This is a genomic window from Brumicola blandensis (assembly GCF_031846165.1).
Taxonomy (GTDB): domain Bacteria; phylum Pseudomonadota; class Gammaproteobacteria; order Enterobacterales; family Alteromonadaceae; genus Glaciecola; species Glaciecola blandensis.
Map to the genome: position 1 here is coordinate 173014 of NZ_JAVRIE010000005.1, position 57671 is coordinate 230684.

The window sequence follows — 57671 nt, forward strand, 5'->3', positions numbered from 1 at the left end:
ACGACACGGGTGAAATTAGATTTAGCGTAAATAATTTACGCCAAGGTAAACTAAGTGCTTCGTTCTCGAAAGAAGAAGCATTAGGCAGTGACGGCAATGTGAAAGATGCTTACATTACCCTTTACGGTAGCTCGGGAAGCTCAAGTGAATCACTTATCGATTTGCGTATTCAAGGCACGCAAACTGACGGTGCAGGCAACGAGATAATGCCTCGCTTCTTTGTACGTAACACTGATAGTGACGCGTATCCTGGTGATATCATCACAGCGCCATTTGTTGAAAATCAATTCTACGATGTTGAAATCACTTGGGACTTAGACTCAACTGAACAGTTAACCGTATCGATTGACGGTGAAGTGATTGGTGGCGGTTCATTCTCAACTGCTGCGGTTGTTGACTCTGACTTCCAGAACTTAGACCAATGGTTTGAGGAAGGTATAAGAGCCATTCAATTTAGATTTGGTGATAACGATAGAACGATTCCTTTTGGTTCATTCTTTGTAGATAACATTGAAGTGTTCTCTGATACTGCTGGCACAGTGAGCGTATTTGAAGATGACTTTGAGAGCTACAGCGTGGGTGAAACCTTAGCTTCTGATGCTAGCCTTTACAGCTTATCTATTTATTCTGAAGTGGTCGTATTTGATGTAGGCGATGGCACATCTGAACCAACTCCGGCGGTATTCTTTGATCTCACTGGTACGTTACCAAGTGATCAAGTTGACCCTCTAACGGGTGTTGTCAGTGTGCTTGACCCGGACGAAGGTGAAGCATTTATCATTCCTTCTTCGGCAACGATGACTTATGGTTCATTCTCAATATTAGAAGATGGGTCATGGACTTATACCTTAGATACAAGTAACCCGATTATTGCTGCGCTGCTGGTTGGAGAGCGTGAGACAGATACCGTTACTATTGAATCTGTGGATGGCAGTACCGCCGAACTAGCGATTACCATTACAGGTACAATTGCGGTTGATACTGGAGCTAATAATGTTGCTGTCATTATCGATACTGACCCAGGTGATACTGGAGAGTTACGTTATGCTCTTGGAGATGGTGGTCCATTAGCTGCAGGTAGAGTGACCGCTAAAATTAAGCGCTTAGATGATGACTTGGGTAACGGCGATGCATTTATTACTCTGTTCAACTCTGCAACAAATAACGACGGTGCTATTTTAGACTTGCGTATTAGGGATGACAGCTTTGGTGTGCGCAGTCCTAGTGATACTGATACGAGTGCGGCAACTGTCTTGCTAGATCAGTTCATGGACGTAGTCATAACTTGGGAGTACCCGGGCGGCGACTTAACCGTTAATCCATTGGTAACAGTAGAAGTAGACGGTGTTCGCTTCACAGCCGACGGTTTTACACCAGATAACAACTCAATTGGTGGCGTGACTCACGTATCCTTCAGATTTGGTGACAATGGTGGTGTGAGAGAAGCAACAGGTAAATTCACTGTTGACGACTTGTTCATCTATTCTGATACAGCTGGCACAACGGAAGTTTTCTCGGACGACTTTGAATCTTACGTTGATGGCGATTCATTAGATACAGACAACCCTGTTTCTCCATATAACTCCAGTACTTCTGAAGCTACCGTTGAAACTATCGGTGAAGTAGGTGGCCCAGGTACCGAAGGCAACAAAATAGGTGAAATCCGCGATACAGACCCAGGTGACACAGGTGAGCTTCGCTATGCCTTAGGTGACAATGGTCCATTGGCCCAAGGGCGATTTGAAGTTGCGATTAAGCGTTTAGATGATGACCTTGGTAATGGTGATGCATTTATTACCCTATTCAATTCTGCTACTAATAATGACGGTGCTCTTTTAGACCTGCGTATTAGAGATAACTCATTTGGTGTTAGGAGTCCTAGTGACTTAGATACGTCGGCTGCCACTGTAGTGTTGGACCAGTATATGAATGTGGTGATTACTTGGGAATATCCTGGTGGAGACTTAACCGTTAACCCTCTGATTACTGTTGAAGTTGATGGTGTCAGATTGACGACTGACGGTTTTACCCCGGATAATAACTCGATTGGTGGTTTGACCCACGTTTCAGTGAGATTTGGTGATAATGGCGGCACAAGAGAAGCAACGGGTGTTGTATCAGTAGATAACTTTGCAGTTTACTCTGATACGGCGGGCACAACTTCCGTATTCTTTGATGATTTTGAGTCTTATATGGCAGGTGATTCCCTCGACACCGACAATGCAGTTTCGCCTTATAACTCATCGACATCTGAAGCTGTTGTTGCGGTTGAGTAAGTGTTCAAAACCTTTATAAAAAATCCCCGCTAGTGAGAACTAGCGGGGATTTCTTTTATCTTCTTATAGGTTTTTAATCTGCTCTTTTCCAGCAATTCTTGCCTTCTTTTTTCGCTTTGTACAAGGCATCATCGGCTCTTGCAAAGAGGTCACTGGCAGTATTCTTTTGGTTTGGAATCAGCGATGACACACCAATGCTGATAGAAAACTTACTCATTTTCAATAAATGATTGTGTGTCATATTTAACTTATTGAAGCGTTCGACCAAATCCCTCGCAATCTTGGATGCGCCATCATAGTTGCAGTCAGGGAGTAAAAAGATGAATTCATCGCCGCCGTAACGTGCTACCACATCTGAGCTTCGTTTATCCGCTTTATTGAGGGTTTCAGAAGCTAACAATATGAGTTCATCACCTTTAGCATGGCCAAATTTATCGTTAAACTCTTTAAAATTGTCAATGTCTACAATTAGCATGCTTATCGTCTTTTTCGCACGTTTGCAGCGAGCCCATTCATTAATTAAGGCATAGTTATAACCACGGCGATTGATCAAGCCAGAGAGGTCATCTTTAAAAGCCATTTCCATGACTTCTTGATGGTATAAGGCGCTTTGTACTTTCGATTGCACTCGAGCTACAAATTCCCTGGGGTCTATCGGTAATGAAATAAAGTCGTCACAACCCAGGGTAAAAGCTCTAATCTTATCGTCCGGGCATTGGTTGATGCAGTCGCAGAATAGTATTACCGGGATGGTTTTGCTTAATTCTGACTGCTTTAAACGTACCAATAAGCTATCAACATTCACCATTTTGCAGTGGCTATTTACCATAATAAGAGAAGGCAAACGAACATTGTAATTGAGATGATTTCCGAGTTTCGTATAGTCTATTAGATGTTCAATTTCGTAGGGCAGCGCTTGTAAAGACAAAACGATGTTGGAACTTTCTTCATCTATAAGCAGCACTTTGGGGGGCTCATCACTAGCATCATTTTGTAGATGAAATATCTCTGGTTGATCAGCTACTCGATTCATCTCTTCTTACTCACAAAGGCGGCTACTAAAAAGTATTACTCTCCACGACAAACAGTGTTTATCATCCTTGCTAGCGTAAATACAGCACTTTCAGACAACTGATGATAACGTTTTCGCATCCTACACTGTAAACTTAATCGTTTATATGTCGACTCATTATCAAACTAAAGTTTATAAAATGTTACAATTTTTGATCCACATCAATCATGCTTTTATGTAGATGGCTAAGCGAAAAGCGCGTAGGATCCATTGCACTCATTTGGGGCGTTGTGGTTTTTTAAGAGGCATATGTCCTCAAACTTCCTCGTCATAATATTAAAAATAACGCCATCACTGCTTGGGAAAACTTTTTGAAATCGTTCTATATCATTATTAGCCTACTTGCTTCGATGTTCTTTCTGAGTCCTTTCAATAAAGCGCAAGCTGAATTCCCAGAGAACAAAAAGAAACCCCACATAGTCAAACAAAAATTGGTCGTGCCATTCGTTGATGAAACCATTACTGTTGATGGTAACTTATCTGATAGCGCTTGGGCTCAAGCTCATACTGTGAAGCTAAATTTTGTCCATCGACCTTTCGACAATACTAAGCCGCCGGTTACTACTACAGCTTACTTTTATGAAGATGGAAGTACACTCTTTGTTGCGTTTCGCGCGCATGATAGCGACCCTGAGCAAATTCGCTCATTTTTGCGTGACCGTGATAGTACCTGGGGACAGGATATGGTGGGTGTCAAAATCGATACGTACAACGACGGGCGGCTAGCTTACCAGTTTTATGTTAACCCATTGGGTGTGCAAACCGACAGTATTGAAAATGAAATGACGGGTAATGAAAGTGCCAGCTGGAATGGCATATGGGAGTCACAAGGTCAGCTTACAGAAGATGGCTATCAAGTAGAAATGGCCATTCCATTACGCTTACTAAACTTCGAAGAAACCAAGGATATCAAAAAGTGGGGCATTGAGTTTGTCCGCTTTTATCCGCGTAGCGATGAGTACCGTATTTCTCATCTGCCTTTCAATCGCAACAACGCCTGTGTTTTATGTCAATTGGGCGATGCCAGTGGTTTTGAACAAGCCAAGCAGGGGAATAATTTGGCTATTGTACCCACTGCTGTGCTCGGTGCGACGCGAGAGCGTGATCCAACTGCCACTAATGAATGGGAATACGATAACGCGCAAGAAATTGGACTCGATGTCAATTGGGCGATAAGTCCCGAGATGAGCTTACAGGGCACACTCAATCCTGACTTCTCTCAAGTAGAAGCCGATTCAGCACAATTAAATATTAACAATACTTTTGCGCTGTTTTTTGACGAGCAGCGTCCGTTTTTCGTTGAAAATGCCGACTACTTCACTTCATTTCAAAATCTGATATATACCCGAAATGTGAATTCGCCCGATTACGGATTGAAGCTCACTGGGCGAAAAGACCAACACTCAGTAGGTGTTTTCGTTGCGAATGATGAACAAACCACCTTTTTAGTTCCTGGTAATTTGGGCTCTAGTGTCGCTAATTTCGATGCTAAATCAACTAACCTTGCTGCGCGATATCGTTTCGATTACTCAGATAAACTCGCCATTGGTGCCGTTGTCACGGCCAGAGATGCAGAGAATTATCATAATTATGTGACCTCTATCGATATTAAATATCGTTTGAGTGATCAAGATACCTTGCGGGCGCAAGTCATTCATACTGACACTTTGTATCCTGAAGGTTTGTTTGAAAATTTTTGTGATAATAATTGTTCGCGCGATGAAGACTTTAGTGAAGCTGCATTGCGCACGCAGAAAAACGAAAGTTTCACTGGGCGCTCTTATTATTTGGACTATCGACATGAAACGAGTGACTACGATTTTCGTGCAACACGTTTAGAAACTGACGAAAACTATCGGGCCGATTTAGGTTTTCAATCACGAGTCGATCGGAAGGTCACCATTATAGGTGGTGGTTATAATTGGTGGAATGAGGACTCATGGTGGAATAGGATCAGGCTCAGCGGTGATTGGGACCAAGCTCATAATATGAATGGAGAGCTTCTTGAGAGAGAAATTGAAGCCCAAATTAATATCCGCGGCGATTATCAGTCCTACGCACAATTTGGTGCATTAAAGCGAACTAGGGTGGGTTTGCGAGAGTTCAACAACAGACTCGATATCATTAATAACGCCACTTATTTTGAAGAGGAGTCGATGTCACTCTATTTGGAAACAAAACCTAATCAGTATTTCTTTATCGGAAACTTTATTCGTGTTGGCGACGCGATCGACTTCGCGAATAACCGATTAGGTGACCAAGTTTTTATCGAACCGACAATCGATCTGAATTTAGGTACTCACGCACGTCTTCGTATTCGTCATACATATAGCAAATTAGATTCAAATAATGACAAGCTATTTGTTGCAAACCTGACTGACTTCCGCCTGACCTACCAGTTTGATCAACGCCAATTTTTTAGAGTGACCTTGGCTTACTCCGATATCAGTAGGAACTTAGATAATTATATTGTAGCGCCAGGAGAAGATTTGGGTCTTGATGCTGATTCACAACAGCTGGGTGTGCAACTCCTCTATTCATATAAACTCAATCCGCTCACTAAATTCTTTATTGGTTACGCTGATAGTGCATTTGACAATGACGACTTAAATAAGCTGAAAACCAACGGCCAGTCAGTGTTTATGAAATTCAGTTATGCATGGTTACAGTAGCCTGGGGCCAGCCTATCTCTAATCATAACAAAGCCTAGTCTATCGGGACGCTGATTGATTCCCCTGGTACTGAAAAGTAAGGTTTACCTGTTTGGATGAGTTGCGCGGGGACTTTCAAAGGTACATGAACACCTACACTTCGTTTTGCATTGATTCTGTAGTCGAGAATATAATTCCCCTCGCTGGATAAAAAGAACCAGTAAGGTGGAAATGCAAGGTCAGTCTCTTGCTTTTGCCAATACGACAATAATGGACGAAAGTGAGTATCGTTTGGGTCTGCATCGCCCATGTGAATATAGGTAGTGGTGTGTTCTTTTGATGGTAAGGTGACTCTGAACACGATATTACTGACATCTGCTCGTCCCGGCCAGCCTGCATGGGGTATGCGCACTGCATCAATAATAATATCCTTCACTTTAAATGAAACTGGCTTGTCCTTGTATTCTAGTGCAATAGCTTCAATTCGCGTTTCTATCTCTTTGAACCCCTCCAATACCGCCAGTTTTTGTATTGCCTGAGAAGGCGCCACCAAATGAACGGTATTGTGTTCTTGAAGATATGCAAGCATGTCGTCTGCATTGAAGTGGTCACCATGAGCGTGGCTAACAAAAACAATGTCTATATCATTGTAGGGAGCTTCGTTAGCCATAATAGCAGCCAATATTTTTTCTGGGACAAGTTGATAGGTTCCATAATCATTATGGAAAAATGGATCGAACAGGACTTTGTACTCTCCTGCTTCAACCATGATCCCCTCATTAGCTAGATAGTGCGCTGTTCCATGTTTTCCCGTCGTTGTCTCGTGTGAGTAGGCGTGAAGACTTGTTACCAACATGGGAAAGATCAAGGCTAGTTGCATTATTCTTTGATATTTTTTCATGAGTGGCAGGTTTTTTGTCTTGTTATCACTCGATAGTAGCACATTTTACAAAATAATTTATTGTACCCCTTGACCCGTGGGTACAAGTGGTGTTTAATTGTACCATCTAACCAAGGGGTACAATTGTTAATGATTACTATCGATCTTGACTCACCAGAACCACTTTTTCATCAATTGGTTTTGCAGATAAAGCAGGCGATCGAGAATAAGCAACTTCAGGCTGGAGATGCTCTACCCTCGATAAGGCAGCTTGCGGCAGATTTAGATATTAATGCAAAAACCGTCGCGAAGGCTTACAGGTTGCTCGAACGTGACAGCGTGATTGAATCAAAAGGCTATCGCGGTTCTTTTGTGCACAGCGATGCCTTAGACAACTTACATATTGATATTAATGAATGGCTTGGCTCAACTATGTTAGTCGACATTGAAAAATATCGGAAAGCCGGCGCGACAGATTCAGAAATTAGAAATGCATTTACCCAAGCGATGTCTCGCTAGAGTAATGCACACTATTTACATATTGGAGAAAAATTATGTCTGATTGGTTACCTCAATCAAATTACTTGCTCATGCTAATGCAAGTAGGCTTCACGCTTATCCTGATACCAGTGCTGAGCTATTTTAAATTAACAAACATAGCCTTAAACTATGGCATTAATCGATACCCGCAATCAGAAGCTCATGTCAAAGAATGTCTGGCCAAAGCTACCAAGGTTTATTGGAGTTCAGTTGCATTTATCTTGATAGTCGTCGGTGCTATGGTACTTCACGCTATTTTCAATGGAACTGAGCTTCTCAATTGGGATGACCATATGGGCGTGATGATAATGTACTTATTGGCGATGATCCCTGTCGTTGTAATGGTATTCATGCATAAGCGTCTTTTTACTGTATTTAAGCAGTATGCGGGAAGCAAACGTAGCGCATCATTGCGTGTTAGAAGCTGGCAAGACTACATACCCATGTCTTTGCTAGTACTAATAGGCATAGCAAACCTCGTGTTTGTAGCCACCATATTATACTTTGTAAATCACCCTTTCGAAGGTTTTGCTGGCTATGCAAATTTACTCGGCTTATTGGTTATAAATGGTATCTTTTTTGCGATTGTTATCTACTTGTATAGAGGTGAGAACAGCCAGGGTTATTATCACCCAGAGCACCGTGATGCGATAAAAAAGAGAGCCATTCAGATCAATCTGCTTATTTTGGCTCTCGCTTTATTTCATATCTCTTTGAGTATTTGGGTACAAGGTTCTTATTTAGTTGAGTATAAATTAATAGTGCAATCCTTGTATTTACAGCTTATTCTGGCGCTATCTGCTTTTGCACTGACCTTGCCTAAGTCAGTTTTTGATGAGAGTAGTGATTCTGAGCGCATGAAATAAGTCACAAGGAATGTAATGTATATCCCGAAAAATTTAATGCTAACCGACCCATTGGCAATTGAAAATCTTATTTCAGAATATGGTTTCGGCTTGTTGATTTCCCAAGACCTTGAAACCACTCGTTTGCCTCTTTTATACAACGCTAAAGAGGGTGATAAAGGAACGGTGATCGGTCATATGGCGCGCGCCAACCCCCAATGGCGAAACTTGAGTGGACAGAGAGTGTCCGTGGTCTTTAGTGGTCCACACTCGTACATTTCACCTACTTGGTACGTATCAAGACCCGGTGTATCTACTTGGAATTATGCGTCAGTACAATGCTTTGGTACTTTTCAGGAATTAAACAAAGAAGATACCGTTAATGCGATTGATGCTCTAATACAAAAATACGAGCCTGAAATTGCCCACAATAAAACCTTAATGCCCACTGATTATATTGAAAAACTATTAAAAGCCGTGATTGGGTTTAAGGTGGTGGTCGACGAAATTCAGGCTAAAGAGAAATTAGGCCAACAGAAAAAAACAGAGGATCAATTAGGTGTATATGAGGCGCTGCGCCACAGCGTACATAGTGAATCCCGTCAGTTGGCAGAGTATATGAAAAAACGTGGCCTAGGTGATGGCAGCAAGTAAGTTGTAAAATCATGTACCTTGCTTAACTGCGTCTGTGTATTAAGCTAACAATAAATGCTCAAAAAGCCTTGTCTCAAGGGCTTTGCGTATGTATAATGCGCGCCCTTGAAGTCAACATCTCAGTTCCTTGTCTCCATATAGACGGCTTCACTATCCGAGACTATAACCGTAGGGAGCAATAATGCGTCATTACGAAATCGTATTCATGGTTCACCCAGATCAGAGTGAACAAGTACCAGGCATGATTGAAAAATACACTGGTATCCTCGAACAAGACGGCGGTAAAATCCACCGTTTAGAAGACTGGGGTCGCCGTCAATTGGCATACCCAATCGAAAAACTTCACAAAGCACACTATGTACTACTTAATGCAGAAGCAAATGCTGAAGCAGTAGAAGAGTTGGAAACGGCTTTCCGTTACAACGACATCGTGCTACGTAACATGGTAATGCGCACTAAAGCTGCTGTGACTGAACAGTCACCAATGGCTAAAGAAGAGCGTCGCGATGATCGTAGACCTCAGCGTGAAGAAAGATCTTACGATGCTCCAGCAGCAACGGAAGAAGCTAAAACAGAAGAAGGAGACGAATAATGGCTCGTTTTTTCAGACGTCGTAAATTCTGCCGTTTTTCAGCTGAAGGTGTAGCAGAGATTGATTATAAAGATATCTCTATGTTGAAAAACTACATCACTGAAAGTGGTAAAATCGTTCCTAGCCGTATTACTGGTACTAGCGCTAAATATCAGCGCCAGTTAGCAACTGCAATTAAGCGCGCGCGCTTCTTAGCATTGTTACCGTATACAGACTCACATAAATAAGATTGGCATAGAGGTAGCAAGATGGAAATCATACTACTAGACAAAGTCGCCAACTTAGGCGGTCTAGGTGACACAGTCACAGTAAAATCAGGTTACGCACGTAACTTTTTATTCCCACAGCAAAAAGCTGTTCCAGCAACTAAAGCTAACGTTGAGAAGTTTGAAGCTCGTCGCGCTGAGTTGGAAGCTAAAATTGCTGAGCAATTGGCCGCTGCGCAAGCACGTGCTGATAAGCTTTCTGCACTAGAAGCAGTCACTATCGCATCTCCAGCTGGTGATGAAGGTAAGTTGTTTGGTTCTGTTGGTACTCGTGATATCGCTGATGCAGTTACTGCAGCTGGCGTTGACGTTGCTAAGTCAGAAGTTAAATTGCCTACGGGTACATTGCGTGAAACAGGTGAGTTTGAAATTGATATTCAACTACACTCTGAAGTCATGACTTCAATCAAATTGGTTATTATCCAAGAAGCATAAGTCATTGGCCGTAAGGCGCATTATTAACACTTAGGTGTTGATGCAAAAATATCAAGGCTGAGTATTGTTACTCGGCCTTTTTTTTGCGTGATTAATACTTGTATGTACGATTACTTAAATCCAGCTTCGCTATCTTGCTGTCTAAGGAAACGCTGATAGCCACTTATTTTTTCGCAGAGCTCTGAATTTATCTGTTGCTTAATATCTCGACCTACTTCAAGTTCGCGGATAAGCGCAGGTGAAGCGGCATAGTTGCCACATTGTATATAGTGCAATTCGTGTGGGTTTAAGCCTTGCGGATTAAAGTAAACGGGAATGTTAGTTTGCTTAATATCATCTAATGCTTCAAATGACTTCATCATACTGAGCCAATACACAATACCATTTTCTAATTCATCCACACCTCCAAAGCCAATCCCTTCATTAATGAACCATGCCACAGCGCTTTTATTGCCAAAACGAACTGCATTTAACATATCTAGTTCGTCAAAAACTAAGCCCATATTACTGGATTTCATAAAAGCATTCGGATCCTTAGAGAAAATGACAACCATCATTTTTACCAAGCCCTTCTGCTCCTCAGTCAGTGCTTCTGAAAATAACTTTGAAATTGAATCACTATCCTCACCACCGAAGGCTTCGGCTGCCTTCATAAAAAACTCTTTATCTTTTTCTTCGCCAAACTCTTCATACTTTACTTTTAAGCGAGACGAGTAATAGAGTAAGTGAGCTCTTTGAACATAAAGCCTAGAGATTTTTACTAACTCCTCGTCAGCGGCCTTTAAATCATCCTTGCTTTCAATACGTTGCTCGTACCACCTTATCAACTCTTCGCCAGTCCAGTGGAATTCAGTTTCATTCTGGCAGCTTGAGTTCGGGTTTAAGCGTAAAATATAGTGGGGCCATTGAGTTTGTGCTTCTGATAGGCGTTTATCTATTTCTTCTTCACTGAAACCTGACAAGTTCTCGTTCACTGAACTCAGTAAGTATTCGTTAATATCAATGCCATATTGAATAAACATCTCTTTGGGATCTCTTTCCAGTACTTGGCTGATAGCAATTACGTCGTTAGCACTGGGTAAACCAACAATATCTGAAATCTGCCTGACTAATGCCCTGAACTCTTGTCTTCCTTCATCAGTGGGCTCTAATCTGAATGAAGTGCCGACCTTAAGTGCGTAATACAGAGATTGTGATTGCTTAGGAGTCACGCTTAAGCCAAGTGATAAGGCGTGTTGAAGGCTGTCGAAATTACCATTGAGTAATATTCTAAACAGTAAGTGAGTGCCGCTTTTGTCTGCAGATGCCGGCAAGGGGCTCTGCATATCGACTCTCTTCATGAATAAGTCGAGAAGCTCTGCTTGCGAATTGCGCAATTCATATAAGACATCGTAGGCAAAAGTGCGGTCAAAAGCAGGATGCCTGTCAAGTAGCGCTGAAAACTGAGCCTGACTCAAACCGTAGGGATTGAAGTGTAAACTAGTTAGCACCAAACTCAGGTCGTCTTTATACTGCTCGATAATGAGGTCAGCGTCTCTTTCACCTGTGCTAAACGCCATTGCAGGTTCACTGTTATATAGTAACTCCTGAACTTCCGAATTACCTTTCTCTTGAATGAAGCTAGTGCCATATTGACTCTTCATATTTTCGGCTTCATAGTGGCGATATTGTGGGTTGGTTACCAGATCTACTGTTGATAATGACCGCCAGTTTACACTTCTAGTCTTGATCGCAGCGGACATTTGGTCCCAGTCAAAGCCTACTACTTCAAGATCCGGAGCGGCACAATACGATAAGCTTGTGGTTTGCTCTGGTGCAATGGTTTTTTGAGTGATTTGTTTTTTAGTCGGCGCCTTTTCAAGGTCTTCTATCGCTTCAATTGCACTCGTTGGAGTAGTACTCATTTCTCGATTTTGCTGAACAGGTAAATCTTCATAAGGCGCGTATAGAGTATAAGTGACACCAGCAATGACAAGTAGTAGGGCAAGCAGAACCACTGTAAACAGAGTGATCCTACCGCTTTGTTTGCGACCTTGATATGAGTCCTGACGCTGAAAAAATTCGCCAGCTAGATTAAGGTTCTTTGGAATCAATATTATCCTCTTCGCTCTCTTTGTCAGCCTCTTTTTTGTCGCCCGACCACACTCGACTGAGCAGTTGCATTGCCGCCGCAACACGATTAATGGGGCGAATTAAGTCACCCGTATCAGACTGCTGCATATCTACTTTTATTGCTTCTAAAGCACCAGCCATTTGTGACAATTGCCGCACAGCCTGCAGTTGTGGATCGCCTTCAATATTCTGCGATTGCTTACTGTCAAACGCACTGCAAATATGCTCCCAACGTTGCCGCTGTTGTTCCGTCATCACGCCACGCAGCATGGCTAACTTTAACAAGTTCTCTTCCGCGCCAGAAGTCAACGTTTGGGCTTCACCAGTGTAGTGATCACCAATCAACTGCATGAGTTCCTGATGATTCATTACCGCTGAGACTTTCTCAGTCATCTTATTCATGTTGCGATAACTGCCTTGCAACTTAAATGGCGGCTCTTCGCGATAGTCTTCTGCCGTTGCTGCCGATTCAATATATTGTAGATTCACTTTTAGAATGACTTCTTGAATCGCTTGCAAGTGCTTTAATACCGATACGATTTCGTTGGTTTCGGCACCGCTATACTGATGACTAAATTCACTGCTAGCCACTTCTTCGCCATTTGCCATCGCCACAAATTGATAAACATCTTTCATATCTCTTAACGCAAGAGGCGCTAAAACAGGGTTAGATGTGAGCGCATTTTCTATGTAGCTGAGGGCGAACTGCTCTTCTTTACCACCAAGCACATCACCTAAGTTATAGATGTCGGCCCGGTTAGCTAGCATGTCTGGCACTTTAAAGACATCACCAGATTCAGTGTAAGGGTTACCGGCCATGACGACACAGAACTTCTTACCGCGCATATCATATGTTTTACTCTCGCCTTTCCAAACACCTTCAATACGACGAGTGCCATCACAAAGAGCGATAAATTTCTGCAGAAACTCAGGGTGCGTATGCTGGATATCGTCCAAATACAGCATAACGTTATTACCCATCTCTAAACCAAGATTGAGTTTTTCAAGTTCTTGCTTTGCAGTTGCGTTCGGCGCATTACCAGGATCAATTGAAGTAACATCATGGCCAAGAGACGGACAATTAATCTTCATGAAGACCAAACCGAGCCGGTCTGCAATGTATTCCATTAAGGTTGTTTTACCATAACCTGGCGGAGAGATTAGCAACAATAAGCCCATTAAATCGGTGCGCTTGTCATCACCAACGGTGCCCATTTGTTTCGCAAGGTTGTCGCCAATGATAGGCAGATAGACTTCATTGATAAGCCTATTCCTAACAAAAGAGCTTAAAGGCTTCGCGTTATAAGCTTCAAGTTGAAGCTCTTTGCGACTTTCCTTCATGAGACTATTTCTAAGCTGATGATAGCGCTCGAAGTTCAATACATGTGTTGTGTGATAATGACTTAGGCGTTGATTAAATTCATCAACGGACAGATGTAACTCACCATTTTTAATACGAGGATGGTCGCTTAATAAATCGGTGATCTTTGCGTTTAGTTTAATGGATGTCACGCGAACAGGTAAGTTTGTACCAGCAATAACCAAGGCCGCAGCCTCTTCAATATAATGCTTTTGTTGCACCAGTTCGAGGTCTGCGGTGGGTTCGCCATCAGCCTGTTGACCTAAAGTTGCCTCAATCCAAGCGCAAGCGAGTGTCCACTGTTCATGCAAGCCAGCGATTGTTGCTTGCGTTGATTTGCTTGAAAGCGCTTTGCGTCCGTCGGCTAAACGACGCTCGAACTGTTGCATTGCATCGCGGAAGTCTTTTTCGTGACCTAAGTTTTTAATTGCTTGCTCAAACAGTCGCTTGATATCAGTACCTGATTGACTGGTCACAAACTCGAGTTTATCTTGCGCCAATTCTAAACTCAGATAATCAACGGCTTGATCGATATTAGTATCGTCAAAGTGCAGTGTATAAGTGCAGACAAATGCTTTCATCGCCTGAACAAGTTGTGCTCTTAGTTGCTTAAATCCAGCCAAGGTAGAGAAAGACTTAGAAAGTATCAATGCACTTTGGGCATGACTGCACCATAGCGTACGCTGGTTGTCATCAGCTAAACTGTGTGTCCAAAACATTATCGCTAGTGCTCTAGCTTTCGGTGCGAAGCGCAACAAGTCAGCTTTTTGATGAATAGGCAATAAGGCTTGAAGTAAGCGCAAAGCATCAGCATCGTGTATGCCTTTTTCGTAGCCCTCTTGATAGCGCGCTGTCATATAATCTCGAATAATTTTCGACAATGCTGCGCTTTTATCTTTGTCTTTTGGATCGGATGCTAAGTCATATAGCTGCGTCAAACTGAGTTCATTTCGCTGGTTCTCGGCATCTTGAAGGATCACCGAGCACAAGTATTCTGCTCGACTAACCTCTGCGTTTTCTGACACTGAGTTTTGTTGCCAGTAAGGCTTTAAGGTGCTTAATTCTTCGTTTTCAACACGCTCATAATAGTCAGTACCGACTAAATGCCGGTATAAGCCATCGTCGCGTGGTAACAAAGTGAGATCTAAGTTCTGCGTATTCACACTAAACTTATGTTTACCTAACTTAATGACTGCGCCGCCGTCTTCGAAAATATCTTGTTTATCACGAAGAGAACGTATTCCTTGTTCCTTCACGGCTTTGAGTTGTGATTCTAAGTCGTCTGCTTTGATCTGATCATTCAATTCACGCAATTGCTGTGCAAGTTCAGCGATCTTTAAGATCATAGGATCGGAAGCGAAATAAGTGTTTAAATCGGTGGGGTCGTTGAAACCATTTGCTCGTCGACTGACACCCTTGAGAATGCGCTCCGCCGCACTAAAGATATTCTGGGCACGACGTTGCTGCTCTTCCATCAGGCTTTGTTTGCGACTTTCGAATGCACTGTGAAGCTCTTCTCGCTTCTCCATGATATCGCCGAGGAACTCATCGAACTCACTGAATTTAGATTCAAGTTCTTCTAACTGAATCAACAAGCGAGACAGTTGCTCTTCAGCTTTATCGGGTGTGTCGACCATTGCAAGGGCACTACTGATACTTTGTGAGAACAGTCTAAATTGTGCAGCGAATTCAGCGCTTGCTTCACTCGAACCTAGGTTCTTACGTCGATTACGTCCTTGAGCTTTAACCTTGTTGAGTTTGCTATAGATTTCGGAAATATCATCAAGGATTTTGGTGCGCTTTGTGGCATCGTCAATTTTTAAGCCATTGAGAACTTCGGTTAATAAATCTAAGCCGAGCGATAGCGATTCTAATTCTTCGTTAACCTCATTGATAACGACCACCAGTTCAGCCGTTTCGATGCGTTTCTCAAGTGTTGTCACGCTGTCTATATAAGGTTGAAGCGCACTGTCATCGGATAAAAAGGTTACTGTAGCATTACTGACTTCATCAAAGGCGGTTTGCACTGCATCATCGAGTTCGGTAATCCGTTCTTTGTCGATGTAACGCTGGTCTTTTAGGGTGACTAAAAAGCCGCGCTGCTTGCGCAAATTCATTAAGCAATCAACGAATTCTTGTGGTGTACTCCAAGAGGTAATGCGGATACTGCCAATCACCGCTTGTTGTTTTTCTTCTGCTTCGCTTAAAGCAAGTATCGCTTGATGGCGAATTTGCTCGACTTTTTCAAACTCATCTATCACTAGTTCGGCAGTACTGGTGATTTCTTTTATCACCTCACCTAGGCCATCTACCTCTGCATCGGCAATCCAATAGTATGTATCGAACATGGATTTCGCTGTTTTAATCAGGTCTTCATACGAAGCGCGGCTAGGGTTATTGCTGTTGATATTGCGATGTATCGAAACGATATCAGAGATACCGCGCACCAACTCTTTATTGCCAATGCGGCTATAGAAACTATCTTTATTGGGTTGCTTAGCTGCGAATTCATCACTGTAATAAGGTGTTTCCCATACCTGCATAGGGTGGACGCGAGTCGCTTCATCTTCCGAGCTGAAAATAACCATTTTGCCATTGTCGAAAATGCTAAACCCGTGGGCATAAATGGGGTTTTGTAACTCTTTGCGAATAAGGTTATACGAATACAGACCGGCTAAACCAGACTCTGGTTCGTAAAAAATAAACAGAACATCCTCACCATTAGGCGAGCGAATACTGCGTTTAAAAGTCAGGCCATCAATTTCGTCAGGAAACTTTTTAGTCTCACCGTTTTGTAAATAATAACCACCTGGGAAAATAATACCGTGGTCTTCAGGTAATGAAATACAGGCTAGACCAATTGCATCGATGCGATTGACCTTTTGAGTGCGCACATTGAAAACAAGATAACGATAGTTTTTTTCGCGGTAGGGCAATATTTTCAGAAGAATTAAGCTACCGACTTGAGCATATTGGACGGTGGCGTCTGCGAGGCTTTGGGTTTCGTCGTCTACCTCTTCATTATAAATACCTAGACCGTCTTCTGTGTTGTTTTCCACCTTGATCGTCAGTTGACCATTAATTGTTTCAACGAAAACCTGATCAAGCACGTTAATATGCGGGTGGCTGCCGGTTTCGTGATGTTCGCGTCCCGCAGTTTTCCATTCAAAATCGTGAGAGGGGGCCTTCTTAATTGCACGTTCGCCCCGATTATCTATGTAGTTGGCGCTACCGTCTTTCTCAATACGCCATTGGAATACTCTAATATCTTCAAGTTTGCGACCAATTTGGAATACCGCAAATAAGGTTTGATTTTGTACTTTTAGCTGAATTAAGCGAGCTTCTTTGTAGTATACGTAAAGCTCATTAAATTCTTTTACAAAGCTCGGGTCCGCTAGAAATGAACCGGCTAGGTCTTTTTGTTCAAGCTCATAAGTGCCGTCTTGTTCTACCAAATGATAGAGACTAAAAACATCAGCCACTTGTGTTTCTTTCTTCAAGCCGATAAAAACGTTGTAACCAAATAGGAGATCCTTTCCAACTGGAACAATATCGCGTGCCACACAGTTATTTTCTGTGCGGACTCTGACTCGCCCTGCAACCTCCAGTTTGGCCTGGCCAAATTCTTCAATACGGGCGTTATTTAGGTTATCGACTTTGGTTTTTAGGGTACTTGCTTGCGAGATGAGACGCGCACGAATGACTTCATACGCACCGCCATCGGCAACAGCTTGGTCGAGTTGCTCTTGATCACTGGCCATAAATCAGTACCTATTAACTAGACGTACTATCGCTACTAGGTTTACCTTTTTGACTCAAGGCATTCGTGACTAACTCCATCAATTGAGGATTATCACCATTGTCTTTCAAGAACTTGGCAATCATCGCTGTCACTGCCGCATCTTTTGCATTTCCACTGGCACTGCCGAAACCTGCGACCAGTTCTTTCGCGTCCTCAACAAAGCTAGCCTCACCATTAAAGTGATCTTCAAAGGCCGTACCTAAGGTTTCAGACTTGCCAATGGTGCCGTCAATTGCTTTACCTACAGACAATGACTTCACAAAGCTATCGAAATAAGCCGTGTCTCCACCAACAATATCAATGTTAGCTTGTTTCAATGCTTCACCCAAGACAAGTGCTTGATGACCAGCAATGTCGACATTGGTTTCGATAGACTTGATAATTTGCTCATGTTGTTTATCTAGGCGCATTCTAAATTCTTCGTGCGCTTTTTGCTCGTCAGACATGGTCGCCATTGCTGCGAATTTCTTGGTCATGCCCTCAGCTTCTGCCTCGGCTTTCTTCGCCATGACTTCCGCTTCTGCAACACCACTTTTCTCAATTGCATCAGCCATGGCTTCTTTCACGCGAACGTCAGCCATGCCTTCTTGTTCTTTTGCAACTGCTTGCGCTTCCATGACTTTCGCTTCTGCTAGGCCATCAGCAGCACTAAGGGCTTCTTGCCCTTCTGCTTGTTTACGTTCAGAAAGCGCGCGTTTTTCAGCAACTTCCAAGTCAGCCGCTGCCGTAATCGACTTCTCTTTGGCGTGATATTCGGCTGCTTTCTCAGCGGCTTCAGCGGCTTTGATGTCTTTCACTAAGGCTTCTTCAGCTTCTGCTTCAGCATGAATCACTTTGGCTTTCTTATTGCGGTCAGCTTCAGCAACCACACGAAGTTCATTGATTTCTTCTTCGCGCTCGGCCACGGTCTTATCGACTTCAACTCTTGTTCTTATTACTTCGGCAATTTCACGTTTTTCATGTTCTACGAGCTTTTCATTAGCAATACGTTGTAATGAGGCTTCTTTTTCACGATCAATTTGTTCTAGCTCACGCGCTCGGATAACGCGTTCTTCTTCAATCGCTACAGCACGTAAACGGTTATTTTCGGCCACTTCTACTTCGCGTTGTTTGTTCTGTTCTTGTACTTGAATTTCTTGCTCAGACTGCACTCGTGCTTGTTCAGCTTTCAGGTTTTCCTCATGCTGTACGCGCTCAGTTTCGGCTTTTTCACGCGACTTAACCGTTTCTACTTCACGTTGTTGCTTCGCAGTTGCATCGGCTTCTTGGCGCTCAAGCTCTAAAATAGCTTCACGTGTTTCAACATCTTTGCGTTTGATTTTCATTTCTTCATCACGCTGGAAGATATTGGTTTGAATATGCTGCTCGGCAGTGAGTTGCGTGATCTTGCGAATACCTTGCGAATCAAGAATATTATTGGGATCAAGCTTCTCGATAGGTGTTTGTTCGAGGTAATCAATGGCAACATCTTCAAGCACGTAGCCATTGAGGTCGGTGCCGATGTTGTCGATAATTAAGTCTCTGAAGTTATCTCGCTTAGCGTATAGGTCTTCAAACTCGAGTGATTTACCCACTGTTTTTAGGGCTTCTGAGAATTTTGCGCTGAATAAATCTTCTAGGGTGGCGATATTTGATGCACGTTCACAACCGATTGCTTGAGCCACTTTAAGTACATCATCACTGTTTTTGTTTACCTTGACGAAAAAGCCCACTTTGATATCTGCTCGAATATTGTCCTTACAGATCAAACCGTCAGAGCCGCTGCGGTCAACTTCAATCGTTTTGAGAGAGATATCCATGATTTCAAGTTTATGGAAGACCGGTATAACAATACCACCTGTAAAGGTTACTTTAGGTTCCGCACGCATGGTGTTGACGATCATTGCTCGGCCTTGCTCGACCTTTCGGTAAAGCTTACCCATAATCAAGACAACCAATAGGAAAAGAACAACAATGGCAATAGCCACTGAACCCCAAAATATAATGATATCGCTCATTCGTTTACTCCTTAAACTTCACGATACTTGACTGCCAAAATACAGACCAAGTGCGAGATAAAACTTAAATTAAATTAAATGTGTTGGGTTGATGACATGGCCATCAATTCTGCTTCGGTGACGACAGTAAAAGTGTCATTGTCTTTGTTGAAATCGATAAGTACAACACGAGAGCCACCAGCAATTTGATGGTCGGGTGCTGTTCTCACACTGTAAACCATGCCGTCTTCGGCTCTTGCTTGCCCGAAACTTTCGTTAACCGTTTGTGTGGTGACAATGCAATAGGTGCCAATTAAATCAGACTTTGTGACTGCTTCGTGGGTGATAAAAATTTTGCGAAAAGGCCGGCTTGTGTAGGCCGCAAACGGTAAGGCTATTACCAGGGCGAGTACAGCGACCACAAAACCAGCAGCGGTTGCCGTAAGCACGCCATCAAATAGAGGCATGATGAACTTTCTCGCCAGATAGGCGAAGGCAAAACCGTAGATTTCGACAATAGTAATAGCGACGGTAAGCGGCACGCCATCGAGACCAAGCGATTCAAGAAAGGAAGAACCCGTAGAGTCGGTGCTTTCGGCGTCTGCGTCACCAGTGAAATCAAGAATTTCTATATCGAGCATACCGATGAGTGCAAATACCCAAAACACTATCATGATCATTAACGGGATGGTGAATGCTACGATTGGCATACTGAAGATGTATTCGAGGAAGACTTCCATTTCTCGTCCTTGCCTTAAATGTCCATATAGAAGAACCATTGAAATTACCCTGTGCGGTGGAATCTGTCAATCGTTTGCGCCCCGTTTTACGCTTATTTCAAAGTAACTATAAGTCAACTAAATTTATTTTTATAAGAAAGCAAAATGCTCGATAGCTTGCTATCAGTTTGGTTTAGTTTCACTATCGCTTAACTAACTTGAGTGTACGTGGATAACATGCCCACTCAAATATCTTGCTAACTGAGGGTAAACAAATGAAAGAAGCTGTCATTGTATCAACTGCACGCACGCCAATTGGTCGCGCTTATCGCGGCGCATTTAATAACATAAAATCACCAACCTTAACTGCGCACGCTATTCAGCACGCGGTTGAAAGGGCTGGCGTAGAAGGTGCAGAAATTGATGATGTAATCATTGGTTCTGTACTCAACGCGGGTAGCGCAGGATCGAATGTTGCTCGACTTGCCGCGCTAGCTGCCGGTTTACCTTATTCAGCTTCCGGGCAAACGATTGATCGTCAATGTTCATCAGGTTTGATGGCGATAGCGACGGCGGCTAAACAAGTCATGGTTGACGGTATGGATGTTGTGGTAGCTGGTGGTCAAGAAAACATCTCAGAAATCCAAGCAAAGTATTTTGAATGGGTTAGCAAGAGCTTAGATAAAAATGTGACTGATAAAGCCCAGCACGCCTACATGCCAATGCTATATACCGCTGAGAATGTTGCTAAAAAGTACAACATTTCACGTGAAGCGCAGGACGAATATGCATTGATGTCGCAACAGCGCACAGCTGCGGCACAAGCTGCGGGCAAATTTGACGATGAAATTGTGCCAATGACGTCTACTATGGGCATCATGGATAAAGAAACCAAAGAAGTTTCTTTTAAAGAAGTGACCCTAGCAAAAGACGAGGGTAACCGCCCATCGACGACATTAGAAAGTTTGCAATCACTTAAACCAGTCATCGACGGTGGTTGTATTACTGCTGGAAACGCGAGTCAATTGTCAGATGGTGCCTCTGCCTGCGTAGTGATGGAATCTAAGTTAGCAGAACAACGTGGTTTGGCGCCTTTGGGTATCTATCGTGGCATGATGGTTGCGGGAAATGAGCCTGAAGAAATGGGTATAGGTCCAATCTACGCCATTCCTAAATTACTAAAAGCCAATGGTTTAACTATGAATGATATTGGCCTATGGGAGCTGAATGAAGCCTTTGCATGTCAAGCTTTATACTGTCGTGATAAATTGGGTATCGACCCTGAGATCTACAATGTTAACGGTGGTGCAATTTCAATCGGCCACCCATATGGAATGACAGGTGCGCGTGCAGTCGGTCATGCCTTGATTGAAGGTAAACGTCGTGGCGTAAAATATGTAGTTGTAACGATGTGTGTGGGCGGCGGAATGGGCGCTGCAGGTTTGTTTGAGATAGCGTAAACGACCTACAACATTACGTAGATTAGTTACTACGATAGACGACGACCAAACCTTCGGGCAGCGGCGTCGTCGATTTTATGTAGGTGATGGTACCCGCATTAGCTGTCACATATTCAAGTGCTTGCGCTTCATTTTCTGCAGTATCCGGTTGTTGCTTCCTACCTGAAAACCGCATTTGCGCCCAGTATGATCTTACTCTAGCGTCTGTAAGGCCTAGTACTCGTGCATGAAATAAGGTGCGTTCTTTATTCGCTGCGGTTAAGGTAATAGGCCTTAAGTCGTAGTCAATGACACCACCCATGAACAGGTTTTTTACCTCTTGCTTAGTGAGTGAAAGTTCAGAGTCAACATTGGCGACTATAAGTAATTTAGTTGATCGCAAGCTTTCCTCAGCGCAAACTCGCTTACTTATGCCACAGCAAGCAATAGAAAGAAGTGTCAATACAACAACCGAAAAGCGCATTAGAACACCCATTCCACGGCAACTTGGAAAAAGTTAGCTTTGTTGCCCGGGTTGCTCACGCTGTTTTCTGTAAATAGACCTCTCGCATTGTCATCACCATTAAGCTTAGCCAGCTCAGTCTTAAACGCGACATTATCACTATAATCGTATCTAAGCCCTAATGTGACGCTTTCTAAACCATCACTGTTAAGCTGCATCAGGATTTGATCAAAACCAAAAGAAAGTGCATCTAATTCCGAATTGATCCCCACTGGGATGAGATTATCGGGTCGGTCATATTCTTCGACGCTGTTTGCATATGTTAGGTGGAGTGAATAAGGGTAAAAATTATAACCTAGGGTAATGTAGCCGTTCTTAACATCGGGAAAGGCGAGGAAATCGGAGTCGTATCGGGTTAGTTCAGTTTTCATAAAATAGTCAAAACTGTCATAACTAAGACTAAGCTGGGAAAACTCGATGCTGCCCTCTACACCAATTGAGTCGGCTGCGTCATTTAGTTCTGCTGAGCGCAAAATATCGCGAAATTCGACGATTGGCTTAAGGCCTAAATCTACTTGAGTAATATGATGGGAAGCACGAAATGTAAAACTATCGTAGTTGAGCTTCAGAATTAAACCACGACTGTTATTCAGCTTAGTCTGACTGCTTGTTTCTGCTACTGTTAATTCGCCTTCAAATTCTCCAAAGTAGCTTTCAATTGCCCCTGAAACATCCTTGCCAGAAAATTCATAACTGGCCATGATTCCATCGATGTCGAAAAACAAAAAGTCTGTGTAGACTTGAATGGGTGGTGTTATCCAAGGGTAAGCGAATCCGACATCATTTGTCTCGCTAAAGTCGAAAAATGGCATTCGTTGTCTACCCAAGCGAACACTTAAAGAACGAGAGGCTTGATACTGTAGGTATAGCCATTGCACTTCGTTCTCTCGAATAGTCCCAGTATGCAAAATACCTTGGGTAACTAATTTGAGCTTATCGCTTAAGTGAGCATCAACACGCAGCGCCAATAAGCTTTGCTCAGTGAAACTTAAATTATTTTGATAATGTTGAAATGCTAAGTCTTTATCATCTAAGTAACCGCCCACTATTCTGCCAAAACCTGAAAACTCGATGGTTTCTTTTGTGTCGAATATATTCTCGCGTGCGGAAGCCGTTTGCATGCATTGGCAAAAAAGAAGAATAGCGACAAGAAAAGTACGTGATATAGACAAAATGAAAGCGCAGCTCTGTTTAAAGTGACTCTAAGAACTTATCGGGCGTAATCCCAGTTTGTTGAGATTAAATCTGGCGAGTGAACGAGATAATCGAGTTTTACTTATAGTTGGCAGTGACTTACGCACTAAAACTTCTTCAGCTTACTTACCCACTCTTTTGCTAAGGCTGGAATTTCAGCGGCTATTAGGCGTGCATGTAAGTCTTTGTCTTTATCTCTGACTAATCTAATGATGTCTTTCACCGACTTGGTGTTCTGTAGCCGATGCACTAATTTCATTTGGTCGCCGACTTTTATTGTCCCTGTTTCCAATACTCGGAAATACCAGCCAGTAATCCCTTTCTGAGCGACGAAGACATCAACGTTTTTGGTTTTATATCGTTGATTGATCTTAACGCAAGGGGCGCGAGGCGAGTTAACTTGTATTACCACATCACCAATTTCATAAGTATCGCCAATATAGACGTTTTCATCGTTCATATCGGGCGCAGAGATATTTTCGCCTATACTGCCTGGCGTGAGTTTATCTGCAATTTCTGGAAATCGTTTTTGTAAGACGGCGTAGCTTTCTAATGAATACTGATGAAGTGCCATTTCTGGACCTCCATGGAGCTTTTTATTGCCTTGCTCATCTTCAAGTGCACCATCCAACTCAATTGTAAGTTGATCATGGGGTGTTTTAATAATGCTACTGGGCTTTTGTCTAGGACCAAAGGCTTGCGGCTTTCCAGCATACAGTGCTTGAATAATCATATATTCTCAAATGGTTAAATGGATATAAAGCTGCTGGACTCTTATGCAGAGACAACACTCAACAGTGATACCGGTGGCATATATTTAGCCAGAGTTCAGCACAAGTAGTATAGTCCTAAAGTACGCTTTCTTATTGTCTCAAGTCAACTGACTCTGAGAGTTTTTAAATTATTTAAACCTTTTTGAGTAGCCTTGCGACTTACTCTTTGAAGCCGAAATATAAACCGAGAATGATACGCATATTATGCCAGCTGATTTAACACTGATAAAAAAACAAGTGTCACGATCTTCAGAACAACAAGTTGAAGAAACGCAGCTTATTGCAGCGGCTAAGCAGCAGGATGTGAAAGCATTTAAAGCACTTTATGATCAATACCTCAATATGGTTTATGGCTTATGTTTACGATTGTGCGCAGATAAATCCCTAGCAGAGGATGCGACGCAAGAGGTATTTATTCAGCTGTGGCGCAAAATAGATAATTTTGATGGAAACAGCCAGTTCAGCACTTGGCTGCATAGTGTGACCTCCAATGTCACTATTTCCTATATTAGAAAGCAGCGTGGCTGGTGGCAAAAAATGATCAATATTGAACAGTCTAGTGCGTTTGAGGAAGTCACCTATGGCTGCCTCGAAGATGTTCAATTGGAAAAGTACATATATAAATTACCAGAGCGAGCCAGATGGGTTTTTGTGCTGCATGCTCTTGAAGGTTATCGTCATGAAGAGATCGCAAAAACTTTAGGTATGGCAGTGGGGTCAAGCAAAGCCCAGTTTCATCGAGCAAAAAATTTACTACAAGGGTGGATAAGTGATGAGCAGTAATTCACAACAAAAACTGGATCAAATGGTAAAGAAAGGAACTTGTGAACTTGCGCCCGAGCGAGAGCTATGGACTGGTATTGAGCAGGCCATAAACCAAGCCAACAATCATGAAAACAGCGATACGGGAAACAATATCGAGAAAGTGGGGAAAGCAGCTTGGCGAGCACCTACTTTTGCCATTGCTGCAAGTGTTTTTGTGGCGATAACAGTCGGCTTATTTGCTTATGAAACAGGAAAGTCAGTGCAAGGTGATGCCTTAATTGCGGCGATTAGCGAGCAACACCAAAACCAAAAACAATCTTTACTTATTCGTTTTAAGGATAGGCCTGCAGCAACTAATAATTGGCAACAGCAGTTGGATGAATTAGATGAAGCAGCGGCCGCAATTAAGAAAGCGCTTGAAGAAGAGCCTAATAACCCCGCACTGTTAAAAATGTTAAAAAATGTATACGAACAACAAATGGCCATTATTGAACGCGTACATGCACCTACTTGGAATCAAGCGTAAACGTAGAATTTCAACATATTAATCTCTCTGAGTAAGAGTTAGGAGTCATACAAATGAACGTAAGAATACAAAGACTAGCACCGTACTTTTGTGCGTTAACGCTTCTCGTTTTAAGCAGTGTTTCGGCACAAGCAAAACAATCTGTAGATGAAAAAATGGCAGCTGACCCGAACGGTAGCGTCGAAATTGAGCATCAGAATGGAAGGGCGAAAGTCATTGGTTGGGATAAAAGTGAGGTCTCAGTTGTTGGTGAACTAGGTGACAATACCGAAGAGTTCCAGTTTGAAAGAAATGGCTCTTCTATTGTGATTCATGTGAAAACGAAAAAGAATAGAGGCTGGGGAAACTGGGGTAGCAACGATGGCGATAATGGAGACTATTTAACGATACATGTGCCTAAAAATAGTAAAGTGGAATATACCTCGGTGAATGCAGATGTGGATGCAAATAATATCCATGGTGGATTATCGGTAACCGTTGTCAATGGCAATATGGATATAGAAGACCTCAGTGGACGTATTCGTTTGCAGTCGGTCAATGGTGACATTGATGCCGATAAATTAAATGGTGACCTTGCTATTGAGACCGTTAATGGTGATATCGATGGTAAGCAAATGAACACCCAAGGCAGTGAGAGTGAACTGAAGGTAAGCACCGTTAATGGCGACATAGAGATGGAAAGTAACAGCACAGAAGTTGAAGCTGAAACCGTCAATGGCAGCATCGAACTTAACCTACAAGAAGTAGAAGAATTAGAGCTAAACACGGTGAATGGCTCTATTGATGTTCAAATGCATCTTCTAGCGGATGGGAGCGTTGACGCAAGTTCAGTAGGGGGCACTATTGAGTTGATATTTCAAAAAGGGGTTGGGGCTCGTTTCGACATAGAAGCGCACGCCGGTGGTTCGATTAAAAATAAGATTACAGATGATAAGCAAAAGCGCGCTGAACATGGGCCAAGACGTTGGTTAGAATTTAGTACCGCCAACCCAACAGCGTCAGTTGAAGTATCCACCGTACATGGCAACATTCGCCTTAACACGAAATAGCTATGGGGAACGGGATTCCTGCCTTCGCAGGAATGACGGTGGTTTATAGTCATCCCCGCGAATGCGGGGACTGGATTCCTGCCTTCGCAGGAATGACGGTGGTTTATAGTCATCCCCGCGAATGCGGGGACTGGATTCCTGCCCCTGCAGGAATGACGATGGTTTATAGTCATCCCCGCGAATGCGGGGACTGGATTCCTGCCCCTGCAGGAATGACGATGGTTTATGTGCTACTCTAGCGTTTCAAGTCACTTCTGTTGGTAAGCTTTTATATGTATAAACACTACTTTTTGGCCGCGTTGGCGCTCTCGTTACTCTCAAATACGGGTCATGCCACGGCAAAACAGTCCTCCGAAGTGGACTCGTTTTGTAAGTCAATTATAGATACTGAAATAAGGAGAGGAGCAAAAGCTTTCACGGAGAGTATGGTGCAGCGAATGACCAAGCGCGTGATGAAAAAGCATAAGGTGACAACAACTGAACAAGCCAAGCGCTGCATTATCATGCAGCTCATTGAACACAAAGTACCGTTTGAAGACTAGAGATTTTGCTGGTTGATTTGAAAAGTTAAGCGAAAGATTACGCCGCGGACATTCCTTTAGGCCAAAATGTCGTTATACTAAAACTACTTTTTCGATAGATCTTAAAACAAGCCCGACAGCCCATGACTGAAGAACTCGTCAAAGCCGAAATATCCAATATTATATACTTTGTTGGTGGTGGCGCAGATAAAACACGTGAACGATTTGGTGTTGTGCGCTGGGGTCCCACCAATTTGATGGGCTTTGCACAAGTTGCATTCAACATGAAAAAAGGTCCTTACTCGGAAACGGCCTATTTCGGTTATCTTGATAAAAAGAAAATCATCCAAGATATCGTAAAGCGTAAACTCGCTAACCCCAAAATTCGGATTAACCTGATTGGGCATAGTAGAGGCGGAGCTGTGGCCAAAGATATTGCGATGAAAGAACTCAGAAAGCTGAATATCAAAGCCAATATTGTTATTTCCCTCGATCCTGTGAAAGCAAAACGGCGACACCCATTTCGTGTACCTTCTAAGAAAGGGGTAAAAAACGTGAAAACATATGTTTGTATATTTGCGAATCCGAGCCGTCGCGACCCTACCGATTTTATTGCAAAAGTTGGCGGGCAATATGGTTTTCGTTTGCAAACACAAAGTCACTATTTTGTTGAGGCCGATCTAAATCACGGGCAGCCTATACCTATGATGCAGTTTCCTTTGAACGATAAAGGGAAAACTGTTTTCGATATTTTACTTAAAGAATCCAATAAAAAATGACCGGCTTAGTAAGATCACAGAAAGCTGATCTGCGAACCATATTCGTTTCTTTCCTAACTCTTGGCTGTGTTGCGTTTGGCGGGCCGGTGGCTCATCTAGCCTTCTTTCAACAAGAGTTTGTTGAAAAAAGAGCTTGGTTTAGCAAAGATGAATACGCTGAAATCGTTGCTTTATGCCAGTTCTTGCCCGGGCCGGCAAGCAGTCAAGTGGGTATATCAATTGGCCTGTTGAAAGGCGGATATTCTGGAGCCGTGCTTGCCTGGTTTGCTTTTACTTTGCCTTCAGCGCTTCTACTATTTGGTGTTGCAATGGCGCTAGTTTATGGGTCTGAACAAATACCTAAACTAGTACTATTGAGCTTAAAAGCCGTAACGGTCGCAGTTGTTGCAAATGCGGTGTGGGGAATGGCTAGCAGCATTTGTCATGACGCTGGGCGAAAAACCGTTGCGGTAATTGCTGCGTGTGCAGTGTTGTGGTTTGAATACACTGCAACGCCTATTATATTGATAGTCTTAAGTGGTGTGTTCGGCGCGATAGTTTACAAGAGGGAATGCGTGCCAAAGACCACGATGGTCCAGTTTGGCGCATCGAGAAAAACAGGTTTTATTTTCTTATTGACCTTCTTCTTACTTTTACTGCTTTTACCTACATTAGCGACTATGTTTTCCCATACAGAACTGACGCTATTTTCTTCCTTTTTTCAAGTGGGTAGTTTGGTGTTTGGCGGAGGGCATGTTGTTTTGCCTATGCTTGAGGCGGAGGTCCTTGATAAAGCTTGGATGAGTCGCGAAACTTTTCTCGTTGGTTATGGAGCAACACAAGCAGTTCCCGGACCATTGTTCACGTTTGCTACCTTTATCGGTGCAGTTTCACCGCTTGGTATTTCGGCCTTGACTGGTGCATTGATAGCAACGATTGGCATATTCCTGCCTTCTTTTTTGTTGGTATTTGGGGTGATGCCCCTATGGCAAAGCACGCGAACGAAATCAGTTTTTCGTGGCGCATTGGCCGCAATCAACGCCAGCGTAGTCGGTTTGTTGCTTGCGGCTTTATATCGGCCAGTATTTACTGCAGGTGTGCAAGATGCCGATAATCCGGTCCTGCAACTCATCATTGTTCTGGTTGCATGGCTAGCGCTAGCCGTTTGGAAGCTCCCACCTTGGCTAGTTGTTTTGTCAGCCGTAGGTTTTGCTTATGTCTTCAGCTTTATCTAAGTATGTGTCGTTATCGAAAAATAGAACGGTGATAAATTAGTTTCTTTTGGCGCAGACAATTCATATTTTTTCACGCATAATAGCAGGCCGAAATTTTTAAGCCATTGTGTAAAAGTAACCAGTTTGAAATTCCAAGAAGACAAAAAAAAGAGCGACGTCGAACAGCTGAAAATACCGCCTCATTCTATTGAAGCGGAACAATCAGTGCTGGGTAGTATGATGATTGCGCCTGATTCTTGGGATAAAGTTGCTGAAATAGTGGTTGAGGACGATTTTTACAATCGCTCACATCGTATTATCTTCAATGCGATCATTAAGCTACTGAATAACAACCAATCGGTAGATACCGTTACTGTGAAGGACACCTTGTCACAGAATGGTATGTTGGATGAAGCCGGTGGATTTGCTTATCTCATTGAACTCGCCAAAAACACGCCAAGTGCTGCAAACGTGAGTGCATATGCCAACGTGATAAGAGAGCGAGCTGTTGTTCGCGAGCTAATCGGGGTTGCACATGATATTGCAGACGTGGGATATAATCCTGAAGGTCGAGATAGCGCAGATATTCTAGATTTAGCCGAAACAAAAGTGTTTGAAATTGCTGAGAAACGCACTGGTGAAAACGAAGGTCCAAAAGATGTTACAGCGGTATTAACCAAAACGGTTAACCGTTTGGACGAGCTAGTGAAGCAAGGACAAGAGATAACCGGAGTTTCAACTGGCTATTCCGACCTAGATCAGAAAACCAGTGGTTTGCAACGTTCAGACCTCATTATAGTGGCTGCTCGACCTTCAATGGGTAAAACGACTTTTGCAATGAACCTATGTGAAAACGCAATGATGTTGCAAGATAAGCCTGTGTTGGTCTTCAGTTTGGAAATGCCTGCTGAACAAATCATGATGAGGATGCTGGCTTCACTTTCACGCGTGAACCAGACACATATTCGTACTGCTCAGTTAGATGACGAAGAGTGGGCTCGAATGTCCGGAACAATCAAAACGCTGAAAGAAAAAGATAACCTATATATCGATGATTCCTCTGGTCTGACACCAATGGAGTTGAGAACAAGAGCGAGAAAAATAGCCCGTGATAAAGGTGGGATTTCACTCATAATGGTGGATTATCTTCAGTTGATGCGTGTGCCTTCACTTAGCGATAACCGAACACTTGAGATTGCTGAAATATCACGCTCATTGAAAGCCCTTGCTAAAGAACTTGAGGTTCCAGTCGTTGCGCTATCGCAGCTTAACCGTGGTTTGGAGCAACGAGCTGACAAACGACCAATTAACTCGGATTTGCGTGAATCTGGTTCTATTGAGCAAGATGCCGATTTGATCATGTTTATTTATAGGGACGAAGTGTATAACGAAGCATCTGAATTAAAAGGTATCGCTGAAATCATCATCGGGAAACAGAGAAACGGTCCTATCGGTACCAGCCGGTTAACGTTCCAAGGTCAGTTTTCTCGTTTTGACAATTATGCTGGTCCAGCATTTGATGACGAATATTAGGATCAGAGTAGTCATAAGTCTGTTATTTGCTAACTACCTTGTCTTCGAAGTCCCATAAAACTCACTAATATTCAGTTAATCCTTCAACTTTTTGAATAAATCCACAAGATGTTTCTTGCAAAACGTAGAAAATGCATAATTCCGCCATTTATTAAGTGCTTTTTGCATATCTATTCACTTATTAAACTTTGCCAATAGTCAAATATATAGTGCATATTGAACTATTCTTATCACAAATCGTAATATATTCCCTAGATTTATGAATGCAGTTAATTTCAATAAAAACAGCATCTTGTATTATTTTTTGTTTGTTTTTATCCCAGATGGACTGGATTAACTCATAATGTTCAATAAGCCCTGAAAAGCACGCACTTCTATATGTAAATTATTTAAATCTAAAGTGATCGAAATATGGTGTTTTTTAACATACTAAACCCGAAATAGATTAAAAATTAAGCCAATATAGCTCATAAAACAACCAGTCAAAAAATAATCAATATTTTTTTAGGTATAATTTTTCATCATTAGGTATATTAATTTTAAAGGGCTGCAAGAGAGATCTCCTCATACCTGACCTTTGGGATTGGCTTTTTTCTATTTTTTTGTGTTTACACGCCAAAATTTTGACGCATACTAAATCTCGAGTCTGATAGTTTGATGATGCAGTGATTTGGTAGTTTGTATCATTTAAAGATTTATCCCGCTCACACATTCAATCTAGAATTAACATTGGAAGTAAGTAATGAGCAAATTATTAAAAAAATTCAAATTAAAGAACACCAAAAAAGCAACTAGTGCGGTTTTAGCAGCTGCACTTGCAGTCACTGCTTTCGTTTCAAACGCAGTCGATTTCTCAAACAGCGATAAATACATTTTGCAAGGCGCGAGCAACTCTGCCCTTATTTCAGCAATTCAAGCTGAGCAAGGTGAAGTAATTCATGAGTTCAAGTTAATCCAAGCTGTTTCAGCTCGTTTAACGCCAGAGCAAGTAGAGAGCATCTCTTCTAAAAATGGTATGATCCGCTTCGCCAATGAAGGCGAAACTGCAGGTATCATCTGGCGTCCAGCAGCAGAAGAGCAAACTGCAGGTATCATCTGGCGTCCAGCGGCAGAAGAGCAAACTGCAGGTATCATCTGGCGTCCAGCGGCAGAAGAGCAAACTGCAGGTATTATCTGGCGTCCAGCGGCAGAAGAGCAAACTGCAGGTATCATCTGGCGTCCAGCGGCAGAAGAGCAAACTGCAGGTATTATCTGGCGTCCAGCGGCAGAAGAGCAAACTGCAGGTATTATCTGGCGTCCAGCGGCAGAAGACATGACTGCGGGTATTATCTGGCGTCCAGCGGCAGAAGAGCAAACTGCAGGTATTATCTGGCGTCCAGCGGCAGAAGAGCAAACTGCGGGTATTATCTGGCGTCCAGCGGCAGAAGAGCAAACTGCAGGTATCATCTGGCGTCCAGCGGCAGAAGACATGACTGCGGGTATTATCTGGCGTCCGGTTACACAAGATCAAACTGCATAAGTCAGTTGGTGATTGATTTAGTGTTAAAAACGTTGAGTTTTTCACCATTGTTATACAAATGAATACTTAAGTAACAAAACAGAATAGTTTCATACTATCTGCTAGTTACCAAATAAAACATATAATAAACAAGTGTTTATACCATTAATAGGCCTCTGCTACTATGCAGGGGCTTTTTTGTTTAAGTATATCGAAAACATATCTTTGGTAAGGCTTGTATAAATGGATTAGACTCGATTTAACCTTTTTAGAGAGTAAAACTTAACACCATGTTTGTGAGTAAAATTAGTCGCTTAATGAAACGAACTCTCTTCGTTTCTTCAGTTTTCGCTTTAGTCGGTTTTCCCTCTATCGCGACTGCTGACGATCATTTTTACGACCGTTTGAATCATGACATGTCATTTACGACCTTAGACCAAAGACATGAGCTTTCTGGTCCGGTCATTAACGACATTGAACAGGACGATCAAGGCTTTATTTGGATAGCTACTCAAAAGGGACTGAACAGATATGACGGTAAAAAAGTCGTATCTTACCTTCCCGATAGAGATGATCCGAACTCTCTTCCGGACTTCTTTGTAGAAGATATTCTATCTGACAGCGAAGGCCGTTTATGGATTGTAAGTTTATCTGGCGTTAGCTTATATTTGCCAGAGGTTGATAGCTTCTACAACTTTGACTTACCAGAAAAGTATCAATTTAGTCAGCCACCAAAATTCAGAATAGCTGCACAGATCAATGATAACCAACTATGGTTTGGCACAGACAACGGCATTGCGGTTTTTGATATTAAGCAATCCCAATTTATCGATATGATTGACACAAGAGATGGATTGGGCGCTAAAGACATTTTGGATATCGTCGTCGATAAGTCTGACAACGTCTGGGTTGGCACAAATCAAGGTGGTTTGTCTTATTTGGCCAAGGGAGCCACTTCTTTCCAAACATTTAATCCAAGCACCCCAATCGCTTTGCAAACAGATCAAGTCACTGCAATTATGGTCGACACTCAATCTCGCACTTGGCTGGGCTCTGAGAATTCTGGCTTATTTATTTTTGATAGCGAAATTGGCGTTGTTCAACACTTTATTAGAAATGATCAAGATACTAACAGTTTGTGTTCTAACTCCGTAGCTGACATTTTCCAAGATGATCAGGGAGAGATTTTCGTTGCCACTGATAAGGGGTTATGTGTATGGAATGAAGCGAAAGATAGATTTATACAGCACACCCACAAAGACACTCGCGCATCTAGTTTATTAGACGACAGGGTACTTAATTTATTCCAAGATGAAGGTGGCGTTCTATGGATTGGTACTCGAGAAGGCATTAATAAATGGAATCGAGCGATTAGCAAATTCCAACTCGTTAATAGTAAGACTTCTATCGGTGAGTCAATCACCAGTGATCTCATCATGTCGTTCGCCGAAGACAAAAGCGGTAATTTGTATGTCGGTACTTATGGCGACGGTGTGGATGTTATTGATGTTACAACATCTGAGGTCACTAACATCGCCGCTATGCCTGGTGTAGAAGGTGCCCTTCAAGATGGCAGGATAACCACAGTATTGGTCGACTCTCAGGAAAATTTGTGGGTCGGTACTTTTATGAGCGGCCTACATCTGCGAAAGAAGGATAGCGATAAGTTCAGCGTTTTTGCAAATGATCCCAATGACTCCGCTACTCTAAGTTCAGACACAATTAGCAGTATCTTGGAAATGGGTAATGGTAACTTGGCAGTAGGTACTTATGGCGGCGGTTTGAACATACTCACCAATGCTGGCGATATTGTGAGGTATCTTCATGATCCAAATGATCCAAGCTCTTTGTCAAACGACCAAATTACTCACCTTGCTCATGGCGACAACAACACGCTCTGGATTGCGACGCTTGGAGGAGGTTTAAACTGCTTAGACTTAGACACGAAAGAATTCATGCGCATTCCTTTGGAAAGCAATAATATTTTAAGTGTCCTGAGTACAGATGATGCCATTTGGTTTACTACCAACAACCTGGGTGTCGGTAGAATCGACAAAAAAGAAGTAGAAAGCCGAGAGTTTACAGCGCGATATATCGGGCAAAAACAAGGTTTGTCTACAAACCTGACTTACGGCGTGCTGAGCGATGATAAGGGTTATATTTGGTTGAGCTCTGATAAGGGTCTTAGCGTTATCGATTATGCAGAAGATAAAATCTTAAACTTCACTATCAATCATGGTTTGCAAGGGAAAGATTTTAATAATACAGCCTTCTATAAAAGCGACTCTGGCCGACTATTTTTCGGCGGAAACAATGGCTTTAACACCTTTCTTGGCGACACCATTCCAATAAATAATTACAAGCCTAGAATGGCTTTGACTCAATTTAATTTATTTAACGAGTCCATTCCAATACATCGAGTATTCAACAGTGAAGGCAGTATTGAACTGGATCATAACGAAACATTTTTCGATTTTAGTTTTGCTGCTTTAGATTTTACTAAGCCGGAAAACAATCTCTACCAATATCGCTTGAAGGGAACGAGTAGCGATTGGATAGATTTAGATAACTCTAACAAGGTTAACTTCTCTAATCTAACTGACGGCTCTTACGTCTACGAAGTGAGAGGAAGCAATAATGATGGCATTTGGTCTGACGATATCCTTGAAGTCCCCGTGCTCGTTAATCCTCCATTTTACCGTTCGACACTCGCATATTTGGTCTATTTTTGGTTGTTAGTGTTTATCTCTTACCGTTTATTTACTAATTCTCAACGCAAGAAACTCCAACAAATAGCACGACGTCTAGATCTTGAAAGAGAAGTGAAGGTTAGGACTAAAGAGCTTGAGAACGCGAATGAACAACTCGCATTTGCCATCGAAGAAACAAATAGTGCAAAAGAACTCGCTTTGAAAGCCGCTCAAGCTAAATCCAACTTCTTAGCCATTATGAGCCATGAAATTCGCACTCCCATGAATAGTATTATTGGTATGAGTGAGTTACTGCTGACGTCTAAGTTAAGCGACAACCAGAAGCGCTATGCTACGGCCGTCAGCCGAGCGGGCGAAAGTTTACTGCAGCTAATAAATGATATTCTCGATCTCTCAAAAATTGAGGCGGATAAGATTGAACTTGAACATCATGAGTTTGATTTTCACTCCTTAGTAGAAGAGCTACTTTTCTTATTTTCAGTTCGTGCCTCTGAAAAGGAACTAGAACTGGCTTATGAAATCTCTCCCGATTGCCCCAGAAATATCATGGGCGATGCTCACCGAATTAGACAAGTTCTCTCTAACCTACTAAGTAACGCGATTAAATTTACGTCTAAGGGCAGTATTATTGTTCGTGCTTGTGTAGAAAACGGCGAAATTAAAATTACTGTGACAGATACTGGGATCGGCATCGAAAAAGAACACTTTGATAAAATATTTAAAGAGTTCCAACAAGCTGATTCAACAACTACACGTAACTTTGGTGGCACGGGTCTTGGGCTTTCAATTACGCGAAAAATCATCGATCAGATGGGTGCGAAAATTAGCGTTGAATCGACAGTTGGGAAAGGCACTAGTTTCTATGTTTATTTGCCGATTGAACTCAATAAACGGAGTACAATTGAAGCCGTCAACAACGAACAAATTATTACTAAGCCTCTTTTTGTTATAGCTGAGAATCATGTCGTTCGTGAAATGATGAGAAGTATTTGTTTGCGACTGGGTGTCGAACTCTCGGTCATTAGCATAGAAGAACTTCGCAATAGTATTGAGCCTATTTATCAATCCTTGGTGTTTATAGATCATAGTGACTTTTTGAGCAATCGTGCATTTATCTCGACCACACTAGATAACACCGACTATTGCGTCTTATTGCGCACAACAGAAAAAGCAGAAGCAGTGAATGAGTTTAAGTTGCGCAGGATAGAAAAGCCGGCAAGACTTGATCATGTAAGAGAAGAAATTCTATATGCAAATGGCTTGTCTGAGGGCGGTAATGAAGACGCATTCGACGATGAAGAGAGTGCGTTAACAGAGGATAATTCACGCTTTAGTGCCAGCATCTTGCTCGTGGAAGATGTGATTGCGAACCAAGATGTCGCTGTGACAATGTTAGAGATGTTCGGTTGCGAAGTGGACGTTGCGGGAAATGGGCAGATTGCCGTTGATATGACTCAGAAACGAAGATATGACCTTGTTTTTATGGACTTGCATATGCCGGTTATGGATGGACTTACCGCCACCTGTATTATCCGTGAGAATGAAAAGTCGAGCTCACAAGATGGCCCTGTACCTATTGTTGCTTTAACAGCAGGCATTTTTGAAGAAGAAAAAGGTTTGTGCCTAGAAATAGGTATGACGGATTTTATGCTGAAGCCTTTTGCGGCATCGCAATTATTCGACATGATGGCAATACACATTCCTGAGAAGCAGATCAGGATAAACCCGGTCGATATGAACGTGCCCGCGGCCGCAAACAAGACCTTAGAAGTCGACCGATGGATTGATGCCAAGGCCGTCGCCGCTATTCAAGAAATTGAAGCAAGAACGGGTAAAAAACTCTATTTGAAAGTCGCCGACTCTTTTAGAACAGTTATGAAAGAACAAATGCCAGCGTTATTAGATGCCTGTAAAGAAAATGATAGAAGCAGCGCGATGGAACTTGCCCATGCTATGAAGTCCCTATCAGGTAACGTTGGTACAATGGCCTTTACAGAGTTGCTATTGTCCATAGAGATAGCGGCTAAATCAAATCAAGTTATTGACGATATAGATGCATTAAACGAGCTAGAAGTCGTTTATGACAATTCACTAAGAAGCTTAGAAGCGCTAATTGAGAAGATGTATGACTGAAGTAACGCAGAGTCGCAGTATGGAAGCAACGGTATTAGTTTGTGACGATGACCCAACTTACTTAATGTTAATGGAAGAAACCTTAAGTAGTGATGATCTGCGCGTAGTTACCGCTACCGATGGAGCTCAAGCTCTGCAATTGTTTTTAAAACACAAGCCAAGTATTGTCCTCTTAGACGTGCACATGCCCAAGCTGAGTGGCTTTGAAGTTTGCAAAGAAATACGACACTATCCTTTCGGAAAAGATGTGCCTATTTTGATGGTAACAGGCGCCGATGATATCAAGTCGATTGAAGCTGCATATGAACACGGCGCGACCGATTTTCTGCCGAAGCCGATTCGTTGGCCAATGGTGGTTCATCGAGTACGCTACATGTTAAAAGGCAGTGAAACGTTCCAGAGCTTACGTGCTAGTGAAAAGAAAATGCGACAACTTGCTTACTTCGATGGCTTAACCGGTTTGCCAAACCGTCAGAACTTCGATGACACCTTAAATTTATCCATTACAGACGCGGAAATTCATGGGCAAAACCTCTGCATCATGTATATCGACTTAGATAATTTCAAGCGTATAAATGACACCTTAGGTCATGACTTTGGAGACAAGCTATTAAAGCATATAGCGCACCGAATTGGTAATTGCTTAAACAACGATAAGTCCCTTGAAGACGCCTTAAAAACGACCCATGTTGAAGTGTCTCGACTCGGCGGGGATGAATTTATGGTGCAATTAAGCGATGTAAATTCAGACGAAGCAATGCATCAAATCGCAAATGCCTTGGTAGCGTGTGTGTCAGAAATGATTTCTATCGATGAGTATGAAGTTGCTTTAACGCCAAGTATTGGGATTGCTGTATTCCCGCGTGATGGCATGTCGGTGACCGAGCTGAAAAAGAATGCTGACATTGCGATGTATCATGCTAAAAGCAAAGGCCGCAGTTGTTATCACTTTTATTCTGAGTCCCTTAATCAGGGGGCCATGAAATCGCTCAGAATCGAAGGTTGTTTGCGTAATGCACTGCAAAATAACGAGTTTGAAATTCATTATCAGCCTCAGGTGTGCTTAAAGACCAAAAAATTCATTTCAGCGGAAGCATTATTACGCTGGAATAGTCCTGAGCTTGGTCCCGTTGGTCCAAGTGACTTTATTCCTGTTGCCGAGAGCGCCGGTCTGATTAATGACATTGGTGAGTGGGTCACCCGTGAAGCGTGCAGACAAGCTAAAAGATGGTCAGATGAAGGACTTGAAAATTTCCGAGTGTCGGTGAACTTATCGAGTTTACAATTTCAGCGGGCAACATTGGTAAGCATGATAAAGCGCGCGTGTGAAGATGCCAACTTATCGCCCAAGCTCTTAGAAGTTGAATTAACCGAAAGTGCTGTAATGGCCGATGTCGAGCATAACGTTAAGCGCTTAAACCAAATACGTGACATGGGTGTGAGTATTTCCATCGATGATTTTGGTACAGGGTATTCCTCACTTAGTTACTTGAAAAAATTCCCAATAAATACCCTAAAAATCGATCGCTCATTTGTGATAAACATTGCTCAAGACCCTGATGATGCCGCAATAGTAGAGGCTATTATCGCATTGGCTAAAACCTTAAATTTAGAAATTATTGCTGAGGGTGTTGAAACCTTGGGACAATTAAAAACCCTGAATGACTTCTCCTGTGACATCATTCAAGGCTTCTATTTTAGTAAGGCGATTCCGGCTGATGACTTGAGTCAGTTGATGAAAAAAGCCTTGGACCCAAGCTTGTTTGAGCTAGGGTAAACCAATTGACAGAAAGCTGTAAAAAAGAGTAGAGAAGACGGCTCATTATGATTGCGAGGCGTCTTCTTTTTTGTCTTGAGTGTTAGTATCAAAATCGCTGGCATCATGTCTTTCATGTAACTGACCTGAAGGATCCCCCCAAGTTCGATTGACCATTTTTGCGCGTTTAACCGGTGCTCTAGCATCAATCTGCTTAGTCCACCTTTGCACATTTTTATACTCTCCAACCTGCAAAAACTCACCTGCTTCATATAATTTACCTAGTGCCAGGCCACCATACCAGGGCCAAATTGCCATATCTGCAATAGTGTATTCACTACCGCTAATAAACTCGTTATCTGCTAATTGGCGATCTAATACATCAAGTTGTCTTTTCACTTCCATTGCGTAACGGTCAATGGGGTACTGATATTTTTCAGGAGCATATGCATAAAAGTGTCCGAAACCACCGCCTAACATTGGTGTGCTACCCATCTGCCAGAATAGCCATGACATGGTTTCGGCGCGTTGTACTGGGTCTCTCGACAAGAAGGCATCAAATTTATCAGCAAGGTAAAGCAATATAGAACCCGATTCAAATACGCGAGTAGGAGTTTCCGTGCTGTGATCGACAAGTGCGGGGATTTTCGAATTAGGATTTGCGGATACAAAGCCACTGGTGAACTGGTCACCTTCCATTATATTAACTAGGTACGCATCATACTCAGCACCTTGTTTACCTTTGGCGAGCAACTCTTCTAGCATCATAGTCACTTTTACACCGTTTGGTGTCGCTAGGGAGTATAGTTGTAATGGGTGCTTTCCTACAGGTAAGGCTTTTTCTGAGGTTGCACCCGCGATAGGGCGATTAATATTCGCAAATTTACCGCCACTTTCTGAATCCCATGTCCAAATTTTGGGTGGTGTATAAGTTGGGTCAGCCATCATCATTTCCTAAAGTATTTTCACTAGATACGTAATAGGAACAATAAAGTGCATGACTTCTTTCAGCAAGTGTAAAATGTATCTAAATTGGCACTCTTACATTTCCTTCCATCAACACCCGAGCGCTGCGGCTCATACTAACGCGATCCACTGACCAGTCGCTTTCCTGAGCACTATTTTGGAGTGCCTTAGCGCCTACTTTCAAGGTTCCTGAAGGGTGGCCAAAGGTCACAGCCTCTAAGTGACTATTGGCAACACCATTCCCTGCAGCAAGGTTGATTAAAGTGCCAGGGATAGCGGCGGCAGTGCCAATGGCAACGGCTGCAGTTCCCATCATGGCATGGTGCAGTTTACCCATTGATAAGGCTCTGACATTCAGGTCAATATCTTCTTTACGAATCGCTTTTCCACTCGATGAAACATAGTCCTGAGCAGGAGATACAAACGCTATTTTTGGCGTGTGCTGGCGCGTCAAAGCTTCTGCTACATCACTAATCAAGCCCATTTGTTTTGCACCATACGCTCGGATAGTTTCGAACTTTAAAAGTGCTTCAGCATCGCTGTTGATAGCATCTTGAAGTTCTGTTCCGGTATAACCAAGCTCATCAGCATTTAGGAAGATTGTTGGGATCCCAGCATTGATCATAGTGACTGTAAAGTCACCAATCTCAGGCACATGTAAAGATTCCACTAACTTTCCACTGGGGAACAGGGCACCTTCACCGTCGGCTGGATCGACAAACTCTATTTTTACTTCTGCGGCAGGGAAGGTGACGCCATCTAATTCAAAATCACCTGTCTCTTGTACTTCACCATTGGTGATTGGTACGTTAGCAATAATCGTTTTTTTGATGTTTGCCTGCCAGATACGCACTACCGCGATCCCATTTTCAGGTACTTGTGAGGCATCAACAAGGCCATTACTGATAGCAAATGAACCCACCGCTGCAGTCAAGTTGCCACAGTTACCAGACCAATCAATGAAAGGCTTATCGATACTCACTTGCCCAAACAAATAGTCGACATCGTGGTCGGCCTGCTCGCTTTTGCTTAACAACACCGTTTTACTGGTACTCGACGTTGCTCCGCCCATGCCGTCAGTATGCTTCCCATAAGGATCGGGACTGCCGATGACACGCAGCAATAGCTTATCGCGGTACTCACCAGCAGTTTGTGCTTCTTTCGGCAAGTCCGACACTGCAAAGAAAACACCTTTGCTAGTGCCGCCACGCATATACGTGGCAGGGACTTTGGTTTGTGCTTTAAAAGTCATTTGTGACTCCTATGCTGTTGCTTCTAAGAAGTCTTGTGCGAAACGCTGCAGCACTCCGCCGGCTTCATAGATAGATACTTCTTCACCGGTATCCAAACGGCACTTCATGGGTACACTCACCACCTCGCCATTCTTGCGCGTGATGATTAAGGTTAATTTTGCACCCGCTGTGCGCTCGCCCTCTACATCGAAGTCTTCAGTACCGTCGATACTCAAGGTATGACGCGTCGTACCGGGTTCAAATTCTAGTGGCAACACACCCATTCCGATGAGGTTGGTTCTGTGAATTCGTTCGAAACCTTCCGCAGCAATCACTTGCACGCCAGCTAAACGTACGCCTTTAGCAGCCCAGTCACGCGAGGAGCCTTGACCGTAATCAGCTCCAGCAATAATGATCAAAGGTTGTTTACGTTCCATATAGGTTTCAATGGCTTCCCACATGCGGACAACTTTACCTTCCGGTTCAAGTCGAGCTAGTGAACCTTCTTTCATCTCACCATCAACAATAGCCATTTCATTTTTCAAACGAGGATTAGCAAATGTAGCGCGTTGTGCGGTGAGGTGATCCCCTCGGTGCGTCGCGTAAGAATTAAAGTCCTCTTCCGGTAGACCCATTTTATGTAAATATTCACCAGCAGCGCTATTCATTTGAATAGCATTAGAAGGTGACAAATGGTCAGTAGTAATGTTGTCAGGCAACACAGCTAAGGCTTTCATTTTCTTCATGCTGCGCTCACCGGCCAAAGCGCCTTCCCAATAGGGTGGGCGACGAATATAGGTGCTCTGTGGGCGCCAATCATATAAGGGGGGTGTTTTCGGCTTACCGCCTTCACCGTAATCCACACTTAAGTCAAACATCGGCTGATATACTTTGCGGAATTGCTCAGGCTTCACACTGGTTTTAATGACGGCATCGATTTCTTCATCGCTTGGCCAGATATCCTTTAAGCGAATATCCTTACCATTTTGATCTTGACCTAATACGTCTTTCTCAATATCAAAGCGAATTGTGCCTGCAATAGCATATGCGACAACCAAAGGCGGGCTGGCTAAGAATGCTTGATCAGCATGCGGATGGATCCGGCCATCAAAGTTTCGGTTACCAGACAAAACAGCAGTTGAATACAAATCACGATCTATGATTTCTTGCGCTATTTTCGGGTCTAAGGCACCGCTCATCCCGTTACACGAAGTACAAGCAAAGGCGACAACACCAAAACCAAGGTTTTCTAGTTCGGGCAGCAAACCTGCTTCTTCAAGATAGAGTTGTACGGCTTTTGAACCTGGTGCGAGGGAGCTTTTCACCCATGGCTTTCTAAGCAAACCGAGTTTATTCGCATTGCGAGCGATTAAACCTGCGGCGATCATATTTCTTGGATTACTAGTATTGGTGCAGCTCGTGATGGCGGCAATAATGACGGCACCATCTGGCATCAAACCTTCTTCGTTTTCAACCACACCGCTAATCCCTTTCATAGCAAGATCGGCTGTCGAAACTCGACTATGTGGATTAGAAGGGCCTGCAATGTTGCGGCCTACCGATGATAAATCAAAGGACAAGGTTCGTTCATATTCGGCCGTTTCTAAGTCATCTGCCCACAAGCCAGTGTGTTTAGCGTAGTGCTCAACCAATTTGACTTGTTCATCTTCTCGCCCAGTCAGGGTTAAATAGTCGATGGTTTGTTCATCAATATAAAACATAGCTGCTGTGGCACCATACTCTGGTGTCATGTTAGAAATTGTCGCGCGATCACCTAGTGTGAGATGTTTGGTGCCAGCACCATAAAACTCCAAGTAAGATGAAACTACTTTCTGTGCACGTAAAAATTCAGTTAATGCGAGTACAATATCGGTAGCAGTAATGCCTGGCTGAGGTTTACCTGTGAGTTCTACGCCGATAATATCCGGCAAACGCATATAAGATGCTCTGCCCAACATAACACTCTCAGCTTCTAAGCCACCAACACCAACCGCGATAACACCTAATGCATCCACCATCGGGGTATGGCTGTCCGTTCCTACTAAGGTGTCTGGAAAAGCGACACCATCGCGAGCTTGTATTACTGGTGACATGCGTTCTAAATTAATCTGATGCAGTATGCCGTTACCTTGCGGGATAACATCGACATTTTCGAACGCCGTTTTTGTCCAATTAATAAAGTGGAATCGGTCTTCATTGCGTCGATCTTCTATGGCTCTATTTTTGGCAAAAGCATCTTTATCGTCACCGCCATGCTCAACGGCCAAAGAATGATCAACGACCAACTGAGTGGGAACCACAGGGTTTACTTTCGCTGGGTCGCCACCCTTGGCAGCGATTGCATCTCGTAAACCTGCTAAGTCAACTAACGCAGTTTGACCCAGAATATCATGACAAACTACGCGCGCAGGAAACCACGGGAAATCGAGATCGCGTTTGCGTTCAATAATCTGTGATAAACAAGCGTTTAATTCACTTGGCTCGCATCGTCGCACAAGGTTTTCAGCGAGTACACGTGAAGTAAAAGGCAACTTTTCATAGGCGCCTGCTTTGATGTTGTTTACCGCTTCTCGAGTATCGTAGAAATCGAGATCGGAGCCCGGTAGGGGTTTTCTATGTTCGTAGTTCATGATTTCCTCTTAGCGTTCAGTAATATCTGGAACTGAGCGAAGCTCTTCACCTGTGTAATCCGCAGAAGGACGAATAATACGGTTATCAGCGCGTTGTTCCATGACGTGTGCTGCCCAACCTGTTAAGCGTGACATCACGAAAATGGGGGTGAACAATTTAGTTGGAATGTTCATAAAGTTGTATGCAGACGCGTGGAAAAAGTCAGCGTTACAGAATAATCCTTTCTCTCGCTTCATGACTTCTTCACAGCGGACAGAAACCGGATATAACACCGTGTCTCCAACGTCGTTTGCTAATTTTTCTGACCACGTTTTAATGATTTCATTTCGCGGGTCAGATTCTGAGTAAATAGCATGACCAAAGCCCATGATTTTTTCTTTGCGCTCTAGCTTACCCATCATTTCTTTTTCAGCATGGTCAGCTGAGGTAAAGCCTTCAATCATCTCCATTGCTGCTTCGTTTGCACCGCCATGCAGTGGACCGCGAAGTGAACCGATTGCACCAGTAATACACGAATGCATATCAGATAATGTAGAAGCACACACGCGCGCTGTGAACGTTGAGGCATTGAACTCATGCTCAGCATAAAGAATTAACGATACATGCATTACTTGCTCATGCAGTTCATTCGGTTTTTCGCCGTGAAGCATGTGTAAGAAGTGTGCACCAATTGAATCATCATCGGTTTCAACATCGATACGCACGCCATCATGCGAGTAGCGATACCAGTAACAAATAATACTTGGGAAACAGGCCAACATACGGTCTGTTGCATGATCTTGCTGAGAAAAGTCTTCTTCCATCTCCAAGTTTCCGAGCATAGAACAACCGGTTCTTAGCACGTCCATCGGGTGGGCGTTTGCAGGAATTCTCTCAAGTACTTCTTTCAGCGCTTCTGGCAGGTTTCTCATGCTTTTTAGGAGTGCTTTATATTCATCTAATTCAGTCTGGTTTGGCAGCTTTCCTTTGAGAATTAAGTATGCGACTTCTTCAAATTGGCAGCTATTTGCTAAATCTTTAACATCATAGCCTCGGTAAGTTAAACCAGAACCTGATTGACCCACAGTTGATAGTGCAGTTTTACCTGCTACCTGACCACGCAATCCTGCGCCACTGAGTACTTTAGCCATCGTTGTTTCTCCTCGCTTTAAATGGGTTAATTGCTCTCATGTGATATGAACACGAGAGATCAAATTTGTATTTATGAATATTGTTTTATAAGTTTTTGTTTTCAGCAAACAGGGCATCTAGCTTTTGTTCGTAGTCGTGGTAGCCCAAATAATCATACAAATCCATGCGTGTTTGCATGGTGTCCACCACTGCTTTTTGGTCACCGTTTTCTAACACAGAGCGGTATACCAACTCAGCCGCTTTATTCATTGCTCTGAAAGCGCTCAATGGATAAAGCACCATAGATGCTCCCCATTCACCCAACTGCTCCTTGTTCCAAAGTTCGGTTTGGCCGAACTCCGTAATGTTTGCCAAAATAGGTACATCAAGAGCGTCGGCGAATGCACGGTAATGCTCTTCGGTTTTCACAGCTTCAGCGAAAATCCCATCGGCACCTGCGGCAACATATGCTTTTGCGCGTTCAATTGCCGCGTCTAAGCCCTCTTGAGCAAAAGAGTCAGTGCGAGCCATAATGAAGAAATCGGGATCGGTACGAGCGTCTACAGCAGCTTTGATACGGTCAACCATTTCTTCTGTGCTAACAATGGCTTTGTTTGGACGATGTCCACAACGCTTCTGAGCCACTTGGTCTTCCATATGAACGGCCGCTGCCCCCGCTTTCTCCATATCGCGAATCGTCTTGGCAATATTAAATGCGCCACCCCAGCCGGTATCGATATCGACTAAGAGAGGAAGATCGCAGGCAGATGTAATTCGATTTACGTCGACCAATACATCATTCAGTGATGTCATGCCTAAGTCAGGAAGGCCATAAGAAGCGTTTGCTACGCCGCCACCAGATAAATAGATAGCCTGATGGCCAATTTTCTTCGCCATCATTGCAGAGTAAGCATTGATAGTTCCTAAAATCTGTAAAGGCTTATTGTTTTCCAATGCTAAGCGAAACTTTTTACCTGGGCTGTTGTGTGTCGTCATATTAACCTCGTGTTTTTGGTTGATTGCTGTAACGAAAGCGAGCGTCTCAAAGCAAATTTATTGCTGAGATGTTTAGCTCAATCGTGCCTCAATATTTTGTTTTGAATAAAGTATATGTCTTCGCATTAACATTTCAGCGAGCTCTTCATCTCGGTTACTGATTGCTTGTACGATATTTTTATGTTCGTCGAAGGCTGTGCTAACGCGCGGTCCAGCCATACCAAGTTGGACGCGATACATCCGAATGAGGTGGTAGAGACCATTAATCAGCAGCGAAATAAGATGATCATTTTTGCTGCCAACAATAATGCGGTAATGGAAGTCCACATCACCTGCTTCTTGATAGTAAGTCTCGCCACCTTTCACTTCTTGGAAGTGCGTATTCAATAAGCCTTTCAGATCTTCTATCTCTTCATCGCTCATATTCTTCGCGGCGAGTCGGGCTGCCATGCCTTCTAAGGATTCTCTAACTTGATATAGTTGCACTAAACCGTTAGGTGTTAAGGACACAACTCGAGCACCTACATTAGCTTTACGCTCTACCAGGTGACAGCTTTCTAATCGATTAATTGCCTCTCTAATTACCGCTCTACTGACGGCATATTTTGTCGACAATTCCATTTCACTTAACTTACTGCCAGCAACAATTTCACCTTCAACGATGGCACTTCTTAGCTGGAAGAATGTTTTGTCTGCTCCAGTGATAGCTTGTTCAGTAAACGCGTTCATTCAAAGCCTAGTGAAAATTATCAAGTTCTTATTAATTGTCGACAATGTAGGGTTATTTGTTGATTTTGTCAAGTTGCAGGTGTCATTTTGTCGACAATATGGGCCGTATTTACTTAACACTTTCGTCGTAGCATGCAGCAAGATACGTAGGTGATTACCTTAGGCAAGGGCTTAATAAAAATCAGTGTGGGAGCTTTTACGAAGGCAGATAAAGGTAGTAACCCCCTTAATGTAGCGCAGCTGGGCTAATAAAAGTAAGAGGGTTATCAGGGGGGTTGTTGACTAGCTGCAGCTAGGGCTTGTATCCGCGTCGAGTCGAGGCGAGCACAAAAACTTCAGGCGTCTGTTCGGTAGCTTGAATGGTGTCTATAAGCGCTAAATCTTCATTCTGCGCCATAATGTCATTCACTTGTTCCGATTTTAAGGCAAGTGTTTGTACTTGATATAAGCCGCCATCTGTCTCGATGTACAAAGGGGTATAGGCAAGCTCAGTTGAATTCATATCTTTAACGTGGTGGCCATTGTAGGCAATATTTCCAGTGCGTTTCGCACCCATAATGTTTGCAATCACTTCACCTGAGGTCCCATCGTGAATGGTATACGCTATTTCTCCGTCAATATTTTTGAGGATATCGTCAGTAGTATCCTTGGTCGCTGCGATGTGAGTCACCTCAATCATCGTACCTTTTAGGTTAGCGAAGTAGCGCATGCCATCATTGCTTGATTCGAGTGTTTGCTTATCTATCGTCATAGTATTCCTTAATGCTATTAGGGCAACAGCAGAGTTGCCATACTAATGGTTTATCATAGGATCTGGGTGTTACGCAAGATAAGTTGGATGCAAAAAAGGCGCTACTGCAAAACAGTAGCGCCTTTTTATTCAGCTTGCTTACTTAGCGAGTCGCTTTCGTTTTAACCTTAGCTGATACTTTTACTTCAATACGACGGTTAACGCGATGCGCTTCAGCCGTATTTGCAGGGTCTTTCAATTGAGTTTCACCGTAACCTACCGCAGTCAAACGTTCAGCAGCGATACCATATTTGGTAATAAGCATTTGTCTAACCGAGTCAGCACGCTTTTGAGAAAGGAACTGATTGTACTCAGCACGACCTACTGAAGATGTGTGACCTTCAACAACAGCATTTGTGTTGCCGTAACGCTGCATGAATTCAACAAATTCAAGGATCTTAGCTGATTCAGGGTTTTCAATCTGACTACTGTTATTCGCAAATAACACGTCTAGTGCGATTGAGACTTCTTTTTCGACCAAGACACTACAACCATCTGCATCTACTTTATCAGTCATTGGTGTATCTAGACATTTGTCTTTGCTATCTAGTACGCCGTCGCCGTCTTTATCTAAGTCGACAGCACAACCTTTAGCATTTACTTCAGTGCCAGCCGGTGTATTCGGGCAAGAATCATTTGCATCAAGTACACCGTCTTTGTCTGCGTCTTTTAATGCACAGCCATTTGATGTCACTGTTGTGCCAGCAGGTGTGTTTGGACACTGGTCAGCAGTATTAAGCACACCGTCGCCGTCGGTATCGACATTACAGCCTGTTGCGTCAACCTGCACACCTGCTGGTGTGGTAGGGCAACGGTCAACTGCATCATAAACGCCATCATTATCTGAATCTTTACGAACAGGTGTCGAGTCAGCTTGACCGAAAATATAAGCTAAACCGAGTTTAACGCTGTATTCATTATAAGCTTGGCCAAAATCACGATAGCCTGCTAATTCAGTGATAACACGAACGTTTTCGCTCGCTTCCCAATGCTTACCAACACCATAGCTAAGCATACGGTAGCTGTCTTCGATTGACTGCTCACGTAAACCGCCGAACAAATAGGCAACGTCATCTTCCAAGAAATACATTGCGTCAGCACCTAGCATTGTGCCGTCATCGCCATTGCCTGGACGGTTAGGCCCTTGCATATCTAGGAAAATACGGGATAGTTCAAAACGAACAGCCCATTGCGGATCGAAACGGAAACCAAGTTCTCCACCGAAAGTGTGACCATTATCTAAATACCCTAGTGGTTCAGGTTTCTCTGAATCTGGAGAATAGTATTGTGCAAAACCCCCAACCCAATTTTCATAAGCGGGCGCTTCTTGAGCTTGAATGTTTGCAGATGCAACAGCTAAAGCGATAGCTGAAAAAAGCAGTGAACGTTTCATTTTTGACTTCCTTTTATCCGAATAGTAATCGTGTTTTTAACGCCCCAATTATCGCTTATGTTGTAGGGAAATTCCAATAAAAGTCAGGTATTTGACGGTTTTTAACGGTTTTTTAACGCAAGAGGGGTGAAACTGTTGTCGAAGAGAGACACTTTTAGCGATCAAAGCAGATTTCTAGGTACGCTTTACCAAGGTCACTCGCAAAAGTAATGATAATTTTGGGACCGTCGACCTTATGCTGAATGCAATGATTAGCACCTGAGATAATGACTGGCACTGCCATCTCAAATTGATATCCTTGTTCTGAAAGAGCGTTTTTTGCCCCACCACAAATCATATTGGTCATTTCACCCACCATATCGCGAACTTCTTCATCGATTGTTGTGGCGGCGTCACCTAGCATATTCTTCATGATATTAAAGGCGAGGTCTCTGTCGAAGGTTATTGCCATGCTGCCTTTCACTTGGGGGCCAACCATGCCAATTATTCCGCTCACATCACCGAAAGACACTTCATTCTTTTTGCGCTTTGGTTTTTGGACCTCGAGCTCAATCATCGCCATCGTACCAACGACATTTTTCAAAGATGTAATAAAGGGATTGACGAATTCGACTTTCATTATTTAAACGAGGGCTCGATGGTATTTACTGACATTTTTGGCACACGCCATGTGCTTCTATTGTCTGTCTTTCAATAACGAAGGCATTTTGCTTTGCTTGCGCTTCTAAGGTTTCTTTCACACCCGCGGATTGGATCTCTTGAACATCCCCACAAGTATCACAAATTAAAAACTGTACAGGGTGGCTGCAACCAAAGTGGTGGCAAGCCATGAATGCATTGGTAGATTCTACTTTATGAACTAAGCCTAGATCTAAAAAGAAATCGAGTGCACGGTACACAGTCGGGGGTTTAGCATTGTCGTCCGTCTTGCGTAATTCATCCAGAAGGTCATAGGCTCCGATAGCACTTTCTTGCGCCAATAAAATCTGATAAACACGCTCACGTATGGGCGTTAATCTTGCGCCTTTTAAGTCGCAAAAGGACTTTGCTTTAACCAATATCGCTTGATTTTGCTCAGATAACGTCAACGCTTTATTCCTTCCACTGCCATTCTTGCATGATAGGATCAGTATAACACTAGAGTGATCTTGAACAACTACTATAGATTGGTTTTTCTCCAAAATAAGCCGATACATTCGTTGTTTTTATCAGTATATTAATTACTAACATGACGCTTACCAGCAATCTAATGGGGTTTGCGCAAGACTAACAGTAACAATGGGTTTTTATGGCACAGACTCTACGCAATATCACGAAACGCTATTTCGTTTTCTCTAATGACCGCTTACTTGTTCCAGCACAAGCTGATCTGAGTTTGGGTGTGAACCTGCTCGCCGATTTACCCATCGATGTGTTTGCTGAGTACACGGAACAAGTCGTTAGTATCCGCGCGATTGACAAAGTGGAACATCACCTAGTCGATGCGCAAAAGGAGCTTTTAGAACACCCTGATGTACGCTCCGTTAGTCTGCGGGAAATAGTGAGCACTATGCCCCGAGAAGATTTTCAACATGTCGCACAAGCTTGGCAATATGCGGTGTTTTTAAGAAATCACCAATTCTGTGGCCGTTGTGGTTCAAGAATGGATAGAGTGCAATGGGAAATGGCAATGCATTGTCATACTTGCCATCATCGCTGTTACCCTCGAGTATCTCCTTGTATTATTGTGGCGATACGCAGCGGCAACAAAATATTATTGGCGCAAGGAGCGCGGCAGAAAGAGGCTGGTTTTTATTCTACACTTGCAGGCTTTGTTGAAAGCGGCGAGACACTCGAAGAGGCTGTGCATCGTGAAGTCTTTGAAGAGGTTGGTGTTAAAGTAAAAAATGTAGAATACTTCAATAGTCAGCCATGGCCATTTCCTCATTCATTGATGGTGGGTTACTTAGCGGAATATGACGAGGGTGAGATAGTCGTCGATGGCAAAGAAATACATAAAGCAGATTGGTTCGACATCGACAATCTACCCGTAGTGCCACCAAAATTTTCCATTGCTGGGCGTTTAATTGAGGAAACGCAAAAAAGAATGGCGCAAGATAAGATATAATGCCTGAGTAATCCCAAATTCAGCTTGCGATTATTGTGTGCAAGCTATGTTTTTTCACAACAGATCCAAGTTTTAAGATCAGTTTACATTTTAGTAGAGTAAAGAATGACCCCATTGAAGAACGATAGATATTTACGTGCCTTGTTAAAGCAGCCTGTTGACGTCACTCCGGTATGGATGATGCGTCAAGCTGGACGATATTTACCGGAATATAAAGCAACACGTGCAGAAGCGGGTGATTTTATGGCTTTATGTACAAATCCAGAACTGGCTTGTGAAGTCACTCTTCAACCACTAAGACGTTTTCCCTTAGACGCCGCTATTTTATTTTCGGACATATTGACTATTCCTGATGCCATGGGCTTAGGTCTGTATTTTGAAACTGGCGAAGGCCCTAAATTTAAACAGCCTATTGTAGACAAAGCTGGGGTTGATAATTTACCTATTCCTGATCCAGAAGACGAACTTAAGTATGTGATGGATGCTGTTCGTACTATTCGCAAAAACCTCAAGGGCGAAGTGCCCTTAATTGGGTTCTCAGGAAGCCCTTGGACTCTGGCTACTTACATGATTGAAGGTGGTTCTAGTAAAGCGTTTACTAAAATAAAGAAAATGGCCTTCGCTGATCCAGAAATTTTGCACGCGCTGTTAGATAAGTTAGCTGACTCTGTTATTTTGTATTTGAACGCACAAATAGCAGCAGGTGCTCAATCTGTCATGATATTTGATACTTGGGGCGGAGTGTTAAGTCCGCGCGACTACAAACTCTTCTCTTTACAGTATATGGAAAAAATCGTTGCTGGTTTGACTCGCGAATATGATGGTCAAAAGGTACCCGTTACGCTTTTCACTAAAAATGGTGGTATGTGGCTTGAGTCTATAGCTGCGACAGGCTGTGATGCCGTTGGTTTAGATTGGACCATTGATATTGCAGAGGCCAAAGCACGTGTAGGCGACAAAGTTGCCTTACAAGGTAATATGGATCCAAGCATTCTATATGCGCCAGCGCCTCGCATTGAGCAAGAAGTTCAAGATATTTTGGCAGGCTTTGGTGAAGGCGAAGGCCATGTATTCAATCTTGGACACGGCATTCATTTAGATGTGCCACCAGAAAATGCGGGTGTGTTTGTTGACGCTGTGCATAAATACAGCGCGCAATATCATAAGTAAGTAGATGAAATTTTTATACGGCCTGATTATAGCGTCTATGTTGATAATTTAGGCCGTATTTTAGCTCTTTATGCGCCATTGCGCCTTCCGACCCTAGAATCAACGACATCTCGCTTCTTACTCATGGTCACCCTGCTTGGGTTGAACCGCTCTACAATGACATTACTCGTTATTTTAATCGCTTTAAGCACACACCATAGTCAGTATTTATCGCTTTATGGACGAATTGCACCAAAGTAAGTGATATTTGCTGCAATTTAAATCGGCTTTCCTCTATCTTATTCCTCGTAGTTAAAAACAACAGCTTGTACACAAACGTACCCAAACTAATAAAGAGGAATACAAAATGAAATTACCAACTATCTTAAGAGCAACCGCCGTGGCAACTACACTGGCATTCAGTGCCTTCACATTTGCTGCAGACGTTGATCACAACGCAAACGCAAATGACGTAGCCATTCAGGGTTATGACACAGTTTCTTACTTTACACCTGGTGCGCCAGTAAAAGGTTCAAGTGACTTTACTGCAACATATAAAAATGCAATTTATAAGTTTTCTAGCGCTGAAAACCGTGATGCGTTTAAACAAGATCCTGCCAAATATGCACCACAATATGGCGGTTTTTGTGCCTTCGGCGTGACTATGAATCGCAAGTTTGATACTGATCCTTTGGCGTTTAAAATAGTCGATGAAAAACTCTACTTGAATCTTAATTCGCAGGTGCAAGAGCGTTGGTTAACTGACGTTGATGGTTTTATCAACACAGCAGAACAAAACTGGGGTGGCATTAAAGCGAAGCCAGATTCAGTTTTAGCGGAATAACGACTAGCTATTTGTAAACGCGTGGTCACGCAACACCGCACTCTCTAGCTTGGTAGTGCGGTTTTTTGCTTTAAGTTTATGTGATCGAATGTCGCTCTCGGGAAATTAAGCGTGTTTGGGCATTCCTTTCTCTACGCTTCGCGCAAGCCGCAGGTTTTGTCGGTGAAAGCGAGTGCGTGCTTGCGATTCACTATTTGGAATTTCTTGAAGACTATTGAGCTCTTCCAGGGCCCATTCAATATGTTCTCTAACCATATCATCCGGAAAATCAGAGGCGACTTGCAGTGCGTCGATTAAGACATGTAGTTCTTCAGTTGAAGTAGGAATGATATTCCCTATACCAACGGCGAGGTTCCGTTTCCATTTTTTGTATCCTATACGACGAATTGCCGACCCTTCTGTATGACTTAAGAATTCTTCTTCTGTCCAAGAAAATAAATCCACTAAGCTGCGATTATGAAGCTGCTGTCGCGCAAAAAAGTCTTTTTCTTCGGTTACTTCAGCGTACTTGTTCCAAGGGCAGATGAGCTGACAATCGTCACAACCATATACGCGATTCCCAATCGCCTTGCGATATTTCAGCGGAATGGCCTTGTCATTTTCAATCGTGAGGTATGAAATGCACTTGCGTGCGTCAACCACATACGGTTCTACTATTGCTTCAGTGGGGCAAATTGAGATACAGGCAGTACACTTTCCGCATTTTTCTTGCACGGGATCGTCAACAGGTAGGGGTAAGTTGATAAAAAGCTCACCCAAGAAAAAATACGAACCAGCTGATTCATTTAGGGTAAGAGAGTGTTTACCAGTCCAGCCTAAACCTGCTTTTTCCGCAATTGCGTGTTCAAGCACGGGAGCTGAATCAACAAAAGGTCGAAAGCTTAAGTCTGCTGTGAACTCACTGATTTTATCCGCGAGTTGCTGCAGACGTTTGCGTATCACTTTGTGATAATCGCGCCCTAATGCATATCGACTAATGTAAGCGGTAGAGGATGATGTTAAATTTTTTGCAAATGAAGCATCTGGTGGCAAGTAATCTAAGCGTACGCTGATGATTCGGAGTGTGCCAGGTAGCAATTCTTCAGGAAGTAAGCGTTTTTCGACGTTACGTTCAAGAAAACTCATTTCCCCCTGAAATCCTTTCTCTAACCAACGTTTGAGAGCGGCTTCGTGCTGACTCAGATCAATATCACTGATACCAACTTGTTGAAACCCTAGCGCCTTTCCCCAAGTCTTGATATTGTCAGCAAGCTGATTTACATCTATTGAATTAATTACGGACATTTTCCACGGACACAATCGCATGTTGCATAAAAACACAAAATCCAGTTTAACACAGAAACTCTATCGCGCTGACCAAGTTAAGCATCTTGAACTCGAAGCCGCTGCAAAAGTGGGCTTGAGTAAATTTGAGTTGATGCAGCGAGCAGGCAAAGCCGTCTTTGAATGTTGCCTTTCACTGATGCCCAATACCGAAACCTACCTGATATTAGTTGGTGTAGGTAACAATGCTGGCGACGGTTATATTACTGCCTTGAATGCGGTGAACGCAGGTAAAAAGGTTATTTTGTGTGCGATTGAACCAGAACGAGAAGTGACCGGTGATGTAGCTCGAGCTCAAAAAGCCTGGTTGGACAATGGCGGTCAGGTCGAAGCATTTTCGGTAGATATGCTTGAGCGTTGTGACATTGTCATTGATGCCCTACTGGGTATTGGCATTGTGGGTATTATTCGTAACGAGTTCGCGGATGTTATCGATGCTATTAATCAATCGGGATTACCTGTATTGAGTGTCGACCTCCCCAGCGGTTTAGATGCAGACACAGGTGAATCTCTCGGGCGCTGCATTCAAGCGGATATTACAATCACATTCATTGGCATTAAGCTTGGCCTAACTACTGGCGCAGGCAAGCAATCATGTGGCCAACTAGTGTTTGAAGACTTAGGCATTGGTAAAGCCTTTGCTGAAATCGCAAGAAGTGACGCAAGTGCGCTCGACATTGCTCACTTCAAAGGTTTAGCGCCACGCCCTGTGCACAGTCACAAGGGGTCTTATGGTCGTCTTTTGTGCGTTGGTGGTAACGCAGGTATGGCCGGGGCTATACGCCTAAGCGCAGAAGCTGCTTTACGTAGCGGTACAGGTTTGGTCAAAGTATACGCTCACAGTGCTTCGCAAGTGCAAATAAGCGCGGGCCGCCCTGAAATCATGGTGACATCTGAAGGATTAGAAGAAGCGCTAGAGTGGGCTACCTGTATTGTAATCGGGCCAGGCCTTGGGCAAAACGAGTGGAGTAAGGCAACTTACGACACTGTCATTACCTATTGTCAGAATAATCCAAAGCCAATGGTCATTGATGCCGATGCTTTAAATATCATGGCGAATACAGCGTCATTCGTAACGATCCCGGACTGTGTTTTCACCCCACATAGTGGTGAGGCTGCGCGTTTATTAAATGTGAGTGTTGAAGAGGTAGAAAACAGTCGGTTTATTTTTGCACGCCAATGTGCAGAGCGTTATCACACGACCTGCGTATTAAAAGGGGCTGGCACAATTATTGATAATGAAGAAAAATCTTGGGTATGCCGTCACGGTAACCCTGGAATGGCTACCGCGGGTATGGGTGATGTTCTAGCTGGCATTATTGGCTCTCTCATGGCGCAGGGTGTTGAAACTGATCTGGCGTGTCAGTATGGCGTATCATTACACGCTAAAGCGGGGGATTTAGTCGCCCAAGAAAAAGGCCAGCGCGGTTTACTGGCGAGTGATTTATTCGATACTGTGAGGTTATTAATCAACGAATGAAAACGGTCAATGTTGCCTGTATTGAAGAAGACAATACAAAACAATTAGCGATAAGTTTGGCGGCGGGTTTAAGGGCAGTTGGACTCGGTGGACTCACTATTTATTTGGAAGGTGATTTGGGAGCGGGCAAAACGACATTCACGCGTCACCTTATTCAAGCGTTAGGTCATCAAGGTAGTGTAAAGAGCCCAACCTACACTTTAGTTGAACCTTATGAAATAAATGATATCAAAGTATATCACTTTGACTTATATCGTTTGGCTGATCCCGAAGAACTGGAGTTTATGGGGATTCGAGATTATTTCAATGCGCAGAGTATGAGTTTAATAGAGTGGCCACAAAAGGGTTGGGGCTTATTAGCACCAGCAGATGTACATATCGACATTACTATTGATGGTAATGATAGACGGTTTAGTCTGCAGGCGAAAACTGACGCTGGGGATAAGCTCTTAGCACAGGTATTTTAAGGACGCCGCTGGCTTGGATGGATAATATGGGCAGTAAGGATTTTATGTTATTATCAAGATTCAAATCGAGTAGTAAGCTAATAATAATAAAAAACGATGAAAATTTTTAATCTAACCCGCCACATCATTACCTTGTTGGCCTTTGTGATTTTTGGCTTAAATGCTAATGCTCAAACAAAAGGTGATATTGAGGCAGTACGCATTTCCCCCGCAAATGAAAATACTCGCGTTGTGCTTGACGTGAGTAAAGAGACGAGTTTTTCATATTTTCGTTTACGGTCCCCTGAACGTTTAGTGGTAGACTTAAAAAACACTAATCGCGATTTTTCTTTCGACAACATCGACAATCAAAGCAGCCTTATAAAACGCATTCGCCACTCGACACCTAAGTCCAAATCAGACTTGCGAATGGTCATAGAGCTTACTAAAGCGGTCGAACCAGGGGTGTTCTCCCTGAATCCAACCTCAGATTTTGGGCATCGTGTTGTTATCGATTTAAAAGATCCAAACCCAAGACCGGTGGCAACCAATACTGCTGCACCTAAAAGAGATAAGGACATTGTCATTGTGATCGATGCGGGTCATGGTGGCGCAGATCCAGGCTCCATCGGACCCAAAGGCACCTACGAAAAAAACATCACACTTAGCATTAGCAAAATGCTTGAAAAACGCATTAATGAAGAGCCTGGTTTACGTGCGGTGATGACCCGTTCAGGTGATTACTACATCAGTCCAAACGATCGCCCAGATGTTGCCACTAAAGAAAATGCCGACTTACTCGTATCGATACATGCGGATGCATTTAGTACACCTCAACCGCGAGGTGGCTCAGTATGGGTGTTATCTAAGGGACGCGCTGATACGGAACTCGGTCGTTTGTTAGAAAGGACTGAGCGAGACTCACAATTACTGGGCTCGGCAGCCGACGTTATTGGTGATAGAGATACCGAGCGTTACTTTGCTGAAACTATTTTTAATATGTCGATGGATTTGTCACGTGCCTCGAGTTATGACATCAGCAACAAAGTGATCAAAGAAATGAAAAAGGTCACAAAGATGCATAAACGCAGCCCACAAAGCGCAAGCTTTGCGGTATTGACTGCGCCAGAAACGCCTTCTATTTTGGTCGAGGTAGGCTTTATCTCTAATCCTCAAGAAGAAAAAAACTTGAACTGGCGTGCTTACCGTCAGCAGTTAGCTGACTCTCTGTTTCGTTCAATTAAACTCTACTTTAGAAATACACCACCAGACGGCACTTTGTGGGCACAAGAGCGTGATAACGAACCGCGTAAACACAAAGTGAAGAGCGGCGAGTCATTATCATTATTAGCTCAGCGTTATAATGTCGAACTGGACCGCCTAAAAGAAGCTAACAAACTCGATGGTGATTTGGTTAGAATAGGCCAAGTATTAATCATTCCTGCATACTAGCCGCACACGCGACTATAACCAAAAGCGATCGATAACGGTGACTATTAAGATACTTCCAGCCATTCTTGCCAACCAAATTGCCGCCGGTGAAGTGGTTGAGCGGCCCGCATCTGTTATTAAAGAACTGGTTGAGAACAGCATCGATGCTGGTGCAACAGACATTCTTATTGAACTAGATAAGGGTGGCCATAAGCGTATGTTGATCAGAGACAATGGCAAAGGCATTCCAAAAGAAGAGCTGAGTTTGGCCTTAAGCCGCCATGCTACCAGTAAAATTCAAGATATTGATGATCTAGAATCTATTACTTCTTTGGGCTTTCGAGGCGAAGCCCTCGCCAGTATTAGCTCTGTAAGTAGGTTAACGCTTACTTCAAAAACAGCTGACCAAACAGAAGCTTGGCAAGCTCATTCCGAAGGCCGGGATATGCAAATTCAGTTAAACCCTGCGGC

Annotated in this window: 46 protein-coding genes (2 of these 46 only partly in view); 26 read left to right on the forward strand and 20 right to left on the reverse strand. The window is 43.1% G+C overall.

What is annotated here, in order from left to right:
• A protein-coding gene (locus RM544_RS13035; RefSeq protein WP_311362235.1) for a VCBS domain-containing protein crosses the window boundary here: on the forward strand, window positions 1–2276 show its 3' portion. 1375 nt of this gene lie to the left of the window's left edge; only the last 2276 of its 3651 coding nucleotides appear in the window; the start codon falls outside the window, past its left edge; the stop codon is at window positions 2274–2276.
• Between the two features lie 73 nt (window positions 2277–2349).
• Here RM544_RS13035 and RM544_RS13040 read toward each other — a convergent pair whose 3' ends face one another.
• Window positions 2350–3309, reverse strand: a complete 960-nt coding sequence (locus tag RM544_RS13040) for a GGDEF domain-containing response regulator (protein WP_311362236.1) — start codon at window positions 3307–3309, stop codon at window positions 2350–2352.
• A gap of 350 nt (window positions 3310–3659) precedes the next feature.
• Between RM544_RS13040 and RM544_RS13045 the strand changes: the two genes are divergently transcribed.
• Window positions 3660–6020 carry a carbohydrate binding family 9 domain-containing protein gene (locus tag RM544_RS13045; RefSeq protein ID WP_311362237.1) on the forward strand — a complete coding sequence of 787 codons (2361 nt, stop codon included), beginning with the start codon at window positions 3660–3662 and terminating at the stop codon, window positions 6018–6020.
• A 34-nt stretch (window positions 6021–6054) separates the two neighbouring features.
• Here the strand turns inward: RM544_RS13045 and RM544_RS13050 are convergent, their stop codons facing one another.
• Window positions 6055–6900 (reverse strand): MBL fold metallo-hydrolase, encoded by an 846-nt coding sequence (locus tag RM544_RS13050; RefSeq protein WP_311362238.1) that lies wholly within the window; start codon window positions 6898–6900, stop codon window positions 6055–6057.
• 129 nt (window positions 6901–7029) lie between these two features.
• On the opposite strand from RM544_RS13050, the gene RM544_RS13055 reads away from it, so the two are divergent.
• From RM544_RS13055 to rplI, 6 genes are all read left to right on the forward strand, one after another.
• Entirely contained in the window at window positions 7030–7398 is a 369-nt protein-coding gene (locus RM544_RS13055; protein ID WP_311362239.1) for a GntR family transcriptional regulator, read from the forward strand.
• Window positions 7399–7433: 35 nt separating this feature from the next.
• Window positions 7434–8285 carry a hypothetical protein gene (locus RM544_RS13060; protein WP_311362240.1) on the forward strand — a complete coding sequence of 284 codons (852 nt, stop codon included), beginning with the start codon at window positions 7434–7436 and terminating at the stop codon, window positions 8283–8285.
• 15 nt (window positions 8286–8300) lie between these two features.
• The gene (locus RM544_RS13065; protein ID WP_311362241.1) at window positions 8301–8918 is read left to right on the forward strand and encodes an FMN-binding negative transcriptional regulator; all 618 of its coding nucleotides are present in this window, start codon (window positions 8301–8303) and stop codon (window positions 8916–8918) included.
• Between the two features lie 181 nt (window positions 8919–9099).
• On the forward strand, window positions 9100–9510 hold the full coding sequence (gene rpsF, locus RM544_RS13070; protein ID WP_311362242.1) for a 30S ribosomal protein S6: 411 nt from the start codon (window positions 9100–9102) through the stop codon (window positions 9508–9510).
• Entirely contained in the window at window positions 9510–9737 is a 228-nt protein-coding gene (rpsR, locus tag RM544_RS13075; protein ID WP_311362243.1) for a 30S ribosomal protein S18, read from the forward strand. Before rpsF ends, rpsR begins: the two co-directional genes overlap by 1 nt.
• A 21-nt stretch (window positions 9738–9758) precedes the next feature.
• Window positions 9759–10211 carry a 50S ribosomal protein L9 gene (gene rplI, locus RM544_RS13080; protein ID WP_311362244.1) on the forward strand — a complete coding sequence of 151 codons (453 nt, stop codon included), beginning with the start codon at window positions 9759–9761 and terminating at the stop codon, window positions 10209–10211.
• 110 nt (window positions 10212–10321) lie between these two features.
• Here rplI and RM544_RS13085 read toward each other — a convergent pair whose 3' ends face one another.
• From RM544_RS13085 to RM544_RS13100, 4 genes are all read right to left on the reverse strand, one after another.
• Window positions 10322–12304, reverse strand: a complete 1983-nt coding sequence (locus tag RM544_RS13085; protein WP_311362245.1) for a hypothetical protein — start codon at window positions 12302–12304, stop codon at window positions 10322–10324.
• The gene (locus RM544_RS13090; protein WP_311362246.1) at window positions 12285–17444 is read right to left on the reverse strand and encodes a DNA repair ATPase; all 5160 of its coding nucleotides are present in this window, start codon (window positions 17442–17444) and stop codon (window positions 12285–12287) included. Before RM544_RS13090 ends, RM544_RS13085 begins: the two co-directional genes overlap by 20 nt.
• A 13-nt stretch (window positions 17445–17457) precedes the next feature.
• Window positions 17458–19482, reverse strand: a complete 2025-nt coding sequence (locus tag RM544_RS13095) for a flotillin family protein (RefSeq protein ID WP_311362247.1) — start codon at window positions 19480–19482, stop codon at window positions 17458–17460.
• Between the two features lie 74 nt (window positions 19483–19556).
• Window positions 19557–20201, reverse strand: a complete 645-nt coding sequence (locus tag RM544_RS13100) for an OB-fold-containig protein (protein WP_311362248.1) — start codon at window positions 20199–20201, stop codon at window positions 19557–19559.
• A gap of 254 nt (window positions 20202–20455) precedes the next feature.
• On the opposite strand from RM544_RS13100, the gene RM544_RS13105 reads away from it, so the two are divergent.
• Window positions 20456–21640: an acetyl-CoA C-acyltransferase gene (locus tag RM544_RS13105; protein ID WP_311362249.1), complete on the forward strand. Its 1185-nt coding sequence runs from the start codon at window positions 20456–20458 to the stop codon at window positions 21638–21640.
• A gap of 22 nt (window positions 21641–21662) precedes the next feature.
• Here RM544_RS13105 and RM544_RS13110 read toward each other — a convergent pair whose 3' ends face one another.
• The 3 genes from RM544_RS13110 to RM544_RS13120 form a co-directional block, all read right to left on the reverse strand.
• Window positions 21663–22022, reverse strand: coding sequence for a hypothetical protein (locus RM544_RS13110; RefSeq protein WP_311362250.1), 360 nt, complete (start codon window positions 22020–22022; stop codon window positions 21663–21665).
• Between the two features lie 80 nt (window positions 22023–22102).
• On the reverse strand, window positions 22103–23263 hold the full coding sequence (locus tag RM544_RS13115) for a hypothetical protein (protein ID WP_311362251.1): 1161 nt from the start codon (window positions 23261–23263) through the stop codon (window positions 22103–22105).
• Window positions 23264–23442: 179 nt separating this feature from the next.
• Window positions 23443–24069 carry an MOSC domain-containing protein gene (locus RM544_RS13120; RefSeq protein ID WP_311362252.1) on the reverse strand — a complete coding sequence of 209 codons (627 nt, stop codon included), beginning with the start codon at window positions 24067–24069 and terminating at the stop codon, window positions 23443–23445.
• A gap of 244 nt (window positions 24070–24313) precedes the next feature.
• Here RM544_RS13120 and RM544_RS13125 point away from each other — a divergent pair, with 244 nt between their 5' ends.
• The 10 genes from RM544_RS13125 (at window position 24314) to RM544_RS13170 (ending at window position 38594) form a co-directional block, all read left to right on the forward strand.
• Window positions 24314–24892, forward strand: a complete 579-nt coding sequence (locus RM544_RS13125; protein ID WP_311362253.1) for an RNA polymerase sigma factor — start codon at window positions 24314–24316, stop codon at window positions 24890–24892.
• On the forward strand, window positions 24882–25400 hold the full coding sequence (locus tag RM544_RS13130) for a hypothetical protein (protein ID WP_311362254.1): 519 nt from the start codon (window positions 24882–24884) through the stop codon (window positions 25398–25400). The genes RM544_RS13125 and RM544_RS13130 overlap by 11 nt, the downstream gene beginning before the upstream one ends.
• 53 nt (window positions 25401–25453) lie before the next feature.
• On the forward strand, window positions 25454–26449 hold the full coding sequence (locus RM544_RS13135) for a DUF4097 family beta strand repeat-containing protein (protein WP_311362255.1): 996 nt from the start codon (window positions 25454–25456) through the stop codon (window positions 26447–26449).
• Window positions 26450–26721: 272 nt separating this feature from the next.
• Window positions 26722–26991, forward strand: coding sequence for a hypothetical protein (locus tag RM544_RS13140; protein ID WP_311362256.1), 270 nt, complete (start codon window positions 26722–26724; stop codon window positions 26989–26991).
• A 122-nt stretch (window positions 26992–27113) separates the two neighbouring features.
• Window positions 27114–27749 carry a hypothetical protein gene (locus tag RM544_RS13145; protein ID WP_311362257.1) on the forward strand — a complete coding sequence of 212 codons (636 nt, stop codon included), beginning with the start codon at window positions 27114–27116 and terminating at the stop codon, window positions 27747–27749.
• The gene (chrA, locus tag RM544_RS13150; protein ID WP_311362258.1) at window positions 27746–28963 is read left to right on the forward strand and encodes a chromate efflux transporter; all 1218 of its coding nucleotides are present in this window, start codon (window positions 27746–27748) and stop codon (window positions 28961–28963) included. Before RM544_RS13145 ends, chrA begins: the two co-directional genes overlap by 4 nt.
• Before the next feature lie 123 nt (window positions 28964–29086).
• The gene (gene dnaB, locus RM544_RS13155) at window positions 29087–30475 is read left to right on the forward strand and encodes a replicative DNA helicase (protein ID WP_311362259.1); all 1389 of its coding nucleotides are present in this window, start codon (window positions 29087–29089) and stop codon (window positions 30473–30475) included.
• Between the two features lie 742 nt (window positions 30476–31217).
• Window positions 31218–31994 (forward strand): hypothetical protein, encoded by a 777-nt coding sequence (locus RM544_RS13160; RefSeq protein ID WP_311362260.1) that lies wholly within the window; start codon window positions 31218–31220, stop codon window positions 31992–31994.
• Window positions 31995–32290: 296 nt separating this feature from the next.
• Window positions 32291–36817: a hybrid sensor histidine kinase/response regulator gene (locus RM544_RS13165; RefSeq protein WP_311362261.1), complete on the forward strand. Its 4527-nt coding sequence runs from the start codon at window positions 32291–32293 to the stop codon at window positions 36815–36817.
• Entirely contained in the window at window positions 36810–38594 is a 1785-nt protein-coding gene (locus RM544_RS13170; RefSeq protein WP_311362262.1) for a two-component system response regulator, read from the forward strand. The genes RM544_RS13165 and RM544_RS13170 overlap by 8 nt, the downstream gene beginning before the upstream one ends.
• A 45-nt stretch (window positions 38595–38639) precedes the next feature.
• Here RM544_RS13170 and yghU read toward each other — a convergent pair whose 3' ends face one another.
• The 10 genes from yghU to RM544_RS13220 all read right to left on the reverse strand — a co-directional run bounded on the left by yghU (window position 38640) and on the right by RM544_RS13220 (window position 49508).
• Window positions 38640–39518 carry a glutathione-dependent disulfide-bond oxidoreductase gene (gene yghU / locus RM544_RS13175; RefSeq protein ID WP_311362263.1) on the reverse strand — a complete coding sequence of 293 codons (879 nt, stop codon included), beginning with the start codon at window positions 39516–39518 and terminating at the stop codon, window positions 38640–38642.
• 82 nt (window positions 39519–39600) lie between these two features.
• Window positions 39601–40791 carry a 2-methylaconitate cis-trans isomerase PrpF gene (gene prpF, locus RM544_RS13180; RefSeq protein WP_311362264.1) on the reverse strand — a complete coding sequence of 397 codons (1191 nt, stop codon included), beginning with the start codon at window positions 40789–40791 and terminating at the stop codon, window positions 39601–39603.
• A 9-nt stretch (window positions 40792–40800) separates the two neighbouring features.
• On the reverse strand, window positions 40801–43401 hold the full coding sequence (gene acnD / locus RM544_RS13185) for a Fe/S-dependent 2-methylisocitrate dehydratase AcnD (protein ID WP_311362265.1): 2601 nt from the start codon (window positions 43399–43401) through the stop codon (window positions 40801–40803).
• Between the two features lie 9 nt (window positions 43402–43410).
• Window positions 43411–44532 carry a bifunctional 2-methylcitrate synthase/citrate synthase gene (gene prpC, locus RM544_RS13190; protein ID WP_311362266.1) on the reverse strand — a complete coding sequence of 374 codons (1122 nt, stop codon included), beginning with the start codon at window positions 44530–44532 and terminating at the stop codon, window positions 43411–43413.
• Window positions 44533–44617: 85 nt separating this feature from the next.
• On the reverse strand, window positions 44618–45508 hold the full coding sequence (gene prpB, locus RM544_RS13195) for a methylisocitrate lyase (protein ID WP_311362267.1): 891 nt from the start codon (window positions 45506–45508) through the stop codon (window positions 44618–44620).
• A gap of 72 nt (window positions 45509–45580) precedes the next feature.
• Window positions 45581–46237, reverse strand: a complete 657-nt coding sequence (locus RM544_RS13200) for a GntR family transcriptional regulator (protein WP_311362268.1) — start codon at window positions 46235–46237, stop codon at window positions 45581–45583.
• A 292-nt stretch (window positions 46238–46529) separates the two neighbouring features.
• On the reverse strand, window positions 46530–46988 hold the full coding sequence (locus tag RM544_RS13205; RefSeq protein ID WP_311362269.1) for a hypothetical protein: 459 nt from the start codon (window positions 46986–46988) through the stop codon (window positions 46530–46532).
• Between the two features lie 142 nt (window positions 46989–47130).
• Window positions 47131–48420, reverse strand: a complete 1290-nt coding sequence (locus RM544_RS13210) for an OmpA family protein (RefSeq protein WP_311362270.1) — start codon at window positions 48418–48420, stop codon at window positions 47131–47133.
• 154 nt (window positions 48421–48574) lie between these two features.
• Complete coding sequence (locus tag RM544_RS13215; RefSeq protein ID WP_311362271.1) at window positions 48575–49039, reverse strand: chemotaxis protein CheX; 465 nt, start codon at window positions 49037–49039, stop codon at window positions 48575–48577.
• Between the two features lie 25 nt (window positions 49040–49064).
• Window positions 49065–49508 (reverse strand): transcriptional repressor, encoded by a 444-nt coding sequence (locus RM544_RS13220; RefSeq protein WP_311362272.1) that lies wholly within the window; start codon window positions 49506–49508, stop codon window positions 49065–49067.
• A gap of 200 nt (window positions 49509–49708) precedes the next feature.
• Here RM544_RS13220 and nudC point away from each other — a divergent pair, with 200 nt between their 5' ends.
• The 3 genes from nudC to RM544_RS13235 all read left to right on the forward strand — a co-directional run bounded on the left by nudC (window position 49709) and on the right by RM544_RS13235 (window position 52520).
• The gene (nudC, locus tag RM544_RS13225) at window positions 49709–50527 is read left to right on the forward strand and encodes an NAD(+) diphosphatase (RefSeq protein ID WP_311362273.1); all 819 of its coding nucleotides are present in this window, start codon (window positions 49709–49711) and stop codon (window positions 50525–50527) included.
• A 105-nt stretch (window positions 50528–50632) separates the two neighbouring features.
• Window positions 50633–51697: a uroporphyrinogen decarboxylase gene (hemE, locus tag RM544_RS13230; RefSeq protein ID WP_311362274.1), complete on the forward strand. Its 1065-nt coding sequence runs from the start codon at window positions 50633–50635 to the stop codon at window positions 51695–51697.
• 346 nt (window positions 51698–52043) lie between these two features.
• Entirely contained in the window at window positions 52044–52520 is a 477-nt protein-coding gene (locus RM544_RS13235; RefSeq protein WP_311362275.1) for a YHS domain-containing (seleno)protein, read from the forward strand.
• 105 nt (window positions 52521–52625) lie between these two features.
• On the opposite strand, the gene queG is transcribed toward RM544_RS13235, so the two are convergent.
• Entirely contained in the window at window positions 52626–53804 is a 1179-nt protein-coding gene (gene queG, locus RM544_RS13240; RefSeq protein ID WP_311362276.1) for a tRNA epoxyqueuosine(34) reductase QueG, read from the reverse strand.
• Window positions 53805–53823: 19 nt separating this feature from the next.
• On the opposite strand from queG, the gene RM544_RS13245 reads away from it, so the two are divergent.
• The 4 genes from RM544_RS13245 to mutL form a co-directional block, all read left to right on the forward strand.
• Window positions 53824–55323: an NAD(P)H-hydrate dehydratase gene (locus tag RM544_RS13245; RefSeq protein WP_311362277.1), complete on the forward strand. Its 1500-nt coding sequence runs from the start codon at window positions 53824–53826 to the stop codon at window positions 55321–55323.
• Window positions 55320–55790, forward strand: a complete 471-nt coding sequence (tsaE, locus tag RM544_RS13250; RefSeq protein WP_311362278.1) for a tRNA (adenosine(37)-N6)-threonylcarbamoyltransferase complex ATPase subunit type 1 TsaE — start codon at window positions 55320–55322, stop codon at window positions 55788–55790. The genes RM544_RS13245 and tsaE overlap by 4 nt, the downstream gene beginning before the upstream one ends.
• A 96-nt stretch (window positions 55791–55886) precedes the next feature.
• Entirely contained in the window at window positions 55887–57221 is a 1335-nt protein-coding gene (locus tag RM544_RS13255) for an N-acetylmuramoyl-L-alanine amidase (RefSeq protein ID WP_311362279.1), read from the forward strand.
• A gap of 37 nt (window positions 57222–57258) precedes the next feature.
• Window positions 57259–57671, forward strand: the 5' portion of a protein-coding gene (mutL, locus tag RM544_RS13260) for a DNA mismatch repair endonuclease MutL (RefSeq protein WP_311362280.1). It continues 1459 nt past the right edge of the window; the window shows 413 of its 1872 coding nt (coding positions 1–413); the start codon lies at window positions 57259–57261; its stop codon lies off the right edge, out of view.

Coding starts and splice junctions, on each gene's coding strand:
- RM544_RS13040 (WP_311362236.1), bottom strand. CDS start 3,309: ATGAATCGAGTAGCTGATCAACCAGAGATATTTCATCTACAAAATGAT.
- RM544_RS13050 (WP_311362238.1), bottom strand. CDS start 6,900: ATGAAAAAATATCAAAGAATAATGCAACTAGCCTTGATCTTTCCCATG.
- RM544_RS13055 (WP_311362239.1), top strand. CDS start 7,030: ATGATTACTATCGATCTTGACTCACCAGAACCACTTTTTCATCAATTG.
- RM544_RS13060 (WP_311362240.1), top strand. CDS start 7,434: ATGTCTGATTGGTTACCTCAATCAAATTACTTGCTCATGCTAATGCAA.
- RM544_RS13065 (WP_311362241.1), top strand. CDS start 8,301: ATGTATATCCCGAAAAATTTAATGCTAACCGACCCATTGGCAATTGAA.
- rpsF (WP_311362242.1), top strand. CDS start 9,100: ATGCGTCATTACGAAATCGTATTCATGGTTCACCCAGATCAGAGTGAA.
- rpsR (WP_311362243.1), top strand. CDS start 9,510: ATGGCTCGTTTTTTCAGACGTCGTAAATTCTGCCGTTTTTCAGCTGAA.
- rplI (WP_311362244.1), top strand. CDS start 9,759: ATGGAAATCATACTACTAGACAAAGTCGCCAACTTAGGCGGTCTAGGT.
- RM544_RS13090 (WP_311362246.1), bottom strand. CDS start 17,444: ATGGCCAGTGATCAAGAGCAACTCGACCAAGCTGTTGCCGATGGCGGT.
- RM544_RS13095 (WP_311362247.1), bottom strand. CDS start 19,482: ATGAGCGATATCATTATATTTTGGGGTTCAGTGGCTATTGCCATTGTT.
- RM544_RS13100 (WP_311362248.1), bottom strand. CDS start 20,201: ATGGAAGTCTTCCTCGAATACATCTTCAGTATGCCAATCGTAGCATTC.
- RM544_RS13105 (WP_311362249.1), top strand. CDS start 20,456: ATGAAAGAAGCTGTCATTGTATCAACTGCACGCACGCCAATTGGTCGC.
- RM544_RS13115 (WP_311362251.1), bottom strand. CDS start 23,263: ATGCAAACGGCTTCCGCACGCGAGAATATATTCGACACAAAAGAAACC.
- RM544_RS13120 (WP_311362252.1), bottom strand. CDS start 24,069: ATGATTATTCAAGCACTGTATGCTGGAAAGCCGCAAGCCTTTGGTCCT.
- RM544_RS13125 (WP_311362253.1), top strand. CDS start 24,314: ATGCCAGCTGATTTAACACTGATAAAAAAACAAGTGTCACGATCTTCA.
- RM544_RS13130 (WP_311362254.1), top strand. CDS start 24,882: ATGAGCAGTAATTCACAACAAAAACTGGATCAAATGGTAAAGAAAGGA.
- RM544_RS13135 (WP_311362255.1), top strand. CDS start 25,454: ATGAACGTAAGAATACAAAGACTAGCACCGTACTTTTGTGCGTTAACG.
- RM544_RS13140 (WP_311362256.1), top strand. CDS start 26,722: ATGTATAAACACTACTTTTTGGCCGCGTTGGCGCTCTCGTTACTCTCA.
- RM544_RS13145 (WP_311362257.1), top strand. CDS start 27,114: ATGACTGAAGAACTCGTCAAAGCCGAAATATCCAATATTATATACTTT.
- chrA (WP_311362258.1), top strand. CDS start 27,746: ATGACCGGCTTAGTAAGATCACAGAAAGCTGATCTGCGAACCATATTC.
- RM544_RS13160 (WP_311362260.1), top strand. CDS start 31,218: ATGAGCAAATTATTAAAAAAATTCAAATTAAAGAACACCAAAAAAGCA.
- RM544_RS13165 (WP_311362261.1), top strand. CDS start 32,291: ATGAAACGAACTCTCTTCGTTTCTTCAGTTTTCGCTTTAGTCGGTTTT.
- RM544_RS13170 (WP_311362262.1), top strand. CDS start 36,810: ATGACTGAAGTAACGCAGAGTCGCAGTATGGAAGCAACGGTATTAGTT.
- yghU (WP_311362263.1), bottom strand. CDS start 39,518: ATGGCTGACCCAACTTATACACCACCCAAAATTTGGACATGGGATTCA.
- prpF (WP_311362264.1), bottom strand. CDS start 40,791: ATGACTTTTAAAGCACAAACCAAAGTCCCTGCCACGTATATGCGTGGC.
- acnD (WP_311362265.1), bottom strand. CDS start 43,401: ATGAACTACGAACATAGAAAACCCCTACCGGGCTCCGATCTCGATTTC.
- prpC (WP_311362266.1), bottom strand. CDS start 44,532: ATGGCTAAAGTACTCAGTGGCGCAGGATTGCGTGGTCAGGTAGCAGGT.
- prpB (WP_311362267.1), bottom strand. CDS start 45,508: ATGACGACACACAACAGCCCAGGTAAAAAGTTTCGCTTAGCATTGGAA.
- RM544_RS13200 (WP_311362268.1), bottom strand. CDS start 46,237: ATGAACGCGTTTACTGAACAAGCTATCACTGGAGCAGACAAAACATTC.
- RM544_RS13205 (WP_311362269.1), bottom strand. CDS start 46,988: ATGACGATAGATAAGCAAACACTCGAATCAAGCAATGATGGCATGCGC.
- RM544_RS13210 (WP_311362270.1), bottom strand. CDS start 48,420: ATGAAACGTTCACTGCTTTTTTCAGCTATCGCTTTAGCTGTTGCATCT.
- RM544_RS13215 (WP_311362271.1), bottom strand. CDS start 49,039: ATGAAAGTCGAATTCGTCAATCCCTTTATTACATCTTTGAAAAATGTC.
- nudC (WP_311362273.1), top strand. CDS start 49,709: ATGGCACAGACTCTACGCAATATCACGAAACGCTATTTCGTTTTCTCT.
- hemE (WP_311362274.1), top strand. CDS start 50,633: ATGACCCCATTGAAGAACGATAGATATTTACGTGCCTTGTTAAAGCAG.
- RM544_RS13235 (WP_311362275.1), top strand. CDS start 52,044: ATGAAATTACCAACTATCTTAAGAGCAACCGCCGTGGCAACTACACTG.
- queG (WP_311362276.1), bottom strand. CDS start 53,804: ATGTCCGTAATTAATTCAATAGATGTAAATCAGCTTGCTGACAATATC.
- RM544_RS13245 (WP_311362277.1), top strand. CDS start 53,824: ATGTTGCATAAAAACACAAAATCCAGTTTAACACAGAAACTCTATCGC.
- tsaE (WP_311362278.1), top strand. CDS start 55,320: ATGAAAACGGTCAATGTTGCCTGTATTGAAGAAGACAATACAAAACAA.
- RM544_RS13255 (WP_311362279.1), top strand. CDS start 55,887: ATGAAAATTTTTAATCTAACCCGCCACATCATTACCTTGTTGGCCTTT.